34 protein-coding genes and 1 pseudogene are annotated in these 42,466 nt (G+C 43.2%); 16 read left to right on the top strand and 19 right to left on the bottom strand.

All coding sequences use genetic code 11. The annotated features are described in order from the left end of the window. Positions 1-698: 698 nt before the first annotated feature. Both WR49_RS07800 and WR49_RS07795 read left to right on the top strand, forming a co-directional pair. Complete coding sequence (locus WR49_RS07800; RefSeq protein WP_046223635.1) at positions 699-1,439, top strand: hypothetical protein; 741 nt, start codon at positions 699-701, stop codon at positions 1,437-1,439. 184 nt (positions 1,440-1,623) lie between these two features. Next, positions 1,624-2,130, top strand: coding sequence for a DUF6933 domain-containing protein (locus WR49_RS07795; RefSeq protein ID WP_046223634.1), 507 nt, complete (start codon positions 1,624-1,626; stop codon positions 2,128-2,130). Between the two features lie 33 nt (positions 2,131-2,163). Here WR49_RS07795 and WR49_RS07790 read toward each other — a convergent pair. Beyond that, a pseudogene (locus WR49_RS07790) lies at positions 2,164-3,127 on the bottom strand (IS30 family transposase). 163 nt (positions 3,128-3,290) lie between these two features. Between WR49_RS07790 and WR49_RS07785 the strand changes: the two are divergent. Both WR49_RS07785 and WR49_RS07780 read left to right on the top strand, forming a co-directional pair. After that, complete coding sequence (locus tag WR49_RS07785; protein WP_046223633.1) at positions 3,291-3,944, top strand: class I SAM-dependent methyltransferase; 654 nt, start codon at positions 3,291-3,293, stop codon at positions 3,942-3,944. Positions 3,945-4,049: 105 nt separating this feature from the next. Then, complete coding sequence (locus WR49_RS07780) at positions 4,050-4,538, top strand: GNAT family N-acetyltransferase (protein WP_046223632.1); 489 nt, start codon at positions 4,050-4,052, stop codon at positions 4,536-4,538. Positions 4,539-4,911: 373 nt separating this feature from the next. Here the strand turns inward: WR49_RS07780 and gcvP are convergent, their stop codons facing one another. The 3 genes from gcvP to WR49_RS07765 all read right to left on the bottom strand — a co-directional run bounded on the left by gcvP (position 4,912) and on the right by WR49_RS07765 (position 9,605). Next, the gene (gene gcvP / locus WR49_RS07775) at positions 4,912-7,791 is read right to left on the bottom strand and encodes an aminomethyl-transferring glycine dehydrogenase (RefSeq protein WP_046223631.1); all 2,880 of its coding nucleotides are present in this window, start codon (positions 7,789-7,791) and stop codon (positions 4,912-4,914) included. A gap of 89 nt (positions 7,792-7,880) precedes the next feature. Next, positions 7,881-8,261: a glycine cleavage system protein GcvH gene (gene gcvH, locus WR49_RS07770; protein ID WP_004730871.1), complete on the bottom strand. Its 381-nt coding sequence runs from the start codon at positions 8,259-8,261 to the stop codon at positions 7,881-7,883. 51 nt (positions 8,262-8,312) lie between these two features. Next, positions 8,313-9,605 (bottom strand): serine hydroxymethyltransferase, encoded by a 1,293-nt coding sequence (locus WR49_RS07765; RefSeq protein ID WP_046223630.1) that lies wholly within the window; start codon positions 9,603-9,605, stop codon positions 8,313-8,315. Between the two features lie 440 nt (positions 9,606-10,045). Here WR49_RS07765 and WR49_RS07760 point away from each other — a divergent pair, with 440 nt between their 5' ends. From WR49_RS07760 to WR49_RS07750, 3 genes are all read left to right on the top strand, one after another. Further along, positions 10,046-10,669 carry a helix-turn-helix domain-containing protein gene (locus tag WR49_RS07760; protein ID WP_017058371.1) on the top strand — a complete coding sequence of 208 codons (624 nt, stop codon included), beginning with the start codon at positions 10,046-10,048 and terminating at the stop codon, positions 10,667-10,669. 493 nt (positions 10,670-11,162) lie between these two features. After that, positions 11,163-12,296, top strand: a complete 1,134-nt coding sequence (gcvT, locus tag WR49_RS07755; protein WP_046223629.1) for a glycine cleavage system aminomethyltransferase GcvT — start codon at positions 11,163-11,165, stop codon at positions 12,294-12,296. Positions 12,297-12,559: 263 nt separating this feature from the next. Then, on the top strand, positions 12,560-13,621 hold the full coding sequence (locus WR49_RS07750) for a S1 family peptidase (protein WP_046223628.1): 1,062 nt from the start codon (positions 12,560-12,562) through the stop codon (positions 13,619-13,621). A 105-nt stretch (positions 13,622-13,726) separates the two neighbouring features. Here WR49_RS07750 and arfB read toward each other — a convergent pair whose 3' ends face one another. After that, entirely contained in the window at positions 13,727-14,137 is a 411-nt protein-coding gene (gene arfB, locus WR49_RS07745; RefSeq protein ID WP_017058368.1) for an alternative ribosome rescue aminoacyl-tRNA hydrolase ArfB, read from the bottom strand. Between the two features lie 87 nt (positions 14,138-14,224). Here arfB and WR49_RS07740 point away from each other — a divergent pair, with 87 nt between their 5' ends. Then, complete coding sequence (locus tag WR49_RS07740; protein ID WP_017058367.1) at positions 14,225-14,830, top strand: beta-phosphoglucomutase family hydrolase; 606 nt, start codon at positions 14,225-14,227, stop codon at positions 14,828-14,830. Between the two features lie 35 nt (positions 14,831-14,865). Here the strand turns inward: WR49_RS07740 and WR49_RS07735 are convergent, their stop codons facing one another. From WR49_RS07735 to WR49_RS07720, 4 genes are all read right to left on the bottom strand, one after another. Continuing rightward, positions 14,866-16,770, bottom strand: coding sequence for a sensor domain-containing diguanylate cyclase (locus tag WR49_RS07735; RefSeq protein WP_046223627.1), 1,905 nt, complete (start codon positions 16,768-16,770; stop codon positions 14,866-14,868). A gap of 258 nt (positions 16,771-17,028) precedes the next feature. Next, the gene (locus WR49_RS07730) at positions 17,029-18,777 is read right to left on the bottom strand and encodes a formate--tetrahydrofolate ligase (protein ID WP_017058365.1); all 1,749 of its coding nucleotides are present in this window, start codon (positions 18,775-18,777) and stop codon (positions 17,029-17,031) included. 294 nt (positions 18,778-19,071) lie between these two features. Continuing rightward, entirely contained in the window at positions 19,072-20,376 is a 1,305-nt protein-coding gene (locus WR49_RS07725; RefSeq protein ID WP_046223626.1) for an inosine/guanosine kinase, read from the bottom strand. 116 nt (positions 20,377-20,492) lie between these two features. Continuing rightward, positions 20,493-20,969: a CreA family protein gene (locus tag WR49_RS07720; RefSeq protein ID WP_046223625.1), complete on the bottom strand. Its 477-nt coding sequence runs from the start codon at positions 20,967-20,969 to the stop codon at positions 20,493-20,495. 248 nt (positions 20,970-21,217) lie between these two features. Here WR49_RS07720 and WR49_RS07715 point away from each other — a divergent pair, with 248 nt between their 5' ends. Both WR49_RS07715 and WR49_RS07710 read left to right on the top strand, forming a co-directional pair. Further along, positions 21,218-21,712, top strand: a complete 495-nt coding sequence (locus WR49_RS07715) for a hypothetical protein (protein ID WP_017058350.1) — start codon at positions 21,218-21,220, stop codon at positions 21,710-21,712. Positions 21,713-22,066: 354 nt separating this feature from the next. Beyond that, complete coding sequence (locus WR49_RS07710; protein WP_017058349.1) at positions 22,067-22,792, top strand: HAD-IA family hydrolase; 726 nt, start codon at positions 22,067-22,069, stop codon at positions 22,790-22,792. On the opposite strand, the gene WR49_RS21785 is transcribed toward WR49_RS07710, so the two are convergent. The 3 genes from WR49_RS21785 to WR49_RS07700 form a co-directional block, all read right to left on the bottom strand. Next, on the bottom strand, positions 22,734-22,949 hold the full coding sequence (locus WR49_RS21785; RefSeq protein ID WP_077681496.1) for a hypothetical protein: 216 nt from the start codon (positions 22,947-22,949) through the stop codon (positions 22,734-22,736). The two genes, WR49_RS07710 and WR49_RS21785, sit on opposite strands and share 59 nt — an antisense overlap. A gap of 402 nt (positions 22,950-23,351) precedes the next feature. Next, complete coding sequence (locus WR49_RS07705; protein ID WP_017058348.1) at positions 23,352-24,776, bottom strand: methyl-accepting chemotaxis protein; 1,425 nt, start codon at positions 24,774-24,776, stop codon at positions 23,352-23,354. 148 nt (positions 24,777-24,924) lie between these two features. Then, positions 24,925-26,148, bottom strand: a complete 1,224-nt coding sequence (locus tag WR49_RS07700; RefSeq protein ID WP_046223624.1) for an aromatic amino acid transport family protein — start codon at positions 26,146-26,148, stop codon at positions 24,925-24,927. 445 nt (positions 26,149-26,593) lie between these two features. Between WR49_RS07700 and WR49_RS21700 the strand changes: the two genes are divergently transcribed. From WR49_RS21700 to WR49_RS07690, 3 genes are all read left to right on the top strand, one after another. After that, positions 26,594-26,722, top strand: a complete 129-nt coding sequence (locus WR49_RS21700) for a hypothetical protein (RefSeq protein WP_017058346.1) — start codon at positions 26,594-26,596, stop codon at positions 26,720-26,722. Positions 26,723-26,893: 171 nt separating this feature from the next. Next, the gene (locus tag WR49_RS07695; RefSeq protein ID WP_046223623.1) at positions 26,894-27,505 is read left to right on the top strand and encodes an acyl carrier protein phosphodiesterase; all 612 of its coding nucleotides are present in this window, start codon (positions 26,894-26,896) and stop codon (positions 27,503-27,505) included. Between the two features lie 57 nt (positions 27,506-27,562). Next, entirely contained in the window at positions 27,563-28,834 is a 1,272-nt protein-coding gene (locus tag WR49_RS07690) for a DEAD/DEAH box helicase (protein ID WP_046223622.1), read from the top strand. 225 nt (positions 28,835-29,059) lie between these two features. Here WR49_RS07690 and WR49_RS07685 read toward each other — a convergent pair whose 3' ends face one another. From WR49_RS07685 to WR49_RS07660, 6 genes are all read right to left on the bottom strand, one after another. After that, positions 29,060-30,466, bottom strand: coding sequence for an aspartate aminotransferase family protein (locus tag WR49_RS07685; RefSeq protein WP_046223621.1), 1,407 nt, complete (start codon positions 30,464-30,466; stop codon positions 29,060-29,062). A gap of 35 nt (positions 30,467-30,501) precedes the next feature. Continuing rightward, a complete protein-coding gene (locus WR49_RS07680; RefSeq protein ID WP_046223620.1) occupies positions 30,502-32,022 on the bottom strand; it encodes an NAD-dependent succinate-semialdehyde dehydrogenase in 1,521 nt (506 codons plus the stop codon). Positions 32,023-32,176: 154 nt separating this feature from the next. Beyond that, on the bottom strand, positions 32,177-32,656 hold the full coding sequence (locus WR49_RS07675) for an Lrp/AsnC family transcriptional regulator (protein ID WP_046223619.1): 480 nt from the start codon (positions 32,654-32,656) through the stop codon (positions 32,177-32,179). A gap of 25 nt (positions 32,657-32,681) precedes the next feature. Then, positions 32,682-33,689 (bottom strand): N(2)-acetyl-L-2,4-diaminobutanoate deacetylase DoeB, encoded by a 1,008-nt coding sequence (gene doeB, locus WR49_RS07670; RefSeq protein WP_046223618.1) that lies wholly within the window; start codon positions 33,687-33,689, stop codon positions 32,682-32,684. A gap of 53 nt (positions 33,690-33,742) precedes the next feature. Continuing rightward, on the bottom strand, positions 33,743-34,930 hold the full coding sequence (locus WR49_RS07665; protein ID WP_017058340.1) for a M24 family metallopeptidase: 1,188 nt from the start codon (positions 34,928-34,930) through the stop codon (positions 33,743-33,745). A gap of 586 nt (positions 34,931-35,516) precedes the next feature. Then, the gene (locus WR49_RS07660; protein WP_017058339.1) at positions 35,517-36,257 is read right to left on the bottom strand and encodes a TetR/AcrR family transcriptional regulator; all 741 of its coding nucleotides are present in this window, start codon (positions 36,255-36,257) and stop codon (positions 35,517-35,519) included. A gap of 150 nt (positions 36,258-36,407) precedes the next feature. Between WR49_RS07660 and WR49_RS07655 the strand changes: the two genes are divergently transcribed. From WR49_RS07655 to WR49_RS07645, 3 genes are read left to right on the top strand one after another with little or no spacing between them, the layout of a single operon-like run. Further along, positions 36,408-37,496, top strand: coding sequence for an efflux RND transporter periplasmic adaptor subunit (locus tag WR49_RS07655; RefSeq protein WP_046223617.1), 1,089 nt, complete (start codon positions 36,408-36,410; stop codon positions 37,494-37,496). Next, positions 37,496-38,551 (top strand): efflux RND transporter periplasmic adaptor subunit, encoded by a 1,056-nt coding sequence (locus tag WR49_RS07650; protein ID WP_046223616.1) that lies wholly within the window; start codon positions 37,496-37,498, stop codon positions 38,549-38,551. The genes WR49_RS07655 and WR49_RS07650 overlap by 1 nt, the downstream gene beginning before the upstream one ends. Beyond that, positions 38,548-41,607, top strand: a complete 3,060-nt coding sequence (locus tag WR49_RS07645; protein WP_046223615.1) for an efflux RND transporter permease subunit — start codon at positions 38,548-38,550, stop codon at positions 41,605-41,607. The genes WR49_RS07650 and WR49_RS07645 overlap by 4 nt, the downstream gene beginning before the upstream one ends. 194 nt (positions 41,608-41,801) lie before the next feature. Here the strand turns inward: WR49_RS07645 and WR49_RS07640 are convergent, their stop codons facing one another. Next, positions 41,802-42,437 carry a hypothetical protein gene (locus WR49_RS07640; RefSeq protein WP_017058335.1) on the bottom strand — a complete coding sequence of 212 codons (636 nt, stop codon included), beginning with the start codon at positions 42,435-42,437 and terminating at the stop codon, positions 41,802-41,804. Between the last annotated feature and the right edge of the window lie 29 nt (positions 42,438-42,466).

Here is a 42,466-nt window from a genome sequence, read left to right as displayed (position 1 = left end):
GTCTCACCTTACCCGATTGGAGTGCTTATTATCCATACAAGCGTTTAAGGCAGATTCGCAACGCTCGGCATTTTCAGCTTACTTTAGGTTAAGTGTTTATGTCACAATGGTTTAGGTAGGGTGGTAGCGTTGCTCACCACTTAACGCGGCGTTAGTTTGCAAAGGGCAGAAAGGCGTTTATGATCTAAAAGCTTTGTTCTACGTTCTAGCTATACACCTGTTATTTTCCAAAGACTCTTCATCGAAATAGGCATCTCGCGTAGCACGTTTTTCGGTTAATTGGCGGTCGTGTTATTCAATTCTTCCGTGTTAGTAAGGTTCATTTCTCAATATTCTTGCACGCTGCTTCTTTGGTTTTGAAAGTTAAGCGGGAACATTGAAAGGTGGTATTTGTGGCTGTCGGCATCTACGAAAGTCTTCTTAGCCAAGTGCGTTTTGTTGGTTGGGTTTAAATTCTGAGCTGCCCGTTTTACTTTTGCGTTCAAAGTCATTAGTTTTATAGCTAATTCAGCATCTTGGCGCTAAACCTCCGGCTTCATCGCGGTGGCAAACTAACAAAGCGCTTAAGACAGATTCGCAACGCGTGGCATTTTTACTATGCGTTGATTTATGTGTTTAAGGTGTTATGCGGTGACTTCGTATTGCGTTGCTCACTACTTAGCTTAGCGTTAAGTGCATTTATTTAGCAAGGAATGAGCATGAGAAATATCAAAACGAACTTTGTAGATAAAATTGAAACTTCTATAACAGAAGCTCTGGGATTTCACACACTTATCAGATTTGGGCTGATGAAGCATGCAGAACAAATTGGGGTAAATCTAAATGCCAGAGCCATGTTTGGGGTGGGGCATCCTAGTAACCCTCAAAGAACCGTTTCATATGCGCCTAAACATATCGATATTCAGAGAAAAGTTGATGATAAACCTAATGTTGTTCTTGAGTTATATTTAACCGAAATCATTCAACACTGGTTTGATTTTCTTGCTGATCTCTATCAAAAAGCACTTGAGGAAAATTATTTCAATAGTGGTAGCTATGCCATTCCACCCTCTAAGGTGAAATTGGACCTAACTCTAAAAGATAATGATCTTTACAATAGTATTATTGGTTCCTGTGTTAGAGATTTTGACTTCCTGCAAGCAAAAGAGAAATTAAAACAAATAAAACGTACATTAGCTGCCGACTTGTCAGGTTTACAAGCTGATGAGCACCTAATCAACGAAAATATACAGATTCGTAATATACTTCAGCATCGTTTGGGGAAAGTTTCATCGAAAGATTTGTCTGATCTGGGAATCTCATCTTTTTCTCAAGATCAAGGTGATTCAATAAATCAAATTTCAGCAGGTGCTCGGATCACAAGAACAGTTTACGATCTCGAGAAACTGGTTATTTCGTTAAAGAGAGTTGCGGATAAATTGGTGGAAAATTGCACTTAACAAACTGCTTAAGAGGGATTCGCAACGCGTGGCATTTTTACTATGCGTTTGTTTAAGTGATTAAGGTGGTGTGCGGAGGCTTTGGTATTGCGTTGCTCACCCTTAACAGGGCGTTATGTTGCAATGAGCTTTCGATATGCTCTAATGTTACATAAATCGTTATTATCCCGAGAGAAATTGAATCATGTATCAACTACGCTGCACTAAGAAATCACAAGAATTGCTTGGTCTTAGGCCCCAAGACCTGTTAGATATTGAAAGCGAACATCATATTCTCGGTAATTGGTACATGCATACATTTACTCAAGAGCGTCGAAAATGTCTCTTTTTCATGGAAGAGAAAACTCTGATGTCTTTTGTGCTTATCGGTTTCAAAAAGTCAGAATTCAAGCATTTTAATGAAGCTTTCAAAAGTGGGTTGTTAAACTTACTAGAGCTTGAAAATGCTCCAAATGAGATTCTTTCTTCGTTTGAAAATGCAGAGTCGAATATTAGCTTTACCAAAACTGACAGTCGAAAGTTACTTGGTCACGTTAACGATAAAATGTCGTTGTACCAAGATTTCATATATTCAGATGGCGGTTTTGAGCATTGTGATCTAGCACAGATCACCGCAAAAATTAATAGAATGCCTCAAAAAGAGCTGGGTTGGGCATTATCAGTAGATGTCTTCAATGAGCTCTTCAACTAGCAACTTAGTATCAAGTTTGAAGTGCGACACTTTTTATAGATGCGCATGAATATAATCCGTTGGCGTTCTATACCCAAATCTTTTACGTGTGCGCGTATTTAATTTGTGTGCAATTTCATTGCAGAGCTTTTGTGTCACGTGTGACATAGAAGTTCGTTTTGGTAAGTAGTGTTGTATCAGCCATTGGTGTTTTCATTAGTACCTCGTTCCCATGAATGGTATGGATTTGCAAAGTAAAATAGACAGTTATGGTGTTTTTCTAGTTGTCCGTAACCGTGGAATTCAATGCCGTTATCAGCAATTATCGTTTTAAAAGGTAAATCAGAGCGGGTCATGATTTTACTCATTCTCACGTTGAGTGACTCGCTTGTTCTATCGTCCATTTGACCAATAAATGTGTAGTTAGTCATTCTGTCGACTAAAGTCACGATACAGTGCTTGGTTCCGCGACCAACGACGGTATCAACTTCCCAGTGGCCAGGCTCTTTTTGATGCTCAGCTTTTATAGGCCTTTCGTAATATGACGCTTTGCTGCCAGCCGTCCTCGGCTGTCTTTTGAGTTGTATCTTTTACGCCTTTTTTAAGTTGATTGTCGTAGGTGTTTCCATAGCGTTCCGCCGAGTACTTTGTCGTTCCAAGCGTGCTGATAAATGAGTTTGTGGCTGATTGTTGGATAGCCACTCCCCTTAGGTAACCGACGATTTGGTCAGGGCTCCAGTCCAGCCGTAGCAAGGTTTCAGGAAGTTTGAAGTCAAGTTTGTCATAGCGTTTATTTCTACGTGAACGACTCAACCGGTTACGAGTCATTTGTTGGCCTCGTTCGGGTTCGTATGAGTATCTATTGAAGAACTTGTTGTACGGGAATTACGTTCGATTTCTCGATGTATGGTGCTTTGTGACGACCCAGTTGTTTGGCTATTTTAGCGGTACTCATTCCTTGCTTTCTGAGTGCAGAAATCATATACCTTTCATTCTCGGTGAGGTGCGTGTATTTCATGTTTTTTACTTCTTGGCGGGAGCAAACTTCATGATTATCGCACCTTATTGTTTGTATGTTCAGGGGGGCCACTTCGTACTTGAATCCAGTCTGATAAGATTTGCTATCTTTATTTTTTAGTATAAATTTAAGTTTGATAATTTATAACTATATGAAATTAAAAATGAATAAAGAATCCACAGTTGCTGGACAAGCTGTCTACTCTAAGAAAGTACTCTCAATATACGATCTCTGGGTTTTAGGTATCTCAAATAACTATTTTTGGAAATGCCCAACTAAATTTATTAGTGAGCAATTTTCAATGTTAGTTTCATCTAACCATTTAGATGTTGGTGTTGGCTCAGGTTATTATCTAAAGAATTTTCTACCTCAATCAACAAAACGTATCGCTTTGCTAGATTTGAATCAAAATAGTCTTGATACAACTTCAAAAGCAATCAACCACTTTGAACCTGAAGTTTACTGCGGGGATGTGCTTGAGCCTCTTGAGTTAAATATCGATAAATTTGATTCAATTAGTGTTAATTATTTACTTCATTGCTTGCCTGGAAATCTGATTGACAAGTGTATTATGTTTAAGCATCTAAAGGATCATCTGAACGATGGTGGGGTATTGTTTGGTAGTACAATTTTGGGCAAGGGTACAAAACTAAACTTTTTCGCCAAAAAATTGATGGATGTTTACAATAAGAAAGGAATATTTAGTAATAACAACGATGATCTAGACACATTGCTGTTATTGTTAAACAAACACTTTACTGATGTAAAAGTAGAAGTGATAGGATGTGTTGCGTTATTTTCAGGAAAAAAAACATAACAAATGCATCAACACGTTATACTAAACTCGGCAATCTCAGTTTGCCGAGTGTTTCTCGTTTTAAGGCGTCAATATTAAGTATAATCGCATAGAAGTGAATGTGTTATGCAGGCGTTATATGTTTTGGCCAATTTAGGATTGCTAAGAAAAGCAGAGGCTCATGAGTTAGACTTCATCTACTCAATGGGCTTCGATGTCTGGGGTGATGGTCTTTCGTCCGAGGAGTACCTAGCAGGTTGTCGTAACAGTGAAAAATACTTATCAGGTACTTGGTACGTATTGGTTGAAAATGATCAAGTCGTATCATCTCTTATTGTTTATAGCGGCATGTTCGGTCTTAAAGAGAACTCTTTTGGTATTGGCTCTGTGGCTACATCCCTAGAACTACGACACCAAGGCTATGCGTCAAAGTTGGTTAATCTAGTCAAATCTGAGTTATTTGATAAAAACGATGGTAAGGCCTTGTACCTACATAGTGATATTGAACAGCAGTTCTATATGAAGCTTGGTTTTGTTAGTATTCAGGGTTCTGACTGCATGATTTATACAAAGGAACCAGTGGCTTCTAATGGATCAATACCAGCATACTTTTAGCTTTGAGTTCTACATATAACAAGAGACTATGAGACCAATAGTTATTTTGGCGCTATCTATGTTTTGATACCATCACATCTAAGCTACAAATTTAGTGCCGTATTATAAGTTTCCTACTGCCACAGAGCCAGCAGAAACACAAAAAGACCAATTCCAAGCGTTACTTTTAGAAGTAAGCCAAGAGGGGCACCACCTTTTGGCGCTTTATTGCAACATCCCATAATCGTTTCCTAATTCGTCGTGGATTTCATGTCACCATAAACCTTTCCCTTACGGTAAGGTCAATGCATTTATGACTCAGATTTCAGGCAACAAAAAGGCGAACCAAATGGTTCGCCTTTTCTTATTTTGTGCTGCTTAGCGCCGCTACGAATTAGTCTTCGTAGTTGTCGATGCTTGGGCAAGAACAGATTAAGTTACGGTCGCCGTATACGTTGTCTACACGGTTAACAGTCGGCCAGTACTTCGAGTTCTTCGTTGCTTTTGATGGGAAGCAAGCCAGTTCACGAGAGTAAGGGCGATCCCACTCTGCGCCTGAAAGGTCAATTTGTGTGTGCGGTGCGTTCACTAGAGGGTTGTTGTCTAGTGGCCATTCACCGGCCTTCACTGCTGCCATTTCGTGACGGATTGCGATCATCGCTTCACAGAAACGGTCTAGCTCTTCTAAACCTTCAGATTCAGTTGGCTCAACCATTAGTGTGCCAGCGACAGGGAAAGACATAGTAGGTGCGTGGAAACCAAAGTCCATTAGACGCTTAGCAATATCTTCTTCGCTGATGCCTGTGTCTTCTTTAAGCGGGCGAATATCGATAATACATTCGTGCGCTACGCGTCCGTTAGTGCCACGGTAAAGAACAGGGTAGTGAGGACGTAGTTTTTCCATCACGTAGTTCGCGTTCAGAATCGCTACTTTCGTTGCATTTGTTAGGCCTGGTTCGCCCATCATCGCGATGTAAGCCCAAGAGATAGGTAGGATTGAAGCACTACCTAGATCTGCAGCCGATACCGCGTAGTCAGAACCTTGTACACCGTTTTCGATGTGACCTGGTAGGAAAGGTGCTAGGTGCGATTTAACGCCGATAGGACCCATACCTGGACCGCCACCACCGTGTGGGATACAGAATGTTTTGTGTAGATTCAAGTGAGATACGTCTGAACCGATGAAGCCAGGTGAAGTTAGGCCTACTTGAGCGTTCATGTTCGCGCCGTCTAGGTAGACTTGCCCGCCCGCTGCGTGAACTTGTTCACACACTTCTTTCACTTGCTCTTCATATACGCCGTGCGTAGAAGGGTAAGTGATCATGATGCTTGATAGGTTTTCTTTGTGCTTCTCGATTTTCGCTGCTAGGTCTGTCATGTCGATGTTGCCATCTTCATCACACTTAACAACCACTACCTTCATTGAAACCATAGACGCTGTTGCAGGGTTAGTACCGTGCGCAGAGCTTGGAATCAGACAAACGTTACGGTGAGCTTCACCGCGGCTTGCGTGGTAACGTTGAATCGCGATTAGACCTGCGTATTCGCCAGATGCACCAGAGTTAGGCTGTAGTGAAAAATCGTCGTAACCGGTGATTTCACACAGCTTCTCTTTGAGATCTTTTGCTAGTGCAGTGTAACCAGCGGCTTGCTCTAGAGGTGCGAATGGGTGAATTGAACCAAACTCAGGCCATGTTACTGGAATCATCTCAGCAGCAGCGTTCAGCTTCATCGTACAGCTGCCCAGTGGGATCATGCCGTGCGTTAGTGAGAAGTCTTTGTTCTCAAGCTGTTTTAGGTAACGCATCATTTGCGTTTCGCTGTGGTGCGTGTTGAATACTGGGTGAGTTAGGAACTCTGATTCACGACGGCAGTTTTCTGGAATTGCTGCAAACTCATTTGATGCAATGTCAGAAGATAGCGCTTGAACGTCTTCTTTCACGTCGAAGATTGCGAACAGTGCGTTCACGTCGTCGACCGTAGTTGTTTCATCTAAGCTGATACCGATTTTTCCAACAAGTCGACGAAGGTTGATGTCTGCTGCTTGCGCTTTCGCGTACAGTGAATCTGTCTTGTCTTCTGTGTTCAGCGTGATGGTATCAAAGAAGCTGTTGTTGGTTAGCTCGTAACCCGTTTTAGTCAGGCCAGCCGCTAGGATAGCTGTCATGTGATGTGTACGACGAGCAATAGTACGAAGACCTTCTGCACCGTGGTAAACAGCGTAGAAAGACGCCATGTTTGCTAGAAGTGCTTGAGCTGTACAGATGTTCGATGTCGCTTTCTCGCGGCGGATGTGTTGCTCACGAGTTTGCATTGCCATACGTAGCGCTTGGTTACCGTGAGTATCGATAGATACACCGATTACACGACCTGGCATTGTACGCTTATGCTTTTCACGAGTACCCATGAATGCAGCGTGTGGACCGCCGTAACCCATAGGAACACCGAAACGTTGCGCTGAACCGATTACTACGTCTGCGCCCATTTCACCCGCAGGCTTAAGTAGAGCAGAAGCAAGTAGGTCAGTAGCCACTGTAACCAGTGTTTTGTTCGCTTGAGCTTTCGCAATGATGTCTGTTAGGTCACGAACTTCACCCGTTGTACTCGGGTATTGAAGAAGCGCACCAAATACGTCTTGCTCTGGAAGTGTTTCAAGAGCGCCAACCATTACTTCAAAACCGATGTACTCAGCACGAGTTTTAACAACTTCTAGTGTTTGAGGGTGAACATCGTCAGCAACGAAGAATACTTTGCTCTTGCTTTTGCCAGCACGTTTACACAGTGTCATCGCTTCGCCTGCCGCTGTCGCTTCATCAAGAAGGGATGCGTTCGCGATTTCCATACCGGTTAGGTCCATTACCATTTGTTGGTAATTGAGTAGAGCTTCAAGACGACCTTGAGAAATTTCTGGTTGGTATGGTGTGTAAGCTGTGTACCAGCCTGGGTTCTCTAAAACGTTACGTAGAATAACGTTTGGAGTGAATGTGTTGTAGTAGCCTTGGCCAATGAAAGTACGTTTCACTTGGTTTAGGTTAGCGATCTCTTTAAGAGAGGTCAGCATGTCCATTTCGCTCTGTGGCGCAGCAAGTGTCATTGGTTTTTCAAGACGGATTTGTGCAGGAACCGTTTCGTCGATCAGTGCGTCTAAGCTAGTCGCGTTGATCGTTTCAAGCATTTTTTGCTGGTCTGCTTTATTTGGGCCGTTATGACGAGCAACAAACTCGTTTTGAGTACCCAGGTCTTTCAGTAATTGGCTTTGAAGTAATTCAGTCATGATATGTTCTACTTTCTTTCTGGAGCCGTGAGCTAGCCCCTAAAATTAAGCTGCTCAAAAGAGCAGCTTTATCGTAATGAGGTTACCTATTAGTCTTCTTCGATAGAGCTTAGGTATTCTTCCGCATCTTTAAGGTTGTTTAGTTCAGATGCATCAGACATCTTCACTTTAACAATCCAACCACCTTCATAAGATTCTTCGTTAATTAACTCTGGGCTATCTTCTAATTCTTCGTTGATTTCTACAATTTCGCCAGAGATTGGTGCGTAGATATCAGAAGCTGCTTTCACTGATTCAACTAGAGAGAAGCTTTCGCCAGCTTCGATTTCGTCTCCAGTGTCAGGCAGGTCAACAAACACAACGTCACCTAGCATTTCTTGAGCGTGCTCAGAAATACCGATAGTTACAGTACCGTCACCGTTGTCTTTTACCCACTCGTGGCTGTCTGCAAACTTTAGTGTATTGTCCATTGCTTATTCTCCAAAAATTTATGAGGTTTTAATTTAAATCTTAAAAACGGTTTAACGGTAAAGAGGGAAGCGCTTGCAAAGCTCTTTAACTTGTTTGCGAACACGTTGCTCAACTTCAGCGTTGCCTTCAGGGCTTTCAACTAAGCCATCAAGTACATCACCGATCCATTCACCGATAAGTTTGAATTCTTCAGTGCCAAAACCACGACTGGTTCCAGCTGGCGTACCTAAACGGATACCAGAAGTAATCATAGGCTTCTCTGTATCGAATGGTATACCATTTTTGTTACATGTGATCCCTGCACGCTCTAATGCTTCTTCAGTTACGTTACCTTTCAAGCCCTTAGGGCGAAGGTCAACCAACATCAGGTGTGTGTCTGTACCGCCAGTCACAATGTCACAACCGCGAGTTTGCAATACTTCAGCAAGAACTTTTGCGTTGTCGATCACTGAATCAATATAAGTACTAAATTCAGGGCCAAGTGCTTCACCAAACGCCACTGCTTTAGCTGCGATAACGTGCATAAGTGGGCCGCCTTGTAGGCCAGGGAACACTGCAGAATTGATCTTTTTGTTGATGTCTTCGTGGTTAGTCAGAATCATACCGCCGCGTGGGCCACGAAGTGTTTTGTGTGTTGTTGTAGTTACAACGTGTGCGTGAGGTAGTGGGCTAGGGTGAGCTCCTGTCGCGATAAGACCCGCGATATGTGCCATATCGACCATTAGGATAGCGCCAACTTCGTCAGCGATTTCGCGGAACTTAGCGAAATCAATAACGCGTGGAATAGCACTACCACCAGCAATAATCATTTTAGGTTGGCTTTCGATAGCTAAAGCGCGAACTGCTTCGTAATCGATTTCTAGAGTGTCGCGGTCTACACCGTATTGAACTGCGTTGAACCATTTACCAGACATTGCAGGACGTGCACCGTGTGTTAGGTGGCCACCAGCGTCAAGAGACATACCTAGGATAGTGTCGCCAGGTTGAAGTAGCGCAAGTTTAACCGCGCCGTTTGCTTGAGCGCCAGAGTGAGGCTGTACGTTTGCGTATTCGCATTTGAAAAGCTGTTTAGCGCGCTCAATCGCGATAGCTTCAACGGTATCTACGTGCTCACAACCACCGTAGTAACGACGGCCTGGGTAACCTTCTGCGTATTTGTTAGTTAGGCAAGTGCCTTGAGCTTGCATTACTGCTTTAGAAACGATGTTCTCAGAAGCAATAAGTTCGATTTGTTCGTTTTGACGAGTGTTCTCTGCTTGTATGCCAGCAAATACGGCGTCGTCAGTACCAGATAAGTTCGTAGTGAAAAAGCTGTCTAAGCTATGGTTTTGGTAAGCGTTCATTGTCGAGACCTTTCATTAAGCTAATGGTGATTGTTTTTATAGTCCATTAGGTCTTACGTTGATTTCTGCATCGGTATCGTTTGCGCTGTATAGGTAGAGATAAACGCTAATTGCGTTTTAAATATACTCTTACGGCGTCTAAGCGATCGTTGTAGGGTCAATGCAGCACGAATTAATTCCCAAAAGTTCGGGTAAAAAACAGCTCTTACAAATGTTAAAATACTCATTTGGTACAAGCTGAAGTAGCATCTCTTCATCTAACAAGTCGATAACATAGCTCCGATAAAATCAATTTTCAATAAAAATTTCCAATAGGAAACAACTTTTCTTATTTTGCTACGAGGAGCACGCTTTATTTCTGTGTGTGCTCTTTAATCAACAAAGCGTTCCATGCAACAATTAAATGAATAGACAGGAAGTAAAAATATAATGAGGGACCTATGTCAGAAGACATTTATGATGAGTACCCATCTTTAACGTTGGCGAAGGAAACGTTAGATCAGAATATCGAACCACTAAAGCTCGGTCAGCGTATTAAAGATATCCGCGGTAAGCTCGGGATTACGCTAGAAGAAGCAAGCCAAAGAACGGGCTTGGCACGCTCTACGCTTAGTAAAATAGAGAACGAACAAATCTCGCCAACCTTTCAAGCTATGCAAAAATTAGCGATGGGTTTGCAAATTGACATGCCACAACTCTTTGAACCACCAAGGAAAAAAGTCGCAACAGGACGTCGTGACTTAACTAAGGCTGGTCAAGGCAAACCTCACCCAACACCCACTTATGAGCATGAATTGCTTGCGACTGAGCTTTCTAATAAGAAAATGATGCCGTTTAAAAGCCGCGTAAGAGCACGTACTTTTGAAGAGTATAGTGATTGGGTTCGTCACGACGGTGAAGAGTTCTTAATGATCATTTCGGGTGATGTGATGTTCTACTCAGAATTCTACGAACCGGTACCAATGAGCGAAGGCGATAGCATGTATTACGACGCTAATATGGGCCATATGTTGGTTTCTATCAGTACAGAAGATGCGCTCATTTTGTGGGTGACTGCAAAATAAATTAACAATCTTAGAATTTCTTATAGTGAATGCAAACGTTTGCTTTTGTTTCGAACGTTAGCCAATAGCCGCGATATTGATGTGAAAATCATCAATGTCGCGTTTTTGTATGTAACGAGTGATTGTTTTTAAATTGTTAAATGTCACATTTTGAGCTGTTTTAATCTTGTTAAGGGTGTAAAACTGATTCAGGCTTGTTTATTATAGTGAACACGGTTTACTCATGTTGATTGAAGTTTACTGAAGTGAATTCTTAGAAAGTGAGTTGTAGATATTTTATACAGCCAACCCGATGTATCAAGCTAACGATGTAAGCCTATATAAAAGGCATCACTTTTTACTATCTACTGCTTCTAAGGTTAAGACGTCAATGTTACTGACGCGAATACGCTGAGGTGACTAATGATGAAACTTATCGTTAGAAGCGACTCTAAATAGAGATATAAGCGGCAGACTCGATTTGGAAAGCCTGCAACGCTTCATGGAGAAGAAAATGACTCAAGAACACGCTAATCAAGACCTACTAACAACACCACTGCATGCACTTCATATAGAAGAAGGTGCAAAAATGGTTCCTTTCGCTGGCTACGATATGCCAGTTCAGTACCCACTAGGTGTAAAAAAAGAGCACTTGCACACTCGTGATGCTGCCGGTCTTTTTGATGTTTCTCATATGGGGCAACTTCGTCTTCATGGCGCGAACGCAGCGGCTGTATTAGAATCTTTGGTTCCTGTAGATATTATTGACCTTCCTTCTGGTAAGCAACGTTACGCGTTCTTTACTAACGAGCAGGGCGGTATCATGGACGACCTAATGGTGGCTAATTTAGGCGATCACCTGTTTGTTGTTGTAAACGCAGCTTGTAAGACACAAGATATCGATCACCTAACGGCTCACCTTCCTGCAGACGTAGAGATGGAAGTGATTGATGATCGTGCTCTGTTAGCACTTCAAGGTCCTAAAGCATCGGAAGTTCTGGCTCGTTTCCAACCAAGCGTTGCAGACATGCTGTTTATGGACGTTCAAAAAATGGATATCGACGGCGTTGAATGCATCGTGAGCCGTAGTGGTTACACAGGTGAAGATGGCTACGAAATCTCCGTACCAAACGATCACGCTGAAGCTCTTGCTCGTAAACTAACTGCAGAAGTAGAAGTAGAGTGGATCGGCCTTGGCGCACGTGACTCACTTCGTCTTGAGTGTGGTCTATGTCTATATGGTCACGATCTAGATACAACAACAACGCCAGTAGAAGCTAGCCTTCTATGGGGCATTCAAAAAGTGCGTCGTACTGATGGTGAACGTGCAGGCGGTTTCCCTGGTGCTGATATCATCCTTGATCAAATCGCGACTAAAGACGTTCAACGCAAGCGTGTTGGTCTAGTGGGTCAAACTAAGGCTCCAGTACGTGAAGGCGCTGAGCTGTTCGATGCTGAAGACAACAAGATTGGCGTAGTAACAAGTGGTACTGCGGGTCCTAACGCGGGCAAGCCTGTTTCTATGGCGTACGTTCGTACTGACCTGGCGGTTATTGGCACTGAAGTATTCGCAGAAGTTCGTGGTAAGAAGCTACCAATGACAGTAGAAAAAATGCCATTCGTACCTCAACGTTACTACCGTGGTTAATCTCTTTTAAGAGCAAACACCAAGTTTAACGAAAGCCTATTGTTTTCTTTTCTGTATTGAGAAGTATAACAGTGGGCTTTTTTGTTTTTTAGAGCGTATTTAGTTTGGATTGCTACGCTTAAGTCTCGTCATTTTAAATTGGCTTATAAAATAATAAGTATGTCATTACAGTTGAGAATATTCACTATACTGTTAGTTATGACATGCTATGGTAGCGAATCTTTCATTATTCAATAAGTAGTAGGGGTTGCAAGGAGTTACCTATGAATGAGATCCATCCAGTTAGTCCGATTCGTAAAGCCGTTTTAGGGCTCTTAGCGCCATTAATCTATACATCAAGTGTTATGGCAGTAGAAAGCACGGTCGAAATGACTGCTGACGTAGGGGTGACACCTTATATTGTGAATGGTAGTGACGCTTCAGTCAGTGAATTTTCTTCAATGGCGAGCTTGTTCATTGACCGTATCGATTACGATGGCGTCTATTCAACAGGCCCTTATTGTGGTGCGACAATTTTAAATCCAACGCATATTTTAACCGCTGCGCACTGTATTTACGGTGATGAAGAAGGGCAGCTGTTTACTTCAGTTGTCCCTCAACTGGAAGACACTTCCCAATTCCCTAACGGTAACATTCAAAAAGCGCGAGTCTCAGAAGTTTACTATCGCAGTGACTATTCAAATGCGTTGAGTGATCTATTACGCAATGATGTTGCTATTCTTAAGCTAGAAAGCGCACTTAATATCGATTCAGTTAACGATGTGGTTAAGCGTCCTTCCGATGAGAGTTACCGTGTTGGTGTTAATGACTTTGTTGCTGTTGGGCATGGTGATACACGTTCAGGCTTTGATGGCACAACGATATTACAGAGAGCGCCATTAAATTATGTAGATAACCCTACATGTGCAAAAGTATTCAATGGTGGTTCAGCACTGACGAGTAATCAAATTTGTTTTGTTGGTAACTATAGTACCTTCACTAAGTTATACGGCGGTACTTGCCAGGGGGATTCTGGTGGTCCTGTTTACTGGAAAGATGGTACTGATTATAGACAGGTAGGTATTACCAGTTTTGGACCTGAAACATGTGGTGGCAGCTCTGCTGTAACGTCTGTATTTACGGAAATATTAGACTACAAAGTTTGGATCGACAGTGTTATTGCTGGTAACGAAACCGCTAAGTTTGTTGCTACTGACGCCAAACGAACGGCTTATGTGAATGCGCTAAATTCATCTGGTTCTGGTAGCAGTGGTGGTAGCGTATCGTTTGGTTTGCTTGGTGTGTTGATATTACTTGGTGGCGTCAGAAGAGCAATATTACGTTAAGAGCGAGTCACTATTAATTAAGCTTAAATAACGGCTATTGAGTCAATGAGTCAATAAAGTCTGACTGCTATTTTATATTTTGCCCATTTTGGTGCCATAGAACGATTAGCTGATTTTTCCTCGGAGTTGTTTTGTGGTACTTCTTTGTTTTTTACTTTCTAAACGTCTCTTTTGAGAACCTTTTGTCGGTTTTGTCGCTCGTCTCACTTTTTGAACTTTTGTTGCTTCTAAGATGAGTTCTTTCAAACGCACCAAAGCATCGTCTCGGTTTTGTTCTTGAGTTCTATATTGCTGCGCCTTAATGATAATCACACCCTCTTTGGTGATGCGGCTATCTTTGTATGCTAATAGTTTCTCTTTATAGAAATCAGATAGGGTGGAGTGCTTAATGTCAAAACGTAAATGTATCGCGCTTGATACTTTATTGACGTTTTGGCCGCCAGCCCCTTGTGCTCTGATCGCTGTTAACTGGATCTCCCAGTCTTGAATCGAAACAGAGTTAGATATTTGTAACATAAACATCCATAGTTAACGGAAATATGCGGTCATGATACTGAATATTGGTTATGGTATCAGTAACTTTCTTAAAGAGTGGTAGTAGTAATGAAAATAGATTTGACGATGTATGAAGGGTTGATCTTTGATATGGATGGTACGTTAATCGATACAATGCCTGCTCATGTCAAAGCATGGCAAAAAACGGCAGAGCAGTTCGGATTTCATTTCGAAGCGTCTTGGCTACATAGTTTAGGTGGTATGCCGAGTTATAAGATCGCCGGTGAAGTGAACAGTAAGTATGGTTTATCACTCGACCCCCACGCGGTGTCGACATTTAAAATGGCTGCGTTTGCGGCAATTGAAGACAAAGGAGACGTTATCCCTTGTACCCATTCTTTGTTGTTAGAATACTTAGGCGACAAGAAAATTGCGGTAGGGACGGGCAGTCAGCGTAAAAGCGCTGAACAATTGCTAGAGAAAACGGACATCTTGAATAAGCTTGATATTTTGGTAACAGCGAGCGACGTTAAGAATCATAAGCCAAACCCTGACACTTTCTTGGATGCATGTTTAGGAATGGGTTTGCGGCCAAAGCAGTGTGTTGTATTTGAAGATACCAATCTTGGTAAGCAGGCGGCGCACGCTGCGGACATGGATTGCATTCTAGTGGTGGAAGGTAATCAATTAGAGTTTTATCCAGCACCAGACTAAAGTACAGCCTAGTATAGACGATATTACTCTCTCCGCTAGGCGATCTCGTTCATTTCAGCGTCTAGGAACAAACACACATTATTTCGACCTGCCGCTTTTGCCTCGTATAATGCTAAGTCTGCGCACTTATAATTGAGTGCAGGGTCATCTGTGAGGTTGGTGATTCCTCCGCTTACCGTTGTCACGTTGTCGAGTTCAATGCTGATAGCTATTCTTAGCCTGTTAAGTACATACTCTGCTTCTTCAGTTGTTGTATGAGGTAAAATAACGCCAAACTCTTCGCCACCAATACGAGCGACAAAGTCGGTTTCACGACATTCTCTTTGTAATATTCGAGCGACGGTTTGAATGACTCGATCACCATAGTCGTGGCCAAACCGATCGTTAATACGTTTGAAGTGGTCAATATCTAAGATAGCTAAGCAAGACTGTTCTCGGGTCGGATAACGATTTACACGAGAGCATTCGTCGCGAAGTTCACGGTCGAACTTACGTCGGTTCCAACAGCCTGCTAATGCATCTTTCTCACTCAAATTTCTTAGTTTGTTCTCAAGTTCTTTGTGTTTACTTATATCTACAAATGATGCGACATAAAATTGAATGGTACCTTTTGAGTCTTTGATGGTTTGAATTCGAAGTATTTCCGTAATCAACGATCCGTCTTTACGACGATTCACCACTTCACCTTCCCACATGCCTTTTTGCTTGATTACGCTCCACATTTTAATGTAGAACTCCTGGTTGTAGCGGCCAGAGGCAAACATAGAAGGTTGGCGGCCTTTCACATCTTCCAAATCGTAGCCACTTACACGAGTAAACTCCTGGTTCACTTTAATGATTCGATTATTTCTGTCGGTAATGACTAAGGCCGACATGCCATTCATTGCCACTTTGGCTAATTGGCTTTCGATGCTGTTCTTTTTGTGGTTTTTATTCCATAGCACGAAGCCTGCTGAAATCATTGAGATTAGTATTGTGAGTGTAATAACTTGCACAATGATCGCGTGGTTTTCTCTTTGGTATTGACTACTAAATTGTTGATTTTTAATATGAAGAACCATGTATATTGGGTCTTCAAATTGCTTTATCTTGGGGCTGATATTTGCATGGAAGTACCAATTTTTACCGTCAAAATAGCTAGAAGAAGTGTTGTCTTGAATTGCTTGCCAAAGTTCGGGGTAAAGATTTGCGTAAGTTTTATTTGAGCGTGACTCAAGAAGGTGTCCAAATGATTCTTCAAGATCAGGCCCCATGATGATATGTCCCGTTTTATTGAGTATTACAGGTACGGCTGCAGATGTGTTGATTTGATAAAGAAGGCGTTCGTAGATTTCTAGAATGTTCAGGTTTGCAATAAAATAACCAAGAACACGACCTTCTGAAGCAACTGGGGTCATAATTCGCAATGTAGGAGTCAATGGGTGAACGACTTCGCCATTTTCGACTTCTAAATCAATGCTACTTGAAATGACTTCACCTATTTTTAAGCGACTAAGCTTTTCAAAGTAGTCACGATCCGATTTATTTTGAAGCTTATGAGTTGGAACTATCGTCGCTTTCTTATTGCGGTAGTTTATACGGAAAATCTCATTACCTTTTAAGTCTAAGTAGCGAAGCTGAGAGTAATATTGTTGAGTACGAGCCAACATTATCCAAAGATCTTGCAATACTTCTCTGTGAATAATCGATGGTTCTTTAATGGCGCGAAGTAACGTTTTTGAATCAGCAATGGAAGGGACTGAATTGGATACTTGTTCCACAATAATAGCTAGCTTGTGGAAGCTGTATTCTATTTGGTTTTGACTGGATTGTTTGATATTTAGCGTGTGCTGAGCTTCAACTCTGTCAAATTCAGAGTTAATGTAGAGTGCTGGTACTAACCCTAAGGCAAACATAGTGCACAGAAATTGGCTGATCAGCTTTTTTATACTTGTATTCATCCACCGTCCTCAAAGAATCCGGTGCAATACTATATATTTTATAGGGCTTTTAATGTGATCTTGACCCAGAACTTTAAGCAATAATTGCATATTACTGCGGTTTTAGTGCAACTTTTTGCTTTGAGACTGTTAATTAAGCCATATAAGTAACAACAAGTCATCGTTAAATTGAGTCCTGCTGATGCCAGTAATACTCGAAGGAGCATGAGCAGGACCTTTGTTCGTGTTTTTATTCTATTTACTAAGGCTCTGTAATCACTAATTTAAACCAATGATGCTCCCTTCGTCATCAATGTCTAACGACATAAATGCAGGTCTATCTGGTAAGCCGGGCATTGTCATTACATTGCCGCATAACGCGTAAACGTAACCAGCACCTGCACACAGTTTGAGTTCTCTAATGGGCACATCAAATTGAGTTGGCGCGCCTTTTATGTGTGTTTCAGTAGAGATAGACAAGGGGGTTTTTGCCAAACAAACGGATAGACCGCTATAACCATGTTTGTTGAACTCTTCGAGCTGTTGCTTAGCAAGTGGTGATAGTGTGATACTTGCCGCGCCATAGCCAACTTCAGCGACTGCCATTAGCTTTTCTTCTAGGCTTTGTTCTGAGTGATACAAAGGCTTAAATTCACTCTCTTTTTGGCAAGCTTTTACTACGGCGTGAGCCAATTGATTCGCCCCTTCGCCACCTCGACCAAATGCTTCGCTCACTTCAACGCTAACGTTTGGGTCGAAGTCGGTGATCATCTGTTTCAAAGCATCTAGTTCTTGAGTTGAGTCTTGTGGGAATCGGTTAATCGCAACAACTGTAGGCACTTGGTATTGCTTGACGTTGTTGATATGCCATTTAAGGTTATCAAATCCTGCAATGAGTGCATCTTGGTTTTCATTCAAGATCGAGTCTGGTAGGGCTGTACCTAGCTCCAAACCGTATAAGCCGGAGTTAGCTTTTAATCCACGTAAAGTTGCTACAATTACTGCGCAATCGGGCTTCTTGTTTGAGGCTTTTACTTTTATATTGCACGCTTTTTCAAAACCCATGTCTGAGCCAAATCCACCTTCTGTCACAACAAAGTCACTGAGCTTTAAGGCTATCTTGTCGGCAATAATTGAAGAGTTACCATGGGCGATGTTCGCAAATGGCCCCGCATGAATTAAGGTAGGGACACCTTCAAGGGTTTGCATTAGTGTAGGCTCAATAGAATCCTTCATTGTTACTGTCATAGCCCCTGCAACGTTGAAGTCATCTGCCGTTAATGGCATACCTTGATAGTTATAGGCGAGTACGATACGACCGATACGTTTTCGTAAGTCTTGAAGGTCATTAGCAAGTGCAAGAATGGCCATCAGCTCTGAAGCGGCTGATATATCAAATCCATCTTCGCGTTCGTAACCATTGATGGTTTTGCCCGTTTCGTTTTTACCTACCGTGATCATGCGCAGTGCACGGTCATTATGGTCGAGTACACGTCGCCATACTATTCTGTTTGGGTCGATATCCAGCGCTTTTAAACCAGATCGCGCTTCAAATGCTTCTAAACCTTCGCGCTGTTCATGATACAAACGTGCGTCAATTGCGGCAGAGGCGAGATTATGAGCTGCAGTCACCGCGTGAATGTCACCTGTTAGGTGAAGGTTTAACTGCTCCATAGGGGCAACCTGAGAGTACCCACCGCCAGCCGCGCCACCTTTCACACCAAATACCGGCCCCATTGAAGGTTGACGAATGCAAGCCATCGCTGAGTGATTAATCTTAACTAGGCCTTGCGCTAGCCCAACTGTGGTAACGGTTTTGCCTTCACCGAGAGGAGTTGGAGTGATAGCGGTCACGATAACTAGTTTGCCATCAGGTTGATCTGCTAGACGCTCCAACAATGTTAAAGACACTTTAGACTTATATAAGCCCAATGGCTGGTGTTCGTTATGTTGTAGGCCTGCTTGTTCAGCAATATCAGTGATGTTTTTAAGGGGAGTTGTGCGACAAATATCAATATCAGACAGCATGTTTGATCCTTATATCAGAACCGAAAGGTAGTACGTAAACGGTTGCCTGGCGATATTACTGTATAAATCGGCCAAGTAAAGGCAACCACACGAATTATGTGCTGGAAGGTGATAGATCTAAAGAGTTATTGCGCAGGATCAATTCTTAAACGAGCAAAATATTGAAGTGGTCGCATTTCATCACGTTTATATTGATGATTAATACAAAAAGAGCTGCCTATAGCAACTCTTTTTGAGGAATGGATGATCTGGATTTGGTTCATCAAACCAATTAGCCGACTGGCTATGGCCAGATTAACGATCCCAGTATGTTTCTTCTAAGCTATCTTCGCGCTCAGGTAATGCACGAGAAAGACGCGGAGAGTGCTGAGTTAACACTTCGTAGCTGACACGGTTTGCGTACTTACAAATTTGAGACAGTGACGAGTACGTAAGACAAGTGTACTCGTGTTTCTCTGAATTCGGTACGTTAACATGGTGGTAGCTATTAGCTGCCATGTCGTGTAACAGAGCAGAAAGCGCGCCATCACCAGCGCCATTTGTGTTCTTAATCTCAAGGGGGCCACCAAGGTAAGGACCGATGTGAGAGTACACTTTTACTGGTTGTTTACAGTCTTGCTTACGCATCGAACGGCTGAATTCATATTTGTTGAATTCTGGAATATTTCCTGGAAGTAATGGAAACGTTGTTTCACGCTTCGCTAACTCGTCTGTATAGCCTGCCATGTATAAGCCGATAGGACCTGCTGTACATAGAACTAAGTCCACCCACTCAAGTGCTTTGTTGGCAGCCAGCAGCGGATCTTTCTCACCAGTTAACGCTTCACCTTCATCTTCATTCATCGCGACGATCGTTACGTTTTCTTTGAGGTATTCTTGCCACCATTCAGCGTTGCCTTCGATCACGTATTTAGTGCCAAGCGTTAGTACAACAGGCACATTGTGCGCTTTCGCGTATTCGATCGCTTTTTGTACGGCTTTTGGCATTGGATCGTCAGGGTTACCACGCATTAGGTATGAAGAGACAACTAATGCAGAGGCTTTTTCGAAAATTTGTTCAGGAATACTTTCAGGAAGCAACTGGTTCATATGCCCTTCGTTGATCGCAAACGTACGTTCGCCATCTTCGGTAATGAGCGTGTAACAACGACCAATTGGACCATCAACAGTTTGTAGGTGGTTTAAGTTCATACGTGAAGAGGTACGACAAAGGTAACGGTAACCAAATGAGCCAACTTCAATTTTCTTAGACATTACACCAAGCAGTACTGATTTACTGTCTGCTAGAACGGAATAGTTGTGCAGTGTATTGCCGATAGTATCGCCAGGGTATTGATGCGTGATCAAACCAGATTCAACGAGCTCCTCATACAGCGCATCGGCTTTACTTTCTTCCAATACAAGAGAGTGGCCTTTACTCAGTTCATATTTTTCTAGGAACGCGTCGTCAACACGGGCTTCGATATCAACAATAGTCTGGCCAACACCAACAATGGTTGCGCGGTGTAGTTTAGGTGTTTGTTGAATTTGGTTGACCAACGGATCACGTGCGTGAGTTGGAAAGTAGTGCTTAGATTTACGCTGTCCAGGAAACTTCATATGAAAAATACAGTGAAAAAATTTTGCCGCATGATATCACGTTTTTCTTCTGTTTCTTTCATTTTTATTACATTCAGAGTCACCTGTACAGACATTGTACAGGTGACTCGGTATCACTATTCTGTTGGTATTAACGTTGACGGTTCAACGTAAGCTTTTGTACCTAATAGTGGAACAGTTGAAAGGCTGTGTTTAAAACTGCCTTCTGTTTCTTTGGTTGTGTAAGACAAGTAGAGCAGTGATTGATTCGCCGCGTCGTAGATACGACGAACCTTCATGGTCTTAAAGAAGATGCTTTTTGATTGTTTAAAGACCACTTCACCAGATTTACTCTTGTCTATTTTAGCAATCATTTCTGGTGTGATTTCACCGGTTTGACGACAAGAAATAGAGCTGTCACTTGGGTCCGAAAGGCTAAGATTTGCCTCAACTGAAGCTATATGACACGTCACGCCTGGAATTTTATCATCATCCAAAGATGACATTTTTATGTCCTTGAGAGTGAAGAAGCCCAAAGAGACGTCACCAACCTCGTTGTCTGAACAGCCGGCTAACATAAAGAGGATACCTACTGCTATTAAGGCTTTTTTCATAAGAAGTCCTTTGGTTTGTATAGTTCTGTTTAGTATGAAGATTATTGAAAGTTCGCATATTAGTGTAGAGCTTTTCGCTAACTTCTTAAAGGATGTTGTTGGATAATGAAAACTAACAAGCATTTAAACTACTTGTTGGCCATGTTCATGCTCTGTATGCTCTCTGTTTGTAGCTCGGCACTTCAACCGATCATATGCCTTCCAAATAATTGTGATATTTGGGGATACTAACCGTAGGTACTAAAAGAATGAATAATGAAATACCTGAAATTGCACATAATAAAAATCAATGGCTATTTGGTCAGCTCGACATAGCGTACCCCGCAAAGGAAAGTCTTCTAGGTCGAGAGATCTATAAAAAACAACTATCCCAAAGAACTTATCAACTCCTCCCGCAACACCAAACTCCCACTGAAATAGATGAACTGCATAAAGTCGACTTCCATAAGTTGACGGTACTATTCTCACTTAACCAAGCGAGTGCTTACTCAGATAAAGCGGATAGGGCCAATATCGTAGAGTTTTTGAGCCAGATAATGTTATCGGATGAACATGAATTATATGTAGGCACTCAAAAAGGTGATGTTGTAGCGAGTGCCATCGTTACAGAAAAAGATGATGAGTTGCTGATATCGGATGTTGTGAATGAAGATGACCAAAATGTGATCGGCTTTGCTAAGCAGCTGCATGACTTTTGGGTAGAAGGTCAAGATTCTAACCGTAAAGTGTGGCTAGAAAACTAAAGGTTCCTTGAGAAAGCGTTGACCTTAATACAATGCACGGCCTTTTAACAAAGGGGGGCGGTATATATGATCACTCACTTACTGTGATTGGTGTTATATTTATGCGAACCCTCTTCAAAGCTCTTTCTCAAACTTACATTTTTATAGGACATTTGGTGACTTTTATAAGCCAAGTAATATTCATCATTGTCCAATTAAAATGAGATCTGTTGCTTATCTTGGTGCGTTAAAGTGATCCACTGCATATTTCGTGAAGAGAAATAAGAGGGTATCGGTAAACTGTTACCTTAGTCATCCTTAGGGGTGAAATAACGCTATAGGATAAAGCTTGGATTCAGTACGAGTGATATATCTATGCGGTTAGAACAGACGAAGTGTGTGATTTTTGATTGTGACGGAACACTTATTGATAGTGAAAAGTTATGCTGCCAAGCTTTGGTGAATGTATTCGCCTGTTTTGGGGCTGATCTAAACGTTACTGACTGCTATGCACACTTTCAAGGCGGAAAGTTGGCCGATATCTTAATGGATACACGAGAACGTCTTGGGCTATCTATTTCTATTGATACACTTGAACCACTATATCGTGCAGAGCTAGAAGCACTATTCCAACGACATCTAAAGCCAATGGATGGTGCGATCGCTCTTATTGAGTTCCTAAAGCAGCAAGACATTGAGTTTTGTATTGCCTCAAATGCGCCTAAATCTCGAGTTGAATCGTCATTGGCAATGACAGGAATGCTCGATGACTTTAAGGGGAAGGTGTTTTCAGCTTTTGATGCAAATAGCTGGAAGCCAGAGCCAGATCTGATTATGTATACCGCAATGAGCATGGGTTTCTTGCCCAATGAGTGCATCTATGTTGATGATACCTTGAAAGGAGTGGAAGCTGGTGTTCGTGCCGGTGTTCAGTCATTCCGGTTACGTCCAAGTGTTGATGAGTCTATAGTGGATCCAGAAGCCGACTCAGCAGAGCTAGCGGCTCAGGATATATACAGTTTAGAAGAAATTTCGGTTTGGCTTAATGGTAAGCACTGTTTAAGTGATGGTATACCGAACTCGGAAGCTTTGGCGGGTTAGCACCTAACTGAAGGCTAACGATTTTACTGAATTGTTTGGTATGGAAACCACAAGATGCACACGTAAACTTTTCTCCACTTTCCGAAAGTAGATATTCGTCGTGTTGACATAAAGGACATGTAACGTTTTCGATATTTGATGCTTTTGTATTATTCATTATGTGTCACCTGCAGCAAGAGGGTAAGCGAAAGTAAGACCTGCTCCATTAGATTACCCCTAAGCTCGATTGTTAGACAGTTTTGATGTCTCATAATCTTTCCTTTGCGACTTGCTTCATGGTAATGATAATTCGATAGTTAGTGGGCAACCGTTGTGCGTCTCGTTTTAGATGAATACGTTACTTTTTCGGTGCTAGTTTCGATGTTGTAACGGTAGGCTTTGCAGCCAATGGTTGGATTGAAACTGTGAGATCAGACCTCAGAGCGATATATCTTTAATGACAACCTAGCTTTCAGTGCAAACGAATTTAAAACACTCATAAGGAAGAAGGACTCTATCGAGCCCTTCTTAGTTTCGTTGATTTTAACTTAGAGTCACTTAGTGTTATTTAGATCGAACACTAAGTACGGTATCTTGCTAATGTTTTAGATAAAGACACCGATGCTTCTGTTAGCTTAGATACGCCGTTTGAAGAGTTTTGTACCACGTCTTTAATCACATTGGATTGACTACGGATATCGTTAAGTTCCGCTGCGACGGTATTCGCGACGCTACTTTGCTCATCCGCTGACGTTGCTATCTGGATACTCATGTCCATTAGAGCTTGAGCTGAATCGGCGATAGAGTTCACGTCATCACCAATATTTGAAATCAACTGGCTACTGGTTTGTGCTTGATTGACCGTTTTCTCGGTGATCTTTGCGATATTTTGACTTTCTTGTTGTAAACGTTCAATCATTGCATGGATTTCAACCGTAGCTGATTGAGTTCTGCTCGCAAGGGTCCTCACTTCATCAGCAACGACCGCGAAACCACGACCTTGTTCACCCGCACGAGCTGCTTCAATTGCAGCATTCAGTGCAAGTAGGTTGGTTTGCTCTGAAATAGCATTGATCGTTGTGATAACTTCGTTAATTTGGCTGGTGTTTACATTCAAGCTGGTAACAGAAGAAGAGGTTTGCTCAATCAAAGATGAAAGGGTGGTGATCTCTGAGATTGCAAGTTGAACTTTAGCGTGGCTGTCATTGATTTGCTGCGTATCGTGCTCAGTTTGCTCTGTTGCACGCGCGGAAATATTAGTCACTTCATTCGCAGATGCCGTCATCTGATCCATTGCTGTCGCAACAGAGTCTAGGGATGAGTTCTGGCTAATGATTTGTGTTTCGCTGCGCTTCATCTCTTTTTCGAAAGAAGCAGACGTTTCACTTAGTGAGGCTGCGCTGTGATTAACGTTATTAACCAACTCACTTAGGGTGTCCATTGAGCGATCGAGTGCACAACCAATCGTACCAAATTCATCACGGCCAGGGTGGAAACCAAGGCGTGAAGTTAAGTCACCATCACCAATCTTTTGAGTCGTTGAGTAAAGTACCCAAAGAGCGCCACCTAAGAAGGTCGCTACCCAATAACAGAAAAGACCAAAAGGCACACACCATAAAAAACTGAGTAAAAAAGAGTACAGTGCCTGCTGCTTTTGATTTTGTGTATTGATATCTGAGTTGGTGAGAGAGTAGTAGTTGCCGTCTCGCGCTAAGGCTGTTGCCGTAACCGCGCCATTCTTAAGAATAGTGGTTTCTTGAAGCTTAGATTGCTGACTCACTGAGCGAACAGAGGCCGGTGAATCTGAAGCCGCTAAAATACCTTTCAATTGATACTCGACTTGCTGTTTTTTACTAGCGTCAATTTGCTCTATTTCGTTGACGTAGTTGAGTCCGGCTAGGCTTGCCAGGGCGGCAAAAAAGATCAAGAAAATGACCCAAAACTTGTCATTAATAGACATTTTAATAAACAATTTGTCTATCGTTCGAAATTGTACTTCTTTCATAAAAACTCCACGGTAAATCCTTTACCGTGGACTCTAAATAACCGATCTCAATAAAAATGTGACAACAATCAACTAATTGTGAAAATTAATGATACCAACATGCCATTTATGAGATCTCCATCAAGTGTAATTGTTAGATATGGGTTTATTAACCTAATGAAGGTAGTAATCCCACTGAAATAAGAATTTGAGTGGCAATGATAAATACACCAACGCTGCCGGCTAAAAATAACGCTTTGCTTCCGCCTAACACTTGGTAGGTCGCTTCTGTACCTTGAGGCTTTGCTGAGAAATTCGTGTAGCGCACTTTGTATACCATCACGGTTGGTAAAAGAATTGCCAATACTGACAGTGCAATTGCAGCATAACCCAAGGCCATGATGAAACCTTGTGGATAAAATAACGCAAAACCCAGCGGTGGCAAGAAGGTGATAGCGGCTGTTTTAACGCGTTTTGCCTTGCCTAGTTTCTTGCTCAATGAATCGCCCATGAATTCAAACAAACCTAAACTAACGCCAATAAAAGAAGTCAGAAGCGCAAGATCGGCAAATACACCAACTATCACGCTTAAGTTTGATTGTTGAACGGTTTGTGACAGTGAGACTAAAAGTGCGCCTAAGCTTGTGTCTGATAGCAACTGTTCTTGGCTAACTACACCTAAAGTTACGCTCTGCCAGAATACGTATATAACCAACGGCAGTGCAGAACCAATAATCATTACCTTACGTAAAGAGCGAACATCACCATCTAAGTACCGGACGATTGATGGAATACTGCCGTGAAAACCAAAAGAGGTAAATACAACCGGAATCGCGGCAACAACAAGGCCTTGTTGTAAAGGCATGCTCATTAGGTACTGCGAAGTGATATTTGGAGCTAAGAAGCTGAGCACGATGACCATTGTGATCAACTTTAATCCAAATAAAACTCGGTTAACTTTGTCGACACTATGTGTACCAATGGTCACAACGCATGCAACCAACAGTGTGAACAAAAGCGTTGTGATTTGGCTATTAAGTTGAATGTTAGTGATTTCAGAGATGCGCTGATTAAATTGTGCACCACCACCGGCTATGTATGCCGCACATAAAGCGTAGAAGAGAAACATAACGGCGAAGCTCGCTATCCACTTTCCTTTGGTCCCTAAAATTGTGTGAGCTAAAGTATGTAGGGTGGCGTCCGATTCTGCGAATTGGTGAAGCTCCACCATTAATAATGCAGTGAAGGCCATTAGAGCCCATAACCCCAGCATTAAAAAAAGTGAAGTTGAGAAACCAATTCCAGCTGAAGCGAGTGGAAGGGCGAGCATTCCAGCACCAATTGTAGTGCCTGCAATGATCAAAGTACTACCAAAAACCTTTGATTTATTCATCGTATATAATTCTTTACGTTAAGGTGTGTTTACGTTGTAATTCTTCTAGCTTAAGAGAATAAACCCAAAGAATATCTCGATTTTTAAGTATTCTGATTGAGTTTAATTTCAAATGCAATGCTTAATGTAATTTTAAATATCCACTGTAAATATTATTGTACATGTGGTTGAGTTCGATGAGTGGAATGAAAAGGGCAAACGTTTGACTATGATCCGCTTCAAAACTTTTAGAGTAATTAGTTGTACTTAGTGTAAGGTGTTAGTACATATGTCGTTCGCGCATACCCCTTTAGCGTAACAAGCGTTAATGATCGCGAGTAGCTTCAAGCTATAAATATGGAATGGGTAAAGTAGAGTGCGTTCATCAAAGTGACATAATATAAGTCCAAGATGGTGCACTAGTTAACAGGACATTATGTCCACACCAAGGAATAGAGGGGGCACTATGAGTGACCAATCTTATAATGACGAAAGTCTTGAGTTGTTAGATGCTATGGAAATCGGCATTGATTTATCTGACTATGAGCAGACCGTTCAACAGTTGGCAGAAGAACTTTTTAAATCTTCAAACTAAGCTTTCTTAGCTAAAGATTTTGTAGTTCAACATTCTCAAATTAAACAATTCTTAAACTGAGCAAATCTCATTCGCTCACACTTCATAGCAAAACTATCCTCATTAAAGTTCGCGAAGATAAACGAGTACGTTTACCATGTTACTTAGTTCTCGATACTTTAATGAGGTTCAATGAACTTTCTCGCACACCTACACATCGCTCAACACTGTCACAGCAACTTAGCCGGTAATTTGTTAGGTGACTTCGTTAAGGGTGACCCCAATAAATACTATTCAGATTCGCTTTCTAACGGCATAAGACTTCATCGGTTCGTTGATAGCTATACTGACCGTCATGATGTTTCACGCTCTGCAAAATCTCTCTTTTCAGACCAAACAAGACGCTTTGCGCCTATTGCGCTCGATGTATTCTGGGATCATTGTTTGGTTAATCATTGGGAGAAGTTCTCGACACAATCGTTAGAGCACTTTTGTTTAGACAGTCATCAACAGATTTTTGAGCATCAAGAGTCACACTGGCCTGAAAGCTTCATTACTATTCATCATAAGATGGCAGAACAACGATGGTTGGAAAGCTATCAAGACATGTCTTCTATTGAGCTGGTATTACAGCGAATGGCTTTAAGAAGGCCTAAGCTAGGCATGTTAAAAAACTGTTACCAAGACCTCGAACGCCACTATGATAAGTTGCAGTGTCACTTTAATGAGCTATATCCAAGCGTTTTAGCGGAAGCAAACCAGTTTAGTACGCTTCAATTGATGAAAAATCAAAAGGAAAGGTAAACAGCGTAATGCAGGTTTGCTACAATCCGCGCCTATTTAATCTTTGAGCATCATACTATGTCTGAACCTACTAAATCTTTTAATCAACTTGGATTGTCTGAGCACCTTCTTACTACGCTATCAGAGCTAAATTTTACAGCTCCAACCAGTGTTCAAGAGCAAGCGATTCCGTTGGTATTAGAAGGTAAAGATGTATTGGCAGGTGCGCAAACGGGTACCGGTAAAACGGCAGCATTTGGTTTGCCTATTATTCAAAGATTAATCGAGACTAAAGACAACGTTATCCCCAACCCTAAGTTAGTTCGTGCATTGGTTTTAGTACCAACTCGTGAACTCGCACAACAGGTGTTTGATAATGTAACCAGCTACGCGAAAGGCACAGACCTGAAAGTGGTTGTGGCTTATGGCGGTGTAAGCATGAAGGTTCAAACTGACAACTTACGCGCAGGCGCAGATATCTTGGTAGCAACACCTGGCCGTTTGATTGATCATATGTTCACTAAGAACATTATGCTGAGCCAGACAGAAGTATTGGTATTGGACGAAGCTGACCGTATGCTTGATATGGGTTTTATGCCAGATATTAAACGCATTCTTTCGCGTATGAATGAAGTTCGCCAAACCCTGTTCTTCTCGGCTACGTTCGATAACAAGATCAAAGCAATTGCGTATCGCATGATGCAGTCACCAAGTGAAATTCAAGTGACGCCTAAAAACAGCACAGCTGACACAGTGACTCAGATGGTTTATCCGGTTGATAAATCACGTAAAAGTGAACTATTGGCATACTTGATCGGTTCAAAGAACTGGCAACAAGTGTTGGTATTCACCAAAACTAAGCAGGGAACTGATGCGCTCGTAAAAGAGCTTAAGCTAGACGGCATAAAAGCGGCATCAATCAATGGTGATAAGAGCCAAGGTGCACGCCAAAAGGCACTGGATGATTTTAAATCAGGCAAGGTGCGAGCGTTGATTGCAACTGATGTTGCAGCACGAGGTATCGATATTCAGCAGCTAGAACAAGTAGTGAACTACGATATGCCATTCAAAGCGGAAGACTACGTTCATCGCATTGGTCGTACTGGCCGTGCAGGTAACAGTGGCTTAGCAATCTCTTTGATGAGTCAGGATGAAGCGTACCTATTGGGTGATATCGAGCGACTACTGGATACGCGTTTGCCTCAAGAGTGGTTAGAGGGCTTTGAACCAATTCTTGAAAAAGACCTTGCCCCCGAGCGCGGTGGTCGTAGTAAGAGTCGTTCATCAGAAAAGCGCAAGATGAAAGCGAAGCTTAAGATCCATCAAAATCGTGGTAAAGCGCGTCGTTAAGAAAGGGGTTGTGCATGGCTCTTCTTCTATTAGTCTCGATGCTTACATTCCACATCTTATTAATTTTGAATAAACAATTTTAACTCTTCGTCTAATCGGTCAATCGATTTTTATCGGAAAATATTGCTGGTGTTACCATGTCGTCTATCTCTTAGGGCCGCCCCTTCGAATTTGTTCAAAGGGAGCGGTAATTGTTGGTAGGTTTGTGAGTAGGAGCATGCGCGGCTATTTTGGCTGCCACTGTTTAGATGTAACGAGGTTATCCATCACTTTGTTGACCGCTTGATGCGCTTTATCGACAATAGTGTCGATGTCATTACGATTCGCGATAAGCGGTGGAGCAAAGCCGAGGATGTCACCATGTGGCATGGCGCGAGCGATTAAGCCTTGCTCTAAACAGGCCGCCGCGATTTGAGGACCCACTTTCAAGTTTGGATCAAAGTGTGCTCGGCGGAGTTTGTCTGAAGAAAACTCCAACGCATGCAACAAGCCAACGCCACGAGTATCACCAACCAATGGATGATCGTTAAACGTCTCCGCCATGCGTTGCTGCAAGTAAGCGCCGATTTCGGCTGCGTTTTGCACCAACCCTTCACGCTCAATGATATCAAGGTTGCAGTTTGCGGCCGCTGCTCCCATTGGGTGACCGGAGTAGGTGTAGCCGTGTCCAATAGCACCCCATTGGTCGGTACCGTTTTCTAGCGCACTCCAAACTCGTTCACCTACGATCACACCGGAGAGTGGTTGATAGGCTGAGGTTAACCCTTTCGCTACTGTTATTAGATCGGGTTTCATGTCGTAGTAGAGCGAGCCAAAATCGGAGCCGAGGCGACCAAAGCCGCACACCACTTCATCCGCAATCAAGAGTACGTCGTATTTGTCGAGTACTTTGCGAATTGCTGTCCAGTACCCTTCTGGTGGTGGCACAATACCGCCAGTACCGAGCACGGGTTCTGCAATCATCGCCGCTACCGTATCTGGGCCTTCTTCCAAGATCATCGCTTCGAGTTGATCTGCACAATATTGAGAGAATTCAAGCTCAGACATACTCTCGTCTTCACGGCGATAGTAATACGGCGCCATGGTGTGCTTGATGCGCTCAAGCGGTAAATCAAAATGTGCGTGGAACAGAGGCAGCCCTGTCATTGAACCTGAAGCGATACTTGAACCATGATAGCCACGATCACGGGAGATGATTTTTTTCTTCTCTGGTAGACCACGAGCATTGTTGTAGTACCACACTAGCTTAAGTTGAGTCTCGTTCGCGTCACTGCCTGACATGCCGTAGTAGACTTTGCTCATTCCTTCAGGAGCCATTTTGATAATGCGGTCTGACAGTGTCACGAGCGCTTCGTTCGTATGGCCGACGTAAGTGTGGTAGTACGCCAGCGCTTTGGCTTGTTCATAAATAGCATCGGCCATTTCAGTCCTGCCATAGCCAATGTTCACACAATACAACCCGGCAAAGCCGTCTATCAGCTCGATGCCTTCTGAATCGGTAATGCGTATTCCGTTTCCGCTCGAGATAATTCTTCCCGAAAGCTCCCCAGCCGCATACTGCTTAAGGTGGGTTGAGGCATGAAATACTCTCTGACGATCGATCTCTAAAAGTTGTTGGGTTTTGTTGCTCATGATCCTTCTCCTCTTGGATATCCATCTTTCGTATCTTAACTGCCACTGACGGTAGGCAATGCGCCTAAGCAGCAGTATTTGATTTCACTGTATTCTTCAAAGCCGTGGCGACTGCCTTCTCGTCCAAGCCCTGACTGTTTCACGCCGCCGAATGGGATAGGGTGGCCAGTCATCTTGACCGAGTTCACGCTCACCATGCCAAACTCCAAACCACGCATGCAGCGCCAAATTTGGTGAATATCGTGACCATAAACATAGGCAGCTAAGCCGTACTCAGTGTCGTTGCTCATTTCAATCACGGTATCTAAATCTTGGTAGGGCAATACGCCTGCCACAGGACAAAAATTCTCTTCGCGATACACCGCCATGTCTGGGGTGACATCGGCTAGCAATGTCGGCGCGAAAAAGTTTTTGCCTGGTACGGGCTGATGGTATCCCGCTAACAATCGCGCGCCTTTGTCGAGTGCGTCACGCACCAAATCATGCGCTTTATCCACCGCAGCGCGATTGATCAGCGGCCCCATGGTGGTTTTTTCATCTAAACCACTGCCTAAAACGATGTGGTTCATTTCTTTGGCAAACGCTTCCAAAAACGCTTCGTACTTATCGTCAGGGACGAAGATACGGTTCGCGGCCAAGCAGTCTTGTCCTGCGGTTTGAAACTTGGCATCCACGGCGGCTTTGGCTGCTTGCTCTATATCCATATCTGGCAGCACGATGAAAGGGGCATTACCGCCGAGCTCCATACTGCATTTCTTCACGGTCTGTGCCGCGTCGCGCAGCAACAACTTACCCACTCGAGTTGAACCTGTGAATGAGAGCGCTTTGACTTTATCGGAGTGGCAAAAGGTTTGTGACACCATCACCGCATCGCCAGTAATCACGTTAAATACACCAGGTGGAAAGCAAGCTCGGTCCGCCAATTCAGCCAAGGCCAATGCGGAAAAAGGTGTTTCACTAGCGGGTTTGATAAGTACCGGACAGCCTATCGCTAATGCCGCGGCGGCTTTTCGTGTGATCATGGCATTAGGAAAGTTCCATGGCGTAATCAATGCAGCGACACCAATCGGTTCGCGCATCGTCGACAGTTGCGCATTCGGAATATGACTTGGGATGGTTTCGCCATAGTTACGTCGTGCTTCCTCTGCAAACCAACGAATAAAGGAGGCGCCGTAGTCAATCTCACCTAAAGCATCACCTAATGTTTTGCCTTGTTCCATGACCATCAAACGAGCGAGATCTTGTTTTGATTCTAGAATCAGATCGTGCCAACACATGAGAATTTCAGCGCGTTCTTCTGCTTGCATTTTTCGCCATTGACGAAAGGCTTGATCGGCTTCATCAATCGCTTGATAGAGTTGTTGTTGAGATAGCTTAGTGATGTAGCCGATGACCGTACCATCCGCTGGGTTAACCACCGGGTGAAATTGGTCACCACTTACCCATTTGCCATTTACGTACGCTAAACCTCTCACCAAACGTACATCTTTCATTATCGCCATCATGTCGTGCGAGGCTTTTAATTCCTCTGCATGTAAGCTGTGCAGTGCTGTCATGAGTCCCTCTCCCAGCATCGTGTCCATCGTTAAACTGTAGTGGAGAAGTGAACGGAATAATTTCTGATACCGAGGTTTAAACCATCAGAATTTTCTTTTCCGCATCGTTAGATATGACGAATTTTCTGGTTGCGTTTTAAGCGTATTTTCTCTTTTAGAACAAGACGTTTTGTTTGACTTCTAATTTGTCTGCATCACGTTTGATTGTTTTCATCACGATGTAAGTAAAGTAGCGCTCAATACCCACTTCCGACTCCAACCAGTTGTCGATAAGTCGCTGATATTGATCGATATCTTCAGCCTGAATTTTGAGGATGTAATCGACACCGCCACCTGTGGCATAGCAATCCGTGACTTCTGGTGAGTGTTGAACCAGTTTCTCAAAACGTTTGAATGCTTGGGCGCTGTGTTCTTTGAGCGTGACTTCAACCATCACCGACGTTCGTTTGAACAAAACATCGGTATTTATTTTTGCACCGTAACCTTCAATAATGCCTGCTTCTTCCAGTTTTTTAACACGCTCCCAGCAAGGGCTAACGGATAGGTTAATGGCCTCGGCAAGGTGAGATTTGGTGATACGGCCGTGGTCATGGAGTATTTGTAGAATTTTTATGTCGTAGCGATCGAGGCGCATAATGGTTCTCCCTGTAAAATACCAATCAGTTCCATTCGCCACAGTCTTTAGCGATCACGGCGACAGTGTCACCAGTATTCACCATGGAGGGGAAACGACGTGCAGCAAAAATACCACTACGTTGAGCTTTGTATTCGATAGGGGCGGTCCCTGTGCGCTCGGTCGAATAGATCCTCATCAAAACATCGCCTTGTTTGATGGTGTCGCCAAGCTCAAATAAGTATTCGGCGATGCCATTGTGCTGGCTTTGCACGTAGCAACTTGCATCGGGCATATCAAGTAACTTGGTTGGCTGGGTTGTTCTTTCGTAATCACCAGATAAGTTGCCTGAAAAACGTAAGAAATTGCGGATTCCACGGTCGGTATAAGCGATGGTTACTGGGGTACTGGTTCCGCCGCCTCTGAGTTCTGTGGTGACAAATATTTTGCCTTGAGATTCGACGGTAGTGTCGTACAGGCTAGTGGTGTCCATTTCGAGCAATATCATGGTGTAAGGCGCGCCAAACAGTTTTGCACCTAAGATGCATGCTTCTTCTTGGTCGAGGTTGTCGAGACGGTGGGCTGCGGCGAAAGGTACGATGTCTAGCGTTTTACCACCAGAGTGAATGTCTAATGCAAACTCGCACATGGGTACCAAGTAACGAGTAAAATAATCTGCGATCCTCTCGGTCACAGAGCCAACAGGGTTTCCGGGAAAGCTGCGATTTAAATTCCCTTTATCGATAGATGACGTACGCGAAGCATTTTGTACCGCAGGTAAGTTCATCATAGGCACAATAATAACACGGCCTTGGATTTGCTCAGCTTGAAGCGAGTTTGCTAATTTAAGTAGGCTGGTGATACCTTCGTATTCATCACCATGATTACCGCCAGTAAGTAGTGATGTTGAACCGTGACCATTCTTAATCACGGTTATAGGTATCATGATGTTTCCCCAAGCGGAGTCATCGTGGGAATAGGGTAGCGTTAAAAAACCGTGCTGTACGCCTTCTCGGTCAAAGTCTACGGTGGCTGTGATCGAGGTCTTTTGCATATCAACTCCTTCTTGTTCTTAAGCCTAGTTCACTGAACTTAAGGTTTGAAAAATTAGTGTTTAATAAATAGGTGTCGTGGAAAATCACACAGGGTTTTTGCACCATCACGAGTGATCACAATGCTTTCGGTGGTTTCTAACCCCCAATCTTCAAACCATAGTCCCGGCATAAAGTGAAATGCCATGCCTTCTTTCAATACGGTTTTATCGGTGTCTCGTAAACTCATGGTCCGCTCCCCCCAATCTGGTGGGTAGCTCATACCAATTGGATAACCACAACGCGCGCCTTCTCGTGAGAATCCTGCTTTATCGAGAACTTGGTTTAATGCATTGGCGATTTCGGCGCAGGTGTTACCGGGTTTTGCCACTTCTAAGCCTGCTTCGAGACCTAAATTTAATGCTTCATCGGCACGTTTAAACTTGTCGTCTGGTTCCCCAAGAAAAATGGTGCGAGAGAGTGGGCAATGGTAACGGCGGTGCGCCCCAGCGATTTCGAAAAAAGTACCTTCGCCTTTTTTGAATGGTTTATCGTCCCACGTTAGGTGAGGTGCAGAAGCATCAGCACCAGATGGCAAAAGGGGCACTATCGCCGTGTAATCGCCAAAATGATCTTCATGTCCGAGCACCGCTTGGCGGTTAATCTCAGCGACAAGGTGGTGTTTCGGCAACCCTGGCTCGATCATATCGAATGCAACACGGTGCATATTTTCAACAATGCGAGCCGCACGGTACATGTAAGCGAGTTCTTGATCGGATTTAACAGCGCGACACCAGTTCACCAGCCCGGTAGCATCGAGAAGTTGAGCATTCGGTAGGTGAGTGATGAGTGATTCATAGGCGGTGGCACTAAAGTAATAGTTGTCTTTTTCTACACCGATACGACCGCGATCCCAAAGATGCGGAACTAGTACGGCTTCTACCAGAAAATCCATCGGGTGTAATGGCGGGTTCATAACATAATGGTCAGGGTAATAGGTGATGTTTTCTGCCGACATATACGCAGTTCTGTACGCCCCATTTGCATCTTGGCAACGCCCAAACCAAACCGGCTCGCCAGCGGAGCCCACAACGACACATTGTGGTACATAAAAAGACCAACCGTCGTAACCTGTCAGCCATGCCATGTTAGAAGGATCGTGAATGATAAGGACATCCAATTCTCGTTCTTCCATCGACAGCCGAACTTTTGTTAATCGGTCCTGGAACTCATCCAGTGTAAAATGCAAAGCAACGCCTCTCATAATCTCTCCTTGTTAAAAGTCCGACGCCTTATGGGCCTTCGGAGACGTTGAGGTATTTCTACCTTCCACTAGGTCGATAGACCTGCGTTTAAAACTGTTGCAACTCACCACTGCGGCTGTGTTTGATTTAAACGATGTCATTTAGCATGCTTGCTGAATCTATACCTCTCATGTCAATCATTACAAGTGTGGCTCATTTTTGTGGTTCACACCGTTTTTATGATTGAAATTCCATCGATTGTTAGTTTTTAGTTACAGTTCTCATCGAGAATTAATCAATTAAAATATTGTGTCATGCATATGGTTACGCGGAGAAAAAGGGGTACTCGAGGCTTGGGGGAAATGGAGCGTTTGTAAGATCAGGTTTTTAATCGACCAATGCCTTATGTGCGATGTCTGGTGCAGCTTACGTACTCTACGTAAGCAATAATTGGTTATGTTGGACCGATAATGTGACCAGAAAATACTGGAGTATTGCTACGTTAAGTTCGACACAAATAAAAATGCGCCGTTACAGTAGGATCTGTAACGGCGCATTTTTTATCGAGTAAACTAATTTACAACCAAGATATATTCAAACATCGGTTTACTGGTGTTCTGGATTACACTTCCATACGCAAGGCACATCATAAATCAGCTCTCCAATAGATCTTGGATTCAACACCCATTCACTGTCGACATTAAACTTACTGACCATTTGTGTATTGAACAACTGCCAATGCATGTGCAAGGCTTCTTCTGGAGTTGCTTCCATTTCACCTTCGTTCCACGTACTTTCCATAAATGGTGTTAGGCACACAGCACCATGTGCATACATGATCATTTGCCACTTAACTTCATAAATATTGATCATTTTGTCTGGATTAGCATCATTATATTGTTTCGCCAGTCCATTAATTTCTTTCTCAACATCGCCAACGTTGTCGATAAAGTAATCAACTAGGTGATCTTCTTGGCGGACTGAATCAGAAATGAGCTGCATTGGTCTGCGTGAGTGAATCATGTTGCTAAAAAGGCGCATGCTAAACAAATAGATAGAAATGTTTGGTGCTACGTCTTTGGGAAGCTCTTCCATAATTCTACTAATGTAAGACTGAAAATATACGTGTAAACAATCACTTATCGCATGCCAAATTTTTTCTTTACTACCAAAATGATGGCGAATAAGGCTATGTGATACGCCTGCTTTTTCACTGATGTTTCGCAGTGATACACGATCGTAGCCAAAATCACAGAACATGTCTGCGGCAACGCTCATGATCAAAAAACGCGTCTCTTCGGCGTCTTTTGCACTTCTTCTACCTTGCTTCTTTTCGGTCATCTTCATTTCACATAATTACCTGATTACCACATTCTACACTGTTTTTACTGAAATAAAAAATACTGCACAACTGGAAAGTAAATCTTGAGAATTATTTAATATTAAATATACTGCCCATCTGTGTAATAAATCATAATAATTTAACGGAGAGACATCATGCAGTCCAATTTGTCTATCAATGCCATATCGAGCAAGCGCATGGGAGCTGTTATTGCAGCACTATTGCTCGCAGGCTCTCTAACTGGATGTGACAAAGTTCAGTCAGAGGAAAATGAGCAGGTAATCAAGCCAGTCAAGCTGTTCGAAATCCCGCAACAGACTGATATCGATCTTGATAGCTTCATTGCAAAGGTTGATGCAACCGACCGTGCGGCACTTTCTTTCCAAGTGGGCGGAGATATAGAAACCTTCGATGTTCGTATGGGGCAAGAAGTGAAGAAAGGTCAGGTGTTAGCTGTATTAGACGCGACGGATTACCGTATTGCCGTTGATGCAGCTCAAGCTAAATTTGATCTGGCGAACAGCCAATACAAACAAGCTTCTGAGTTGTATGCGAAAAAACTGGTCAGTACTGATTACTACGACCAAGCCGTGAACACCTTTACTGCCGCTGAAGTTGAGTTGGACCAAGCAAAAACAAACCTTGGCTACACTACCTTAGTTGCTCCATTCGATGGCGTAGTATCGATGGTGTTTGGAAAGCAATATCAATTGATCGCAGAAAAGCAGCCTGTACTGAATATTTTGAATCACAGTGAAATGGATGTGACGTTTTCTATTCCAGTATCAAAGCTTGAAGACCGTTCTATTCAAGATCTAACGAGCTCAAACATGTGGGTTGTGATGGACAGTCACCGCGGCATTCGTATCCCGACTCGCTTTAAAGAAATCTCAACGCAACCAGATGAAGACACCAACAGCTACCAAGCGGTTGTGTCTATCGAAAAGCCAGAAGGCATCAATCTACTTTCTGGTATGACAGCGCAAGTTGAAGTTCAAAAAAGTAAACCTGACTACGGCATTGGTATTGTGGATTCAGCTTGGTTAAACAAAGACGCAGGCCATGGTGAACTATGGCGTTATAACCCTGACTCTCAACTGATTTCTAAAGTACAAGTCCTTCTTGATGAGCAAGGCAAGGTTATCGACGGATTGTCGTCTGGCGACCTTATCGTTGAAGCAGGTGTGGATGTGTTATCAGACGGACAACAAGTAAAAGCTTGGCTTCGAGAGGGCGGTATTTAATGAACCTTTCAAAATTATCAGTTGTTGTCGCATCGGCTCTGTTACTTCAAGCCTGTAACAATGAAGCTGTACATCGTGAACAACCGCCTTTGTTGGTTTCTACCTTTGAAGTTGGCGCGCCGCTGATTAATCAGTTCAGAAGTTTTAATGGGCAGGTGATGCCAGCTGAATTGACTCCCTTGGCATTTAAGCTAGCAGGCGAGATTCAACAAGTATTAGTCGAAGCGGGCGATAACGTCGAAAAAGGGCAGTTATTAGCCACCTTAGATAATGCAACGTACGTCCAAGATCTGACTGATGCTCAATCTCAATTCAAACTGGCGAGCAAACAGTTGGCCCGTGGTACTGAGATGTTTGGCAGCGAAATGTTATCGCAATCAGAACACGACCAACTGACGGCTAACTACAAGCTCGCATCGGCGAATTTGGCGGCGGCAAAACGTAAGCTAAGTTACACAGAACTTTTAGCGCCATTCTCAGGAACTGTTTCAACTGTCGATAAGCAACGGTTCGAAAATACGACGCCTGGAGAAACACTACTGAGTGTGTACCAGAACGACAAGGTGTATGTGCGAATTCAAGTATCAGATTCGATCTTGGCGTCAATTAGCCCAGACATGCGTTCAAATAGCTATCGTCCTGAGGCGACCTTTGGCGGTCACACAGGTCAATATCCACTGACGTATCTAGAGCACACCAGTGAACTGCACCCACAATCACGTACCTACGAGTTTTGGATGCAGATGCAGCAGCCTGAGAGTGAAATTCTGCCGGGCACGAGCGTTACGGTTAATGTGGATATGGCGAAAGCGGGCCTGAGCGATGTTCAAGGCTACCAGTTACCAATGACAACGCTAGAAGCGGGCTCTGAAGCGAATCAGTTCTATGTGTGGAAAATAGAAGACGGACAAGCATTCAAAAGCGAAGTAGAAGTCGACAAGATCAGTGGCCAAGGCGCATTAATCGCTCATGGCGTTGAGCAAGGTGATCGACTCGTAAACTCGAACCTAAGAAAACTCCGTGACGGAATCCAATTGTCAGGAAAAGCAGAATGAACATCGCAGAATATTCAATAAAAAACAAAGTAATCAGCTGGCTGTTTCTAGTCATTTTGGCCATTGGCGGTGTGTCGTCTTTTGGTAATCTATCCCGTTTAGAAGACCCAGCTTTTACCATTAAAGATGCCATGATTATTTCAACTTACCCTGGCGCTACGTCAATGGAAGTTGAAGAGGAGTTGACGTATCCACTTGAAAAAGAGATCCGACAGCTGCCTTACATCGATAAGATCACATCGACCTCTTCGAACGGTATGTCTCAAATTACAGTTAGCATGAAGATGGACTACGGGCCCGACGAGCTGCCACAAATCTGGGATGAAATGCGCCGCAAGATCAACGATCTACAGCCAACATTGCCAAGTGGTGTGAATTCCGTTCAGATCATTGATGATTTTGGTGATGTATTCGGTGTGATGATCATGCTGACGGGGGACGGCTATGATTACGTTGAGCTAAAACAGTACGCAGATTACCTAACGCGTGAAGTCGAACTGGTTGATGGTGTTGGTAAAGTCAGTATTGCGGGTGACCAACAAGAACAACTGTTTGTTGAGATGTCTCTGGAACGCTTAGCCGCATTGAACCTAGACATGTCGACGGTTACGTCACTGTTAGCACAACAAAACAGTGTGGTGTCGGCAGGCGAAGTAATGCTCAATGGTCAAAGCCTAACGATCAAACCTAACGGTACATTGAGCACGGTTGAAGAGTTAGAAAACTTAATCATTCATGGTCGTGATACGGGTAACCTAATTCGCTTAAAAGATGTCGCTGAAGTGACTCGCGGTATTCAAGAAAAGCCGGGCAATGTATTAACGTACAACGGTAAACCCGCAATCAACCTAGGTATTGCATTCTCTTCAGGCGTAAACGTGGTTGAAATTGGTAAAGCACTCGATGCAGAACTTGATCGCCTAGAAAGTATTAAACCAGCGGGTGTAGAACTGAACTACTTCTACAACCAAGCACAAGAAGTGGACAAGTCCGTTGCTGATTTCTTGATCAGCCTCGTTGAAGCGGTGGCGATTGTTATCATCGTACTTCTGTTCGCGATGGGCTTACGCAGTGGTTTGATCATCGGTTTAGTACTGCTACTGACGGTGTTCGGTACGTTCATATTGATGGACTACAACGATGTTGAACTGCACCGTATCTCGCTAGGTGCTTTGATCATCGCACTGGGTATGCTGGTGGATAACGCGATTGTTGTCGTTGAAGGTATTTTGGTTGGCTTGAAGAAAGGCAAAACCAAGCTTCAAGCAGCGAAAGACATCGTCAAGCAAACACAATGGCCACTGTTAGGTGCGACCATTATCGCTATCACAGCGTTTGCTCCGATTGGTTTGTCGAAAGATGCGACAGGCGAGTTCATGGGTTCACTGTTTTGGGTACTGTGCTTCTCATTGTTTTTGAGTTGGGTAACTGCACTAACACTAACGCCATTCCTTGCCGAGATCTTGCTTAAAGAAGAAGACAAGGTTGATGAGAACGAAGACCCATACAAAGGCATTCTGTTTGTTGTATTCGGTGGGTGTCTGAAAGTAGCACTTCGATTTAGATGGCTTACTGTAGTTAGTATGGTCGCGCTATTAGCAGTTTCTGTCGTTGGTTTTGGTATGGTGAAGCAGCAGTTCTTTCCGCCATCAAATACGCCCATGTTTTACGTAGATATGTGGATGCCGGAAGGCACCGATGTTCGTGAAACGATCAAGCAGACAGAAAAAGTTGAAAGCTACATTCGCCAGCAAGACGACGTTGAGTTTGTGACAACAACGGTTGGACAGGGCATGCAACGTTTTGCGTTGACATATCAACCAGAGAAAAGTTACGAAGCGTACAGTCAGCTGCAGGTACGAACGACTGACCGAGACACCATGTTTAAAGTCCTAGAAGGGCTAGACAAGGACTTGGCCAATAAATTTGAACAACCGACGTTCCAATTTAAACTGATTGAGTTTGGCCCGTCGCCAGCTTCAAAAATCGAAGCTCGCATTAGTGGAGCAGACCCGCAGATCCTTCGCAGCATTGCTGTTGAGGTAGAAGACATCTTGTTGGCGGATCCTGGTTCTCGAAATGTGCGTCACGACTGGCGTGAACGCACCAAAGAGCTCGTGCCACTGTTTAACGAATCAAAGGCTCGTCGCCTTGGCATTTCAAAGACGGATCTGTCTGAGACTCTGCAGATGGCGTTTGGTGGTTACAACATCGGTCTACTGCGTGATGGTACGCACATGTTACCTATCGTGGCACGCCTGCCTGAAGAAGAGCGTTTTGACTTTGAATCACTGAACAATGTGAAGATTTGGAGCCCATCACTGCAAACCTATATTCCTGTAGAGCAAGTGATCGATGGGGTTGATCTTCAATGGTCTGAGCCACTGATTCAACGTCGTGACAGAAAGCGTACGTTAACGGTTCTGGCTGATCACGATGTATTGGGTGATGAAACACCAGCTAGCTTGTTTGCGAGAGTAAAACCAAAGGTTGAAGCACTCGATTTACCAGCAGGTTATAACATTAGTTGGGGCGGTGAGTACGAGAGTTCTAAAGATGCACAAGAATCGCTATTTGGTTCACTGCCAATGGGTTATTTGTTGATGTTTATCATCACTATGCTTCTGTTTAACTCGGTTCGTAAGCCATTAGTAATTTGGTTTACGGTACCACTCTCTATCATTGGTGTTTCGATTGGTCTGTTAGGTACTAATATGCCATTCAGTTTCACTGCTTTCCTAGGCCTATTAAGTCTAAGTGGCATGATTCTGAAGAACGGTATCGTATTGCTTGACCAGATCAACAGTGAGCTACAAACAGGTAAAGACCCATATTTAGCGGTTGTCGACAGTGCGATCAGTCGTGTTCGGCCGGTATCTATGGCAGCACTAACAACAATCTTGGGCATGATTCCCTTGGTATTCGATGCATTTTTCGGCTCGATGGCGATTACCATCATGGCAGGCTTAGGCTTTGCTACCGTACTAACGCTAATAGTAGTACCAGTGATGTTCGCTATTCTATATAGAATCAAACCGTCCACTTCGGGTTATTAGGGAATGATTTAAAACAGATTCTTTTAAGCCAGCCCAGTCAGTTTTGACTGGGCTTTTTTATACCTGTGATTTGTTAACACGTAAGAGTGGCAAGCGGTGACTAGGGCGTGTTGACCTTTCGTGGTTAAATTTCGTTCGAGATAAAGGTACAACGACTGACTCTCATTATTAAATCAAAACGTTGACCCGTATTTTCACTGCCATTGGAGTACAGCATAAAGTTGCAAGTATTTACGGACTAACTGTTGATTCCCTGACCGTTTTAACGGGTGACCGAATTTAATAAAGCATGGGCTGATACTAAAGTTATTATTTAAATCAGTAGCGAATTGAGAATCACTCTCTCTTAGTGTGATGCCTTGTTGGCTATATTCAGTGATCTCGTCTGGGAGTGCGCCCATCCACCAATGTAAGAGCTCACCACTGCTCTTGCCTCGGCTTATCCAATGATCAGAGACAATGATTAAAAGGTCATTGGGTTGGATAGCAAACCCATACTCTGATTGCCAATTATGAATGTCTAACATTAACTTTCTACGACAGGTTTTACCTGCACTCACCATATGATGGCTGATCGTCCATACGGTACCTATCTCAGAAGAAATTCGGAAATGTCGAGGGGCATCACCGGAAGAAAACATTTCGAGTGGACTTGTATGACTCGCATGATTAAAGCTAACGAAGGTGTGATCCATTCGTCTGGCAAAAGCTTTCCCTATGTGATGCTCACTGATCCCTTGATTATGTACGGTAGGATAATGGTGTTCACAGAGTTTTAGGCAATCATCTTGAAACTGATTGACGCTCTTAATCACGAGATCTAATAACAATGAAGTCCCTTATACATAGTTACTATTTT

The organism is Vibrio sp. ECSMB14106, from assembly GCF_000972265.1.
GTDB classification, from domain to species: domain Bacteria; phylum Pseudomonadota; class Gammaproteobacteria; order Enterobacterales; family Vibrionaceae; genus Vibrio; species Vibrio kanaloae.
Note: the sequence above shows the minus strand (reverse complement) of the source record. Positions and strands in the feature narration are given on the sequence as shown.

Excerpts from the sequence above, each read along its gene's own strand:
- WR49_RS07725 (WP_046223626.1), bottom strand. The coding sequence starts at position 20,376 with ATGAAGTTTCCTGGACAGCGTAAATCTAAGCACTACTTTCCAACTCAC.
- gcvP (WP_046223631.1), bottom strand. The coding sequence starts at position 7,791 with ATGACTGAATTACTTCAAAGCCAATTACTGAAAGACCTGGGTACTCAA.
- WR49_RS07705 (WP_017058348.1), bottom strand. The coding sequence starts at position 24,776 with ATGAAAGAAGTACAATTTCGAACGATAGACAAATTGTTTATTAAAATG.
- WR49_RS21785 (WP_077681496.1), bottom strand. The coding sequence starts at position 22,949 with ATGAATAATACAAAAGCATCAAATATCGAAAACGTTACATGTCCTTTA.
- WR49_RS07720 (WP_046223625.1), bottom strand. The coding sequence starts at position 20,969 with ATGAAAAAAGCCTTAATAGCAGTAGGTATCCTCTTTATGTTAGCCGGC.
- WR49_RS07765 (WP_046223630.1), bottom strand. The coding sequence starts at position 9,605 with ATGAACGCTTACCAAAACCATAGCTTAGACAGCTTTTTCACTACGAAC.
- WR49_RS07665 (WP_017058340.1), bottom strand. The coding sequence starts at position 34,930 with ATGAGAGGCGTTGCTTTGCATTTTACACTGGATGAGTTCCAGGACCGA.
- WR49_RS07740 (WP_017058367.1), top strand. The coding sequence starts at position 14,225 with ATGAAAATAGATTTGACGATGTATGAAGGGTTGATCTTTGATATGGAT.
- WR49_RS07675 (WP_046223619.1), bottom strand. The coding sequence starts at position 32,656 with ATGCGCCTCGATCGCTACGACATAAAAATTCTACAAATACTCCATGAC.
- WR49_RS07680 (WP_046223620.1), bottom strand. The coding sequence starts at position 32,022 with ATGACAGCACTGCACAGCTTACATGCAGAGGAATTAAAAGCCTCGCAC.
- doeB (WP_046223618.1), bottom strand. The coding sequence starts at position 33,689 with ATGCAAAAGACCTCGATCACAGCCACCGTAGACTTTGACCGAGAAGGC.
- WR49_RS07730 (WP_017058365.1), bottom strand. The coding sequence starts at position 18,777 with ATGCTGTCTGATATTGATATTTGTCGCACAACTCCCCTTAAAAACATC.
- WR49_RS07750 (WP_046223628.1), top strand. The coding sequence starts at position 12,560 with ATGAATGAGATCCATCCAGTTAGTCCGATTCGTAAAGCCGTTTTAGGG.
- WR49_RS07685 (WP_046223621.1), bottom strand. The coding sequence starts at position 30,466 with ATGAGCAACAAAACCCAACAACTTTTAGAGATCGATCGTCAGAGAGTA.
- WR49_RS07645 (WP_046223615.1), top strand. The coding sequence starts at position 38,548 with ATGAACATCGCAGAATATTCAATAAAAAACAAAGTAATCAGCTGGCTG.
- WR49_RS07785 (WP_046223633.1), top strand. The coding sequence starts at position 3,291 with ATGAATAAAGAATCCACAGTTGCTGGACAAGCTGTCTACTCTAAGAAA.
- WR49_RS07650 (WP_046223616.1), top strand. The coding sequence starts at position 37,496 with ATGAACCTTTCAAAATTATCAGTTGTTGTCGCATCGGCTCTGTTACTT.
- WR49_RS07795 (WP_046223634.1), top strand. The coding sequence starts at position 1,624 with ATGTATCAACTACGCTGCACTAAGAAATCACAAGAATTGCTTGGTCTT.
- WR49_RS07780 (WP_046223632.1), top strand. The coding sequence starts at position 4,050 with ATGCAGGCGTTATATGTTTTGGCCAATTTAGGATTGCTAAGAAAAGCA.
- WR49_RS21700 (WP_017058346.1), top strand. The coding sequence starts at position 26,594 with ATGAGTGACCAATCTTATAATGACGAAAGTCTTGAGTTGTTAGATGCT.
- gcvH (WP_004730871.1), bottom strand. The coding sequence starts at position 8,261 with ATGGACAATACACTAAAGTTTGCAGACAGCCACGAGTGGGTAAAAGAC.
- WR49_RS07690 (WP_046223622.1), top strand. The coding sequence starts at position 27,563 with ATGTCTGAACCTACTAAATCTTTTAATCAACTTGGATTGTCTGAGCAC.
- arfB (WP_017058368.1), bottom strand. The coding sequence starts at position 14,137 with ATGTTACAAATATCTAACTCTGTTTCGATTCAAGACTGGGAGATCCAG.
- WR49_RS07715 (WP_017058350.1), top strand. The coding sequence starts at position 21,218 with ATGAATAATGAAATACCTGAAATTGCACATAATAAAAATCAATGGCTA.
- WR49_RS07695 (WP_046223623.1), top strand. The coding sequence starts at position 26,894 with ATGAACTTTCTCGCACACCTACACATCGCTCAACACTGTCACAGCAAC.
- WR49_RS07800 (WP_046223635.1), top strand. The coding sequence starts at position 699 with ATGAGAAATATCAAAACGAACTTTGTAGATAAAATTGAAACTTCTATA.
- WR49_RS07760 (WP_017058371.1), top strand. The coding sequence starts at position 10,046 with ATGTCAGAAGACATTTATGATGAGTACCCATCTTTAACGTTGGCGAAG.
- WR49_RS07660 (WP_017058339.1), bottom strand. The coding sequence starts at position 36,257 with ATGAAGATGACCGAAAAGAAGCAAGGTAGAAGAAGTGCAAAAGACGCC.
- WR49_RS07735 (WP_046223627.1), bottom strand. The coding sequence starts at position 16,770 with ATGAATACAAGTATAAAAAAGCTGATCAGCCAATTTCTGTGCACTATG.
- WR49_RS07700 (WP_046223624.1), bottom strand. The coding sequence starts at position 26,148 with ATGAATAAATCAAAGGTTTTTGGTAGTACTTTGATCATTGCAGGCACT.
- gcvT (WP_046223629.1), top strand. The coding sequence starts at position 11,163 with ATGACTCAAGAACACGCTAATCAAGACCTACTAACAACACCACTGCAT.
- WR49_RS07655 (WP_046223617.1), top strand. The coding sequence starts at position 36,408 with ATGCAGTCCAATTTGTCTATCAATGCCATATCGAGCAAGCGCATGGGA.
- WR49_RS07710 (WP_017058349.1), top strand. The coding sequence starts at position 22,067 with ATGCGGTTAGAACAGACGAAGTGTGTGATTTTTGATTGTGACGGAACA.